Source organism: Streptomyces sp. NPDC093149 (assembly GCF_044754145.1).
In the GTDB taxonomy this organism is placed as follows: domain Bacteria; phylum Actinomycetota; class Actinomycetes; order Streptomycetales; family Streptomycetaceae; genus Streptomyces.
Genome location: NZ_JBIVON010000008.1, coordinates 350,530 through 407,963, shown reverse-complemented (window position 1 = coordinate 407,963; position 57,434 = coordinate 350,530). Strand labels below are relative to the sequence as shown.

The window sequence follows — 57,434 nt, the reverse complement described above, 5'->3', positions numbered from 1 at the left end:
AGCGATCTCCTCGCCCAGATGTACGCCGCTCTGCTCGGCCGGGCCGGCTACTCCACGAAGATCATCTCCGTCTCCAGCCGCGAGATCTACGAACCGGCGCTGGAGAGCGGCCAGATCGATGTCGTGCCGGAGTACGCCGCCACCTTCGCCGACTGGCTGAACGCCAGGAAGAACGGCGCGGACGCCGCCCCGGTCGGTTCGCCCGACCTCGCCGCCACCATGAGGGCCCTGCGCGCCCTCGCCGAACCGCGTGGCCTCACCGTGCTCGACCCCGGGCGCGCCGTCGACCAGAACGCCTTCGCGGTCGCCGCTCCGTACGCGGCGAAGCACCGTCTGAAGACCCTCAGCGATCTGGGCCGGTCAGGGCTGCCCGTGCGGCTGGCCGCCGGTGACGAATGCGTTCAGCGCCCCTACTGCGCACCGGGGCTGCGGAAGACCTACGGCATCCGCGTCACCGCCGTGGACCCCAAGGGCGTCGGCACCACCCAGGCCAAACGGGCCGTCCAGAAGGGGCAGGACCAGATGGTGCTGACCACCACCACCGACGCCACCCTGGACGACTTCGGCCTCGTCCTGCTCGCCGACGACAAGCACCTGCAGAACGCCGACTACCTCGTCCCCGTCGTCAACCGCTCCCGGGCGGGCGGCGAAGGCGTACGCAAGGCGCTGAGCAAGCTCAACACCGTACTGACCACCGCCGACCTGGCCCGGCTCGACGAGCGGGTCGACAGCTGGCGACGGCTGCCCGAGGACGTGGCGCGTGCGTATCTGGAGTCCAAGAACCTCATCCGGCCCTGAGGCGGTGCCCGAAGACCCGGCGCCCCACGCCGGTACGTGCACCGTGCTGTGACCGGAGAGGCTCACCGACGGGCGGACCTCCCCGGCCACGACGCCACGGCTTCGCGGGTCAGGCCCTCAGCCTGCCGGGCAGCCAGCCCAGCTGCACGGCCTGCTGGAACGGCCCGCCGCCCTCGTGGTCGTTGAAGTCGTACACCTCGATGGCCTTGTCCTGGTGGGCGTAGGCGTTGAAGGCGGCGAAGACGGTCGAGGGCGGGCAGGTCATGTCCTCCAGGGCGGTCGAGAACAGCGCGGGTGCCCGCCCGCGCGCGGCGAAGTGCACTCCGTCGAAGTAGGACAGGGTGGTCCGCGCCCGCTCCGCCCGGCCCCGGTGCGTCTTGAGGTAGCTGCCCACCTCGCGGTACGGGGTGCGGTCGGTGACGGTGAGCGCGCGGGGGAAGTCGCACAGGAACGGGACGTCCGGCGCGATCGCCACGAGGTCGGGTATCAGTCCGCCGACGGCGAGCGTGATGCCACCGCCCTGGCTCACGCCGATGGCCGCGGTCCGTGTCGCGTCGGCCAGGGGATGTGAGCGCGCCGCCTCCACCGCCCGTACCGCGTCGGTGAACACACGCCGGTAGTAGAACGCGTGCGGATCCTCGATGCCCCGGGTCATGAAACCGGGGAACGAGGGCGCGCTGCCCACCGGGTCGGGGGTGTCGCCGACCACCCAGCCGCTGCCCTGGCCCCGGGTGTCCATCACGAAGTGCGCGAAACCGGCCGACGCCCAGATCAGATGGGTGTGGGCCAGTCCCCGCCCGCCGCCGTAACCGATGAACTCCACGACCACCGGCAGTGGTTCGGTGGTGCCCGCGGGCAGGACGAACCAGCCCTTGACCGGGTGCCCGCCGAAGCCCGCGAACGTCACGTCGTACACGTCCACGGTCGTCAGCCCCGTATCCGTACGCCGCTCGAACCTGGCGCCGAGATCATGGGACCGGGCCTCGTCGAGTGTCTGCGACCAGAACGCGTCGAAGTCCTCCGGTTCCACCGAGCGGCTGCGGTAGTCGCGCAACTCGTCGAGCGGCAGATCGAACAGGGACATGAGGACCGCCTTCTTCGCAGGGTGAGTGATCACCGCAGGGGATGGTTGACCACACCGTACGGGGCGGTCGGTGCGCGGACGAGGGCGCCTTGGGAACAGCGGTCACGGCGCCGCGCCGAGCCCTCGGTACCCACGACGGCGTACACGGCCTGCGCGGCGGGCGAGCGGTCCGCGGGGACCGGGCGGCTCAAGGCCGGTCCGACCGAAGGACGGCAGCAGCCAAGGCGCGGGCGGCAGGCCGAGTTCTGACCGGTACATGGCGTGCGGCGTACAGCGCGCCCTACGCGTCCGCCACCGAGTCGAACCGCACCTCGTCCCGTCCCACGCCCTGTGCGTGGGCGTCCACCGAGCGGCGCAGTGCCTCGTGGAGCTTGGCCGGGGTCAGCACGCCGAGGAACCGTGAGCCGTCCAGCACCGCGACCCATCCGGCGTCGTGCTGGAGCATTTCGCTGAACGCCTGCTTCAGTGGAGCCCCGACCGGTACCCAGGCGTCCATCCTGCGGGCCAGGTCCCCGACCGTGCCGTACTCCCCGGCGATCCGCAGCGCGTCCGTCGCCACCCACCCGTGCAGGTGGCCCTCGCCGTTCAGCACGACCGCCCAACGGGCACCCGCACCGCTCAGCCGCGCCGCCGCCGACCGGACCGGCTCGTCCAGCCGGGCGACCGGCGGCTCCTCCAGATCGTCCGGCTCGATCGTGGTGACCGACAGACGTTTCAGGCCCCGGTCGGCGCCGACGAACCGGGCCACATACGGAGTCGCGGGAGACCCGAGCACAGCCCCCGGGGTGTCGAACTGCTCGATGCGCCCCGCTCCGTACACCGCGATGCGGTCACCCATCCGTACCGCTTCCTCGATGTCGTGGGTGATCATCAGGACCGTCTTCCTGACGGTGGCCTGCAGGCTCAGGAATTCGTTCTGCAGCCGCTCCCGCACCACCGGGTCGACCGCACCGAACGGCTCGTCCATCAGCAGAACCGGCGGATCGGCGGCCAATGCCCTTGCCACGCCCACTCGTTGGCGCTGGCCACCGGAGAGCTGAGCGGGGTAGCGGGAGCCGTAGGTCTTCGGGTCGAGGCCAACCAGATCCAGCAGTTCGGCCGCGCGCTCACGGGCCCTCGCCCGCTTCCAGCCGACGAGCGAGGGAACGGTCGCGGTGTTGTCGAGGATCGTGCGGTGCGGGAAGAGCCCCACCTGCTGGATGACGTAGCCGATCCGGCGGCGCAGCTTCACGGGGTCCACGCCGGAGACGTCCTCGCCACCGACCAGGATCCGGCCGGACGAAGGCTCGATCAGCCGGTTCACCATCATCATCGTGGTGGTCTTGCCGCAGCCGGACGGGCCGACGAGGGTGACCAGCTCCCCCTCGGCGACCTCGAAGGAGAGCCCGTCGACCGCGCTCGTACCGTCCGGGTAGACCTTGCTGACCTGCTCGAACCGGATCATTCCTGCACGGTATGAGGCCTCCGGGCGGGCCGCACACCGACCGCGACCGTCCGTGTCGCGGGCCGTGTGCTGAACTGTGCGTGGAACATCTGATTCAGGAGCACCTTGTGAGCAGCTACCGGCATCCCGGCATCGTCTTCACCGACCGCTATTTCACGGTCCCGCTCGACCACACCGATCCGGGCGGTGAGCAGATCGAGATCTTCGGCCGAGAAGCCGTGGCGAGCGGCAGGGCCGACGAGGAACTGCCCTGGCTGGTCTATCTGGAGGGCGGCCCCGGCTTCGGCGCCCGGCGCTTCATCGGTACGGAGGCATGGCTGGGACGGGCCGTGCGGGAGTTCCGGGTGCTGCTCCTGGACCAGCGCGGAACCGGTCTCTCCACACCGGCCAACCGGCAGACCCTGCCGTTGCGCGGCGGCCCGCGCGAGCAGGCCGACTACCTCGCCCACTTCCGCTCCGACAACATCGTGCGCGACTGCGAGCTGATCCGCCCGCAGCTGACCGGCGGCGAACCGTGGACGGTACTCGGCCAGTCGTTCGGCGGTTTCTGCGCCGTCCGTTACCTGTCGGCCGCCCCCGAAGGGCTCAAGGCCGTCCTCATCACCGGTGGACTGCCCTCGCTCGACGCACACGCCGACGACGTCTACCGGGCCGCCTACCCGCGGATCGAGCGCAAGGTCGCGGCCCACTACGCCCGCTACCCGCAGGATGTCGGGCGCGCCCGGGAGATCACCGCTCACCTCGCGGAGCACCGCCCCGACAGTGCCGGACACCGTCTGACGCCCGAGGGGTTCCAGTCCCTCGGCATCATGCTGGGCGGTGGCAGCGGCAGCCACCAGCTCCACTATCTGCTGGAGAACGCCTTCGTCCGCACGCCGCACGGCACCGAGCTGTCCGACACCTTCCAGGAAGCCATGCGCACGGCCGCTTCATTCGCCGGACATCCGCTGTACGCGCTCATGCACGAGGCGATCTACGGCCAGGACGAGCGGCCCACCGCCTGGGCCGCGGAGCGGGTCCGTGCCGAGTTCCCGCAGTTCGATGCGGCCGAGGCGCTCAAGGGCGACGGCCCGGTGCTGTTCACCGGTGAAAGCATCCACCCCTGGCACTTCGAGGTCGACCCGGCGCTGCGGCCGTTGCGCGAGACCGCCGAGCTGCTGGCCGCCCGTACCGACTGGGCACCGCTGTACGACTCCGAGCGCCTGGCCGCCAACGAAGTGCCGGTCGCCGCAGCCGTCTATCACGACGACATGTATGTCGACACCGGGCACGCGCTGCGCACGGCGGCGGCGATCCGCGGGCTCCGTACCTGGGTCACCGACGAGTTCGAGCACGACGGGCTGCGCGCGGGCGGACCGCGCGTACTGGACCGCCTGCTCGCCCTCGTCCGGGACGAGGTCTGACCCCGTCCCCTCTCGACGGGAGGAGCCGGTCACGCGGGGCGCGTGACCGGCTCCTGACGCCATGAAGGGCGATGCCCGTACGGGGGACTGTGGGGGACTGTCTCCGTGTGCGTGGCGGCTCAGCTCTGCAGGGCGTCCAGCGTCGCGTCCAGGTTCGTCGCCGAGCGAGGGGCGCGGTTGTACGGCAGCTTCGACAGGATTGCCGCCATGCCGCAGGTGTTGGTCACGGCGGAGAAGACGAGCCCGGTGCCCACACCGGCGGAGATCCAGCGCGTGGCCGGGAAGCGCACCCCGGCCAGCAGGCCGGCCACCACGAGCGAACCGGCGGCGAGCCGGACCTGACGATCCATCGGCCACGTCGCCCGTGCTCCGGCGGGGCGGTCGAGATCGCGCCCCTCGCCCTCCCAGGCGGAGGTGCCCCCGGACAGCGTGACGGCCTCGATGTCCGCCGCCGCGAGAATGTCGCAGGCCCGGGTCGAGCGGACGCCGGAGGCGCAGACCACGAGCAGCGAGCCGCGGGCCGCGGCGGACTTCAGCGCGGGCACGGCCTCGGGGAAGCGGTCCAGCGGAATGTTCAGGGCACCGGGAACGTGCCCGGAGGCGTACTCGCCGGGAGCCCGCACATCGATGACGGTGAACTCCGCGAGACGGGCCGCGGCCTGGGCGGGGGAGAGGGAGACGGGGCTGGTCACGAGCAGTGTTTCCTTTCGTTCACCGGGGCTGGGGAGGGACTCGGTCCCTTCCTTCCCCATTCAGGTTAGAATACCCCTTGGGGTATCAGGAGGAGGATGTGTGGAACTCGACATGGCGGCCGACGAACTGAAGTCGGTCCTCAACCGCCTTCGCCGCGCTCAGGGCCAGCTCGCCGGGATCATCAGGATGATCGAGGAGGGCCGGGACTGCGAGGACGTCATCACACAGATGGCGGCCGTCTCCAGGGCGCTCGACCGGGCCGGTTTCGCGATCATCGCCACGGGCCTGCAGCACTGCATGGCCGACGGCGGCGGTGAGCCCGCCGATCGCGAGCAGATGCGGACGCGACTGGAGAAGCTCTTTCTCTCACTGGCCTGAGCCGGGGGCGGCACCGGCCGGCCGGTGGATCGACGTCGTGGCTCTCACGCCACGGCGTCGACGAGCATGAACACGGCCACGGCCAGCAGCACCACACCGAAGATCCGTTGGAGCGCGGCCGTGGACACCTTCGAGGCCAGTCGCTGCCCGTCCCAGGCCCCGAGGACCGCCGCCGCCGTGAACGGGGCGATCACCGCCCAGTCCAGCGCGGTGGGCGCGGCGAGGCGGGTGACCAGGGCCGCCGTGGAGTTCACGGTGATGACCAGCAGGCTGGTCCCGACCGCCGAGGCCATCGGGACGGCCAGCACGGTGACCAGGGCGGGCACCGCGAGAAAACCGCCGCCCACGCCCAGGAACCCGGTCACGGCGCCGAGTCCGGCACCCGCCCGCGCGGCCCGCCCGGCGGGCACTGGGCCCTGCGCCGCGGCCTCGGCCCGCGGCCGGATCATCCGGACCGCGGCGACCACCGCGAGCACGGCGAACGCGGCAGTCAGTACCCCGGACGGAATCCGCACGGACAGGGCCCCGGCAACGGCGGCAGGGACGATTCCGGCCGCAGCGAAGAGCCCGCCCGTACGCCAGCGGACCCTGTCCTCCCTGGCATGGGCGACGAGGCCGGTGAGGGACGTGGCGATGACGATGAGGAGCCCGGCAGTGGTGGCGGCGGCCGGGGTGAAGCCGAGCAGATAGATCAGTGCGGGGACGGCGAGAACACTTCCGCCGCCGCCCAGTCCGCCGAGGGCCAGGCCGACCACCGCCCCGGCGAGCAGCGCCAGAACGAGCGTGGTCATGCGATGGTGCCCGCCGCCCCGCGCCGGTCGCGCACCGGCAGCCCCTCAGCGGCCCAGGAAGTCATGCCGCCCACGACGTCGACGGCCTGGGCGCCGCGGTCGGCGAGGATCCGGGCCGCCTGTCGGGACCGGTTGCCGGAGCGACAGATCACCACGACCGGACGGCCCGTCGCCGAGTCGGGCAGCGACGCGCCCTCGGCGATCCGGGACAGGGGCAGGTGGATCGCCCCCGGCGCGTGACCGGCGTTCCACTCGGGCAACTCGCGTACGTCCAGCAGAACAGCCGAACCGTCGGTGGTCGTGCGGGCGGCCTCGGCAGGGGTGACGCGGCCGGGGCCGCGCCGGAACAAGGACATCAGGGAAGACATGGAGAACACTCCTCGGGTGCGGGTGCGGGTGCGGGTGCGGGTGCGGGTGCGGGTGCGGGTGTGTGGTCGTCGGGTGGTCAGGCCGTGGCGGCGGCCGGGTCGGCGGAGAGAGGGGCGGTCGGGCTCAGGCCCGCTGCCGACGCCCCGTCGAAGCCGTCGTCGACGGCCACCACCTCCCGTCCCGCCGCATCCAGCAGTGACGCGGCGATCGCCGCCCGCATCCCGCCCGCGCAGTGCACCCACACGACGCCCGGCGGCACCTCGTCCAGCCGTCGGCGCAGTTCGTGCACGGGAATGTGCAGCGCCCCCGTGATCGCTCCGCCGCTGTGCTCGGCGTCCCTGCGCACATCGAGAACCACCGGGTCCTCGCCGCGCGCCCGTGCGGCTGCCAGACCCGCGAAGTCGGATCTGCGGAAGGACCGCAGTGCCGCCGGTGCGTGTACCCAGTCCTCGGGGAGGCCGGTGGCGGCGGCCACCGGCCTCCCCATGCCGACGCGCGACAGCTCCCGCTGCGCGTGCGCGACGTCCGCGGCCGTGCTCGCGAGCAGGGTGACAGGCTTGCCCCAGGGGATCAGCCAGGCCAGATAGGTCGCGAGCTGTCCCTCGCCCTCGAAGTTGAGCGATCCGGCGACATGGCCCTCGGCGAACGCCGACCGGCTGCGCAGATCCACCACCCATTCGCCCGCGGCGAGCCGCCGGGATATCTCCTCGGGGTCGGCCGCATCCGGCGGGGTCAGATCGAGCGGGGCGGGTCCTGCCGCATTGGCCGGACCCATGTGCGCGTAGTACGCGGGCACGTCGTCGAGGCCGGCGAGCAGCTCCGCGACGAAGGTGTCGACGTCCTTGACCAGCGCATCGTTCCGGCTGCGCTCCTCGCCGACCGTCGTGGCCGCCCCCTCGCCCCGGGCGGACGAACAGAAGCTGCCGAAGCCGTGCGTCGGCAGAACCGGCACGGTGTCTTCGAGCTCGTCGGCGAGCCGGTGCGCGGAGGCGTGCTGGGCGCGCGCCAGTTCGGCGGTGAGCCGAGGCTCCACCAGGTCGGGTCGGCCCACGCCGCCGATCAGCAGCGAGCCACCGGTGAAGGCGGCGACTGCCCGGCCTTCCTCCTCCAGCACGTAGGACGTGTGGTGCGGGGTGTGCCCGGGAGTGGCGAGCGCGCGCAGCGTGAGGCCTTCGTCGACCGGGGCGATGTCACCGTCGGCCACCGGGACCCGGGTGAAGGCGACCTCCGCCGCGGCCGGCACCAGGTATCGCGCACCGGTGACGCGCGCCAGCTCCAGGCCGCCGGTCACGTAGTCGTTGTGCAGATGGGTCTCCACCACGAGGGCGATACGCACGCCGCGCAGGGCGGCCGCGGCGATGACCCGGTCGATGTCGCGCGGCGGATCCACGACCACGGCGGCCCGCTGCCCGCCCGCCAGATAGCTGCGGTTGCCGAGGCCCGCCGTCTCCATGGTGTCGACGAAGAACACGACACGACTCCTTCCGTACGGTGTACCCCGGGGGGTATCTCTCACTCAGATTAGCATTAATACCCCGGGGGGTATGCCTTGATCGGGTGAGAGATGGGCAACGCCGGGAAGCGGGAGTGCGGGGCAGGAACGGGGCCGATCGTGGACGGTCGGATCCGGTCGGTCCCGGCGGATCGCCGCACCTCCCGGCCAGGTACCGCCGTAACCGGCGCCCGGACAGCGGAGAAGGCCGTCCCGGCGCCATGGGCGCCGAGCCGGCCTTCTCCGGTGGTGCTCCCCCCTCGGGGGTGCCGGGCATTGTGCCCGACGGGACTGGTCAGTCCGTGCCGAACTCCATCGCGGCGCGGTCCAGCATCTCGTCGTCGCCGGAGACCTCGCCGCGGGAGGCGATGGCCTCCGCGCCGCCCTCCGGCATGGTGCCGATCAGCCCGGTCGCGGCGGCCTGGGCGGCGCCGATGGCGGGATTGGCGGTGCCGATCAGACCGATCCCGGCGTACTGCTCCAGCTTGGCGCGCGAGTCGGCGATGTCGAGGTTGCGCATGGTGAGCTGGCCGATGCGGTCGACCGGGCCGAATGCCGAGTCCTCGGTGCGCTCCATGGAGAGCTTGTCCGGGTGGTAGCTGAACGCCGGGCCCGTGGTGTCGAGGATCGAGTAGTCCTCGCCGCGCCGCAGCCGCAGCGTCACCTCGCCGGTGACGGCCGCGCCGACCCAGCGCTGGAGCGACTCCCGCACCATCAGGGCCTGCGGGTCCAGCCAGCGGCCCTCGTACATCAGCCGGCCGAGGCGCCGTCCCTCGTTGTGGTACTGGGCAAGGGTGTCCTCGTTGTGGATCGCGTTGACCAGGCGCTCGTACGCCGCGTGCAGCAGGGCCATGCCGGGCGCCTCGTAGATGCCGCGGCTCTTCGCCTCGATGATCCGGTTCTCGATCTGGTCCGACATGCCCATGCCGTGCCGGCCGCCGATGGCGTTCGCCTCCATCACCAGCTCGACGGGGGAGGCGAACTCCTTGCCGTTGATCGTCACCGGCCGGCCCTGGTCGAAGCCGATCGTCACGTCCTCGGCGGCGATCTCGATCGAGGGGTCCCAGAACCGCACGCCCATGATCGGCTCCACCGTCTCCACGCCGGTGTCCAGGTGCTCCAGGGTCTTGGCCTCGTGGGTGGCGCCCCAGATGTTGGCGTCCGTGGAGTACGCCTTCTCCGTGCTGTCGCGGTAGGGCAGGTCGTGGGCGACGAGCCACTCCGACATCTCCTTGCGGCCGCCGAGTTCGGTCACGAAGTCCGCGTCGAGCCAGGGCTTGTAGATCCGCAGGTGCGGGTTGGCGAGCAGGCCGTACCGGTAGAACCGCTCGATGTCGTTGCCCTTGAAGGTCGAGCCGTCGCCCCAGATCTGTACGTCGTCCTCAAGCATCGCCCGGACCAGCAGGGTGCCCGTGACGGCGCGGCCGAGCGGCGTGGTGTTGAAGTAGGCGCGTCCGCCCGAGCGGATGTGGAACGCCCCGCACGTGAGCGCGGCCAGGCCCTCCTCGACCAGTGCCGCGCGACAGTCGACGAGGCGCGCGATCTCGGCACCGTAGGTCTTCGCGCGGCCGGGCACCGAGGCGATGTCGGGCTCGTCGTACTGGCCGATGTCGGCGGTGTAGGTGCACGGGACGGCGCCCTTGTCGCGCATCCATGCGACGGCGACCGAGGTGTCGAGACCGCCGGAGAAGGCGATGCCGACGCGCTCGCCGGCGGGGAGGGAGGTGAGGACCTTTGACATAGGAAGAGTATGCATAATCTCGCATGATCATGCAAAGTCCGCCGCGATCGACTTTCTTGGAGTCGGCGCATGAGCGCATCGCCAATGCGTCACGAATCGCAGTTCTGGACACAAAATCCCAGGTCAGAGAGTTGATGTTGTCCAGACCATTGACATGCAAGCCTCATGATGTTGAATTCGGTGTTGTTGTGTTGCGCGACTCCGGTGACTTGAGTGATCAATGGAGGACCAGTGACGCCTCGCCCATCCCGTCTCACCGCGCTCGGCGCGGCGGCGACCCTGTTCGCGGGCGGCCTGCTGACCGCAGTGCCGCCCGCCCAGGCAGCCGACAGCACCCGGACCACCCGTCAGGCGCAGGCCGACGAGGGCCGGGGCACTCCGGTCATCACGCCGACCCCGCAGTCCGTGAAGAGGCGATCCGACCGGATCACCATCAGCCCCACCGTCACCCTGGTGGCGGGCGCGACCTCCGACGAACCCTCCCTGCGTGTGGTGGAGAGCGCGCTGCGCCGGGCCGGAGCGAAGCGCGTCGTGCGCGGGGACGAGCCCGGCAGGAGCGGGCTCACCGTCCATGTCGGCGACGCCGCCGCGCTCGCCGCCCTGCGCCTGGACGGCCCGTCCGCACTGCCCGCCGACGGCTATGTCCTCGGCATCGGAGCCGGACGCATCGTCCTCGCGGGCAAGGACGCCACCGGCACGTACTACGCCGCACAGAGCCTGCGCCAGGTCCTGCCGCAGGAGGGGCATCCGGGTGCCGAGGTCGCCGGGCTCGCCGTGCGCGACTGGCCCGGCACCGCGCTGCGCGGAGTCATCGAGGGCTTCTACGGCACCCCGTGGTCGCACGAGGCCCGGCTCGACCAGCTCGACTACTACGGCGAGCACAAGATGAACATCTACGTGTACTCACCGAAGGACGATCCGTATCTCCGTGCGAAATGGCGCGACGCCTACCCCGCCGACCGGTTGGCCCAGATCGAGGAGCTCACCGACCGGGCCGTCCAGCGGCACGTCGAGTTCACCTACGCGCTCTCGCCCGGCCTCTCCGTCTGCTACAGCTCGGACGCCGACGCCAAGGCGCTGGTCGACAAGTTCCAGACGATCTGGGACATCGGCGTACGGACCTTCGCCGTGCCGCTCGACGACATCAGCTACACCGACTGGAACTGTGCCGAGGACAAGGCGAAATGGGGGACCGGCGGCGGTGCCGCGGGCGCGGCCCAGGCCTATCTGCTCAACCGGGTCAACAAGGAGTTCATCTCCACCCACCCGGGCGCCCAGCCGCTCCAGATGGTTCCCACCGAGTACTACAACGTCTCCGCTTCGCCGTACAAGAAGGCGCTGTCCGAGCAGCTCGACCCCGATGTCCTCGTCGAATGGACCGGCGTGGGAGTCGTCGCCCCGACCATGACCGTCGCCGAGGCCGAGGCCGCCCGCACGGTCTTCGGTCACCCGGTCCTGACGTGGGACAACTACCCGGTCAACGACTACGCGACCGACCGGCTGCTGCTCGGCCCGTTCAACGGACGGGAGAAGGGGCTGCCGGGCAGGCTGGCCGGGATCACCGCCAACCCGATGATCCAGCCGTACGCCTCGAAGATCGCCCTGTACACCGTCGCCGACTACGCGTGGAACGACGCCGCGTACGACCCCCGCACCTCGTGGGGCGCGGGGCTCAAGGAGTACGCGGGAGGCGACCCCCGTACCGAGAAGGCGCTCCGGGCCTTCGCGGACGTCAACTACAGCTCGGCGCTCAACAAGGGCCAGGCTCCCGAACTGGCCGCGGAGTTCGCCGAGTACTGGAAGTCCGGTGACGCCGCCCCTCTCGCCTCGGCGCTCGGCGCGCTCGGCTCCGCCCCCGACCGGTTGCGCAGCAGCCTCCCGGACCGGGGCTTCCTCGCCGACTCCGACCCCTGGCTGGACGCGACCAAGTCCTGGGCCGTCGCCGCCCGTACGGCTCTGGGCATGGTCGAGGCCGCCCGCGCCGGGAAGGGTGCGCAGGCCTGGGAACTCCGGCAGCGACTGGCCGCACAGGTCACCGCGGCGAAGTCCTTCACCTACACCGGCCTGGACGGCCGCAAGGTACCGGTCCTCGTCGGTGACGGGGTGCTGGACCGCTTCATCGACGCCGCGAACGCCGAGCACGACCGGATACTCGGGGTGAGCGGGCGGCCCTCGGTGACGACCGGCCTGGGTACGTATCAGAGCAACACGCCGGCGCGGATGCTCGACGGCGACGACTCCACCTACTTCTGGAGCGACGGGGCGCCCGCCGCCGGTGACGGGATCACCCTGGACCTGGGCCGGGTACGGGACATCGGCGACATCACTCTCGCCATGGCCAAACCCGGCAGCGCCGACGACTACATCCACGAAGGGGTTCTCGAGTACTCGGCCGACGGACAGCAGTGGCAGCAGCTCACCGCCTTCTCCGGAAGGCCGGACGTCACCGCGACCGTGCCCGCCGGAACCAAGGCGCGCTACGTGCGGGCACGGGCGACCGCCGGCCAGGAGAACTGGCTCGTCGTGCGGGAGTTCGCAGTGGCGACCGCGGACGGCGCCGTCACCGGAGGACCGCCCGCAGCGGCCGGGTCCTCGCTGCGGGCGGCCTCCGACGGAGACCCCGCAACCGTCTACCGGGCTGCCCGCGCCCCTGAGGCGGGGGAGGCGCTGGAGGTGGCGCTCGGCGCCGCTCGTTCCGTACGGTCCGTCACCGTGCTGCAGCCGGCCGGATCCGTCGGCCGCGCCGACATCCAGCTGCGGGGCGCCGACGGAACCTGGCAGACCATCGGCGCCCTCGGCGGCGCCTACAGCCAGGTGGACACGGCGGCCCGTACGGCCGACTCGGTACGCCTCCTCTGGCGTACCGGATCGGCGGCGCCGCAGATCGCCGAAGTGGTGGTGACCGGGCAGGACTGAGGCCCGACGGGCGGACAGCGGGGGCGAGATCCCGTCGGCCGCCCCCCTGCGCACTTAACCGTCCCGCGCCCGGTCCCGCCCGAAGAGTTTCGGGCGGGACCGGGCGCATCCCTGTGCGTCCGAGGCCGGAACCGGCAGGAACAGGTTGTTCCCAGAGAGGCAAGCGACCGCTTAGTATGCGCCGGAGCAGTGGTAATGCCGACAGTGTTGTGGAGGCCCCTCATGCAGGCATGGCGAGTGCACCGGAACGGCGAACCGGGCGAGGTGATGCGGCTCGAAGAGACCGACCGGCCCACGCCGGGCGACGGGCAGGTGCTCGTCCAGGTGCTCGCGGCGAACATCAACTTTCCCGACGCGCTGCTCTGCCGCGGCCAGTACCAAGTGCGCCCGCCCCTGCCGTTCACCCCCGGTGTGGAGATCTGCGGCAGGACCGCGGACGGGCGGCGGGTGCTCGCCACCCCGGCTCTGCCGAACGGTGGATTCGCCGAGTACGTCGTCGCGGACGAGTCGGCGCTCCTGCCCGCTCCGGAGACCCTGGACGACGCCGAGGCCGCCGCCCTGCACATCGGCTACCAGACCGGCTGGTTCGGCCTGCACCGCAGGGCACGCCTCCGGGCGGGCGAGACCCTCCTGGTCCACGCGGCGGCCGGTGGTGTCGGCAGCGCGGCCGTCCAGCTCGGCAAGGCCGCCGGAGCCACCGTCATCGGTGTGGTCGGCGGCTCCGACAAGGCCGAGACCGCCGCCGTGCTCGGCTGCGACCTGGTCATCGACCGCCACAGCGAGGACATCGTCGCCGCGGTCAAGGAAGCCACCGGCGGACGCGGCGCCGACGTGGTGTACGACCCGGTCGGTGGCGACGCCTACGCCAAGTCCGTGAAGTGCATCGCCTTCGAGGGCCGGGTGATCGTCGTGGGTTTCGCGAGCGGTGCCGTTCCCGCCCCGGCGCTGAACCACGCCCTCGTCAAGAACTATTCGATCGTCGGGCTCCACTGGGGCCTGTACAACACCAAGGATCCGGCCGCCGTCCGTGCCTGTCACGACGAGCTGACCCGGCTGGCGGCTGAGGGTGTCGTCAAGCCGCTGATCAGCGAACGCGTCGGGCTCGGCGGGGCCTCCGTCGCCGTCCAGCGGGTCGCCGACGGCACCACCACCGGCCGGATCGTCGTCCTCCCGCAAGGAGCCGTCCGATGACCGCACCCGACGCTGCCGAACTCCGCCGCCGCACCCGGGACCTGCTGGCCGCACACCCCCCGGCCACCACCGACCGCACCGACTTCCTCAAGGCGCGCTTCGACGCCGGACTCGCCTGGGTGCACTATCCGGCCGGCCTCGGCGGTGTCGACGCGCCGCGTTCCCTGCAGCCCGTCGTGGACGCCGAACTCGCCGCCGCGGGCGCCCCGGACAACGACCCTCGCCGGATCGGCATCGGTCTCGGCATGGCCGCCCCCACCATCCTCGGCTACGGCACCGACGAGCAGAAACGGCGCTTCCTGCGGCCGTTGTGGGTCGGCGAGGAGGTCTGGTGCCAGCTCTTCAGCGAACCGGGCGCGGGCTCCGACCTCGCCGCGCTCGGCACCCGCGCGGTCCGCGACGGCGAGGACTGGGTGGTCGACGGGCAGAAGGTCTGGACGTCCAGCGCCCATCTGGCCCGCTGGGCGATCCTCATCGCCCGCACCGATCCGGACCGGCCCAAGCACCTCGGTATCAGCTACTTCATCTGCGACATGACCGACCCCGGCGTCGAGGTCAGGCCGTTGCGCCAGATCACCGGCGAGGCCGAGTTCAACGAGGTGTTCCTCACCGGTGTGCGCATCCCGGACAGCAGACGTCTCGGCCCGGTCGGCGAAGGCTGGAAGGTCGCCCGGACCACCCTGATGAACGAGCGGGTCTCCATCGGCGGGGCGCGCATCCCGCGCGAGGGAGGCATGATCGGCCCGGTCGCCCGCACCTGGCGAGAGCGGCCCGAACTGCGCACCCACGACCTGCACCAGCGCCTGCTGACCCTCTGGGTCGAGGCCGAGGTCGCCAGGCTCACCGGCACCCGGCTGCGCCAGCAGCTCGTCGCCGGACAGCCCGGCCCCGAAGGCTCCGGAATGAAACTGGCCTTCGCCCGGCTCAACCAGGAGATCAGCGGACTGGAAGTCGAACTCCTCGGTGAGGAAGGCCTGTTGTACAGCGACTGGACCATGCGCCGCCCGGAGCTCGTCGACTTCACCGGACGTGATGCCGGCTACCGATACCTCCGCTCGAAGGGCAACTCCATCGAGGGAGGCACCAGCGAGGTACTGCTCAACATCGTCGCGGAGCGTGTACTCGGCCTGCCCGTCGAACCGCGCAACGACAAGGACGTCGCCTGGAAGGACCTGGCCCGATGAACGCACCGACCGAAGAGACCCAGGCGCCCGATCTGCTGTACTCCGAGGCCGAGGACGATCTGCGGGCAGCGGTGCGTTCGCTGCTCACCGACCGGTGCGACGCGCCGGCGGTGCTTGCCCGCGTCGAGTCCGACACGCCCTACGACCCGCGGCTCTGGAAGGCCCTCGCCACCGACATCGGCACCGCCGGGCTGCTGGTGCCGGAGAGGCTGGGCGGACAGGGCGCGGGCCATCGCGAGGCCGCGGTGGTGCTGGAGGAGCTGGGCCGCAGTGTCGCCCCAGCCCCGTATCTGACGAGCGCGGTCGTCGCCACCGAGACGCTTCTCGCGCTGCCGACGCAGGACGGGCCGGTCGAAGGACTCCTCGGTGACCTCGCCACCGGGCGCAAGGTCGCGGTGCTCGCCGTGCCGTTCTCCGCCCCGGCGCCCGGAGCCGCGCAACCGGCCGGCGTCGTCGCCGACGCGGTGGAGGGGAGGATGACCGGCGTCGCCGACGCGTCCGCGGCCGATGTCCTGCTGGTCCCCACGACCGACGGCCTGTACGCGGTGGAGACCGATGCCGAAGGCGTCACCGTCGAACCCGTCGTCCCCCTCGATCTGACCCGCCCGCTCGCCACCGTCACCCTCGCCGGGGCCGCCGGGACCCGCCTGGCCGACGGCGCTGCCGCAGTCGCCGCCGTGCGCCGAGGGCTGTTGGCCGGTGCCGGTCTGCTCGCCTCCGAACAGCTCGGAATCGCCGAGTGGTGCCTGACCGAGACGGTCCGCCACACCCGTGAACGGCACCAGTTCAACCGGCCGATCGGCTCCTTCCAGGCCCTCAAGCACCGCATGGCGCAGCTCTGGCTGGAGGTCGTCTCGGCCCGCGCCGCCGCGCGGAACGCCGCGGACGCCCTCGCGACCGGCAGCCCCGACACGCCGTTGGCGGTGGCCGTCGCACAGGCCTACTGCTCGAAGGTCGCGGTGCACGCGGCGGAGGAGTGCATCCAGCTGCACGGCGGCATCGGCATGACCTGGGAGCACCCGGCGCACCTGTACCTCAAGCGCGCCAAGGCCGACTCGATCGCGTACGGCACGGCCGGACACCATCGCGGGGCCGTCGCCGAACTCGTGGAACTGCCCGCGCCGTAACCGGACGCGGTGGAACAGGCCGCGACGCAGGAGGACTTGGGAGCGGAGGTGTGCGCACACGCACCTCCGCTCCGTCGTTCTCCCGTGCGACGGGGTACCGAGCATCCCTTTACCTGCTGTTTAATTGCGACTGGTTCGCAACAACAGTCGATCTTCAATAAGGGATGTGCAGAGTATGACGGCCCGATCGATACGGGGAGCGGTCGCCGTGACACTGGCGACCGTGCTGTCGTTGACCGCGGCGGCCTGTTCACAACCGGGTGGCTCGGACGGCAGCGGCTCCGGCTCGGGTGCGGCCTCGACGGTGGTCGGTATCGCCTACGAGCCCGACAGCCTCAGCCCGCTCCTGGGCTACGGCAAGGACGGCAACTCCAAGATCTTCGACGGGCTGCTCGCCCTCGACGGGGACATGAAACTGCGGCCCGCGCTCGCCACGGCCCTGCCCGAGGTGAGCGACGACGGATTGACGTACACGTACAGGCTCCGCAGCGGCGTGAAGTTCAGCGACGGGAAGCCGTTCGGCGCCGAGGACGTCGTCTTCACCTACCGCACCATCCTCGACGAGAAGACCAACAACGCGTCCCGGACCGAACTCGACGCGGTGAAGAGCGTCGAGGCGTCCGGCGACGACACCGTGGTCTTCACGCTCAAGTACCCCTACGCACCCTTCGCGCAGCGCACGGTCCTGCCCATCGCTCCCGAGCACATCGCGGGCAAGCAGGACGTCAACACCGGCGCCTTCACCACCCATCCCATCGGCACCGGCCCGTACCTCCTCACCAAGTGGTCCAAGGGCGAGAAGCTGAGCTTCAGGGCCAACCCCGACTACTGGGGCGGCGCGCCGAAGGTGAAGAAGTTCACCATGGCGATCATCAAGGACGACGACGTGCGCGCCACCCGGCTGCGCTCCGGCGAACTCGACGGCGCGATCCTGCCGCCCAACCTGGCCAAGGGCTTCGCCCGCGGCAGTGGTATGCGGACGTACGCCGCGACGACGTACGACTACCGCACGGTGACCCTGCCCACCCACAACAAGGTCGCCGGCGACACCGCTATCCGCCGCGCCCTCGATGTCGCCGTCGACCGCCGGGCGATGGTCGACTCCATCCTGAACGGCGAGGGCAGGCCCGCCTACGGTCCCGTGCCCACCGACAGCGAGTGGTTCACCAAGGGCACCGAACGCACCCACGACCTGGCCGCCGCGAAGAAGATCCTCGACGAGGCCGGGTGGAAGCCCGGCAAGGACGGCATCCGCACCAAGGACGGCGTCCGCGCGGCGTTCCCGCTCTGGTACCTCACCGGCGACAAGCTCCGCCAGGACCACGCACTCGCCTATGCCTCCGACGCCAAGAAGGCCGGTATCGCCATCACCACCGAGGCCGGGACCTGGGAGGTCATCGAGCCCCGGATGAAGCAGGACGCGGTCCTCGCCGGCGGCGGATCGCCCGCCGACCCCGACTTCGACCAGTACACGCTGCTGAAGTCCTCGCTCGCGGGCGACGGCTTCAACAACATGGCGTGGTACGACAACAAGGCCGTCGACCAGGCACTCGAAGCGGGCCGCAGAAGCGGTGACAAGGCCGCGCGCAAGGCCGCCTACGACACCGTCCAGCGCGAACTCGTGAAGAACCCCGGCTACACCTTTCTCACCCACATCGACCACCTCTACGTCGTGAAGGACCGTTTCGGCGCCCTCACCACCCAGGTCGAACCGCACGACCACGGTCTGGCTTCCGGCCCGTGGTGGAACGTCGAGGACTGGACGCCGAAGAAGTGAGCCACCGCCTCCCCTGGGGGCCGATGGGCAGGATGGCGGGACGGCGGCTACTGCTCGCCGTCCCCGTCCTGGCCGTCGTGACGTTCGGTGTCTTCGCCGTGGCCGCCGCCTCCCCCTTCGACCCGGTCAAGGCGTACGCGGGCACCGCGGGCCTCACGGCCTCGCAGGAGAACCTCGACCAGCTGCGGGCCAACCTCGGCGTCGACCAGCCCCTCGTGACCCGCTGGTGGAACTGGCTGACCTCCGCGCTGAGCGGCGATCTCGGCGACTCCAGCGTGATGCGTCAACCGGTGACCGAGGTCATCGGTGAACGCCTGGGCTGGTCCGTGCTGCTCGCCGCGTCCGCCTTCCTCGTCGCCGTCGTCCTGGGAACCGGCCTCGGCGTGCTGGCCGCGCGCAGGCCGGGCGGCCTCCTCGACCGGTGTGTCAGCTCGGCCGCGTACACACTCGAAGCCGCCCCGGCCTTCTGGCTCGGACTGCTCGCCATCTGGTTCTTCGCCCTGAAACTCGATGCGCTCCCGGCCGGCGGCCTCACCGACGCGGCCAGCGACTCGGTCACCTTCGGCCAGGTCGCCACCCATCTGGTGCTCCCCGCGGCCGTGCTCGGGATCTCCCAACTGCCCTGGTTCTTCCTCTACGTACGACAGGGCGTCGCCGACGCGCTCGACGAGGACCCGGTGCGCGGGGCCCGTGCCCGCGGACTGAGCGAACGCACCGTGCTGCTCGGCCACGCGCTGCGTTCCGGGATGCTCCCGATGCTCACTCTCATCGGCTCCCGCGTCCCCGAACTCATCACCGGCGCCCTGCTCGTCGAGACGGTCTTCAGCTGGCCCGGCATCGCCGCCGCCACCGTGCAGGCCGCCACCTCCGTCGACTTCCCGCTGCTCGCCGCACTCACGGTGCTCGCCACCGCGGCCGTCGTCCTCGGCAACCTCCTCTCCGATCTGCTGTACGCGCTCGCCGACCCGAGAGTGGGCTTCGATGGCTGAACTCGTCCTCCGGAACGCCCGCCGCACCACCCGCCGCATCCGCGTCGTCAGCTCCGCCGGAATCGTCGCCGCGGTGCTGCTCGCGGTCCTCCTGGTACCGCCGCTGGTCCAGCTCGACCAGCAGGCCGTCGACCTCGCGGCGAAACTCCGGCCACCGTCCCGGGAGCACCCGTTCGGCACCGACGACGTCGGCCGCGACCTGCTCCTGCGGTGTGTCTACGGGCTCCGTGTCTCGTTGCTCGTCGGTGTCGTCGCCGGGCTCACCGCCACCGTCATCGGTACCGCGGTCGGCGCTCTCGCCGCCGCGTTCGGGGGGTGGACCGACCGGATCGTCATGCGACTCGTGGACACCTTCTCGTCCGTACCGCATCTGTTGCTCGGCATCTTCGTCGTCGCGATGTTCCGGCCCGGCGTCGGACCGGTGATCGTGTCCGTCGCCCTCACGCACTGGCTCTCGACGGCCCGGATCGTCCGGTCCGAAGTACTGTCGCTGCGTTCGCGGCCGTTCATCGACGCGGCGATATCCGGCGGCGCCTCGCGCGGGCGGGTCGTCGTCCGGCATCTGCTGCCCGCGGTGCTGCCACAGGCGGGTCTCGCGGCGGTGCTCATGGTGCCGCACGCCATGTGGCACGAGTCCGCCCTCTCCTTTCTGGGGCTCGGACTTCCCACCCATCAGGCGAGCCTGGGCAACCTCGTGCAGCAGGCGCGCGGTTCGCTGCTCGCCGGGGACTGGTGGCCGACGCTCTTCCCCGGTCTGTTCCTGATCGTTCCGACCCTCGCTCTGGCAGGTCTCGCCGGCGCCTGGCGGGAACGGATCAACCCCCGACGCCGATCGGAGCTGATGCTGTGAAGGCCAACCCGGACCCCCAGGCTCCGGATCCGCGGGCGCCGGGCACGCGGGCCCCGGTGCTCTCCGTCCGCGGGCTCTCCGTCCGATTCCGGATGAGCGGCGGACGGCACGTCGCGGCCGTCAGCGACGCCCACTTCGACCTTGCCGCGGGGGAGTGCCTGGCCCTGGTCGGCGAGAGCGGCTGCGGCAAGTCCGTACTCGCCTCCGCCCTGCTGGGGCTGCTCCCCGGCAACGCGCGCACGACGGGCTCGGCGGTGCTCGGTGACGGCACCGAGCTCCTCACCGCCGATGAGCGGACGCTCGCCCGCACCGTACGGGGCCGCCGCGTCGCGCTCGTACCGCAGAGCCCCGCGGCCCACCTCACCCCGGTCCGTACGGTGCGGGCGCAGCTGGAGGAGACCCTTCGCGAGCTGACCGGCATCCGGAAGCCGGCGCTGCGTGCGGCGGCGGAACAGGCCGCAGCACGTGCCGCGTTTCCGGCCGACCACTTGGACAACCATCCGCACCAGCTCTCCGGCGGACTCGCCCAGCGCGCCGCCACCGCGCTCGCCCTGATCGGTGACGCGCCCGTGCTCCTGGCCGACGAACCGACCACCGGACTCGACCGCGACCTGGTCGAGCGGACCGTGGACGAACTGCGTCGTCACACCGACGGGGGCCGGGCGCTGCTGATCATCACCCATGACCTGGCGGCGGCCGAACGGATCGCCGACCGGGTCGCCGTGATGTACGCGGGCCGCATCATCGAGCTCGACGACGCCGATCGGTTCTTCGGTGAGCCGGGTCCGCGTCACCCGTACGCCCGCGGGCTGCTCGACGCCCTGCCCGAGCGTGCGTTCACCGCCATTCCCGGGATGCCGCCGGAGCTCGGAGCGCTTCCCGACGGCTGCGCGTTCGCGCCCCGCTGCGGCCGCGCCGACGACCGGTGCTCCGTACCGCCCCCGTTCGACGGCCGGCTCGCCTGCCACCACGGTGTGCGGGCAGGCGAGGAGGAGTCCGCCCATGCTTGAACTCACCTGTGTTACCGCCGGATACGATCCCCGCGACCCCGTCGTCCGCGATGTCTCACTGGCGGTCGCCCCCTCGGAGTCCGTCGGGCTGCTCGGCCCGAGCGGCTGCGGCAAATCCACCCTGGCCAGAGTTGCCGCCCTGCTGCACCGGCCGGACGCCGGTACGGTCACGCTCGACGGCCGACCGGTACGGGGCTGGCGGCACGGCGCCCCGCGGGCCCAGCGCACGGCGGTCGGCGTCGTCTTCCAGCAGCCCCGGCTCTCGGCCGACCCCCGGCTCAGTTTGCGTGAACTCATCGCCCAACCGCTGCGGGCGACCGGGCGGCGCACCCAGGTGCCGGACCGGGTGGCCGAGCTGGCACCGGCCGTCGGGCTCACGACCGAGCTGTTGAGCCGGCGCCCGCACGAGGTGAGCGACGGCCAGTTGCAGCGTGCCTGCCTGGCAAGGGCGTTGGTCCTGCGGCCACGCTGGCTGATCTGCGACGAGATGACCGCGATGCTCGACGCTTCGACGACGGCCGCACTGGTCGCGGTGGTCGAGGCGTACCGACGCGAGCACGGGGCCGGACTGCTGGCCGTCGGCCACGACCGGGTGCTGCTGGAACGCTGGTGCGACCGCACGGTCGGCTGGCAGGAGATCTCCGGACCGGGAGCAGCGCGGGAGTCCATGGGTCCGACCGGATAGGTCCATGCCCATCGCGAGGTGCCCACACCACCGTGTATGACTACGAGTTCATGACAATTGAGCGCGGCCCTGGTGAATCCCGCCACCGGGCAGTGCCTCGACGTCTACGGAGGCGGCAGTGCCGACGGCACCCCGCTCATCGTCCACACCTGCGGCGGCGGCGCCAACCAACGCTGGGCCCTCCCGGCCTGACCAGGCGAACAGCAGGCGACGAGGGCGGGGCGATCCGGTCAACTCCCGTGCGGTGGGGCCCCGTCGAGGGAAATCCGGCTCCATACTCGGTCGCGTCCGGCCGTCCGGCCCACCCCTCGTCCCCGGGAGAACCCATGGCGTTCCCGACCCGTCGAAGCGTCGTCAGCACCGCGCTCGCCACAGTGGCCGCAGGTGCGGTGATGACTGCGCAGACGGCCGTCGCGTCCGATGCGTCCACCGCGCCCTCGGCCGCGGGCAGGCACCGCCCGCGCCCGCTGTGCCGGGCCCACGCGCACAACGACTACCTGCACACGCACCCCCTGTACGACGCACTCGCCCACGGTTTCACCAGCGTCGAGGCCGACGTCTTCCTGGTGGACGGGGAACTGCTGGTCGCCCACGAGGTCGCCGACCTCGACCCCGCCCGAACCCTCGCCTCGCTCTACCTCGACCCGCTGCTGGGCAGGGTCCGGGCCCAGCACGGCACGGTCCACCCCGGCTACCGCGATTCCGTGCAGCTGCTGATCGACATCAAGACCGACGGGGCGGCCGCCTACCTCGAACTGCACCGGCAATTGCGTCACTACCGAGAGATGCTGACGATGTATCACCACGGCCGGGTGCGGCCCGGAGCGATCACGGCCGTCGTCTCCGGTGACCGCGCCGCCCGCGTCCCGATGGAGGCGCAGCGCACACGGTACGCCTTCTACGACGGCCGGCCCGACGACCTCGGGGCCGCCGCCGACGCCTCGTTCATCCCGCTCATCAGCGGCAGCTGGAGCGACAGCTTCGTCTGGCGCGGAGCGGGCCCCTTCCCCGCGGCCGAACGCGACAAACTGCGTTCCCTCGTCGCCACGGCCCACCAAAGCGGCCGACGCGTCCGCTTCTGGGCCACGCCCGACGTTCCGGGGCCGGAGCGCGACGCCGTGTGGACCGAACTGCTGGCGGCCGACGTCGACCACCTCAACACCGACGACCTGGCGGGTCTGGAACACTTCCTGCGTACCCATGACAAGGGCGCCCGGACCGGCGCCGCACCCCTCGGTGGCCGACCGGGCGTATCGACCGCGATGTGACAGCCAGTCAACACCCGTATGGCGGACATGCCAGTCCGCCGGATGGACTCCTCGCTGCGCCACACTGGCGGCCGAATGCCGCAATTCCGGCGCGGCTGAGGAGGTTGGCCATGGCTATTTCGATCTCACTGGTGTTGCTTCTGCTGATCCTTGCGGTGATCTTTCTCCGTAATGGAGGGCTGAAGATCTCACACGCCGTGGTCTGCGCCATGCTCGGGTTCTTCCTCGCGGGGACGAGCATGGCGCCGACCATTCAGAACGGGCTGACGGCCACGGCCGACGTCGTCAGCGGTCTCAAGCCCTGACTTCGGCGTCCCGTCCGGCGACCGGGCCCGGCGGGCGCGGTCACCGGACATCTCGTGGAGTGCGCCCGGCGGGCGGTCCCGGGCGCCGGCGGCCGGTGCGGCGCTTCCTCAGGAGCCGACCAGCCGGGACCGGATCAGGAAGCGCACGCCCTCCGGGGCCTCCAGGGAGAATCCACTGCCCCGCCCCTCCACCACATCGATGATCAGCCGTGTGTGCGCCCACACCTCGAACTGGCTCCTCGACATCCAGAACGGCACGCGCTCCGACACCCCCTCGACGTCGAGCGAGGCCAACAGCACGTCGGAGCCACCGGTGCGGAACTCACCGTCCTGGTAGCACATGGGCGCACTGCCGTCGCAACAACCGCCCGACTGATGGAACATCAACGGGCCGTGCGTCTCGCGCAACCGGCGCACCAGATCCGCGGCCGCGGGGGTGAGTTCCACCGGTGGCGCATCCGGCCGGCTCGTCGTGGACGCCCTGGTCGGGGACTCCTCGTCCGGTCGGCCCGGGAACGGATTCCGCGTCTCGTCTCGATTCATGCATCAGCCCTTGTCGCATCGGATGGCGCACCGGTCGGCCGGGACGATCGGTGCGCACGCTACCAGCCCGGTTCCGTTCGGCAAGAGGTGTGCGAACGCAGTGCTCCGACCGTCCTTCCATTCGCCGCAGGCATCGGTCCGCCGTCGGCCCGCCCCCGCCGGCACGGACGGCGGTCGAGCGGCCGCACCCGGGCGGGGCCCCGGTGCCCCTCACGGTGACGACGGTGGTGCTCGTCGGGTGTTCCCGTCAGCTCGCCTTCGACCAGGCGTAACGGTGTTCGGGCCGGCCGGTGTCACCGTACTTGAGGCTGAGGCTGATGCGGCCCGCGCCCTCCAGGTACTTGAGGTACCGCTGGGCGGTGGAGCGGCTCAGGCCCGCCCGTGCGGCGACCTCGTGTGCGGACAGCGGCTCGTCGGCGGCCGACAGGACATGGCGGATGACGTCGGCCGTGGGTGCCGAGTGCCCCTTGGGCAGACCCGCCGCGGGGCCGGACTCGGCCGTGCGCAGCGCGCTGAAGATCTGGTCGACCTGCTCCTGGCCCGCCTCGCCGCGACCACTCCCCACGCCTTCGAGGGTCCGGCGCAGTGCGGCGTAGCTCTCCAGCTTGGACCGCAGACCGGCGAAACTGAACGGTTTGACCAGGTACTGCAGGGCGCCGTACCGCATCGCGGCCCGGACGGTCGATATGTCACGGGCCGCGGTCACCATGATCACGTCGGCCGGATGGCCGAGCTGGCGCAGCCGCCGGACCAGGGTCAGCCCCGTCTCGTCCGGAAGATAGTGATCGAGAAGGACGAGGTCGACGTGTTCGCGCTCCAGGAAGGCCAGTGCCTGCGCGGCACTGTGCGCACGCGAGATGACGCGGAAACCGGGAACCTTCGCCACATAGGCGGCGTTGATCTCGGCGACACGGAAGTCGTCGTCCACCACCAGGACATCGATCATCGCAAATCTCCCACTTCGGTCAGCGACCGGACGCTGAGTGCCTCGGGCAGGACGACGGTGAAGACGGCGCCACCACCGGCCCGGGCCGTGACGCGAGCCGCGCCACCGTAGCGCTCGGCCAGCCTGCGCACCAGCGCCAGACCGAGCCCGCGTCCGCGGTGCGCGGGGGACTCCTTGGTGGACCAGCCCTCGGTGAAGATGTGCTCGCGCATGTCGGGCGGCACCCCGGGGCCGTTGTCGCTGACCCGCAGGACCACGGTGGTGCCCTCGGCGAGCAGCTCGACCTCGATGAGCGAGGCGACGTCCAGGGCGTTGTCGATGAGGTTGCCGAGGACCGTCACCAGATCGCGCGGGTCCACCACCACGTCCGGGAGCCGGGTGGCGGGCGAGACGAGCAGGGACGCGCCCCGCTCCGCCGCGATCGCCGACTTGCCCACCAGCAACGCCGAGATCAGCGGATCGTTGACGCGTTCCGCGACCTGCTCCGCAGAGGCCCGGTGACCATTGGCCACCTCCGCGACGAACTCCGCCGCGGCCTCGTGCCTTCCGAGCTCCAGCAGCCCGAGCAGGGTGTGCAGCCGGTTCGCGTGCTCGTGGTCCTGGGCGCGCAGCGCGTCCAGCAGCCCGTGCGTGGAGTCCAGTTCGCGGCCGAGCAGCTCCAGCTCGGTGCGATCACGAAGGGTGACGACGGCTCCGCCGTCACCGGTGGGCATGCGGTTGGCGATCAGCACGCGACCGTTGCAGACGGTGATCAGGTTGGCGCCGTCGACCCGTCCCGCCAGCACCTCCGACGTACGGCCCGGCGGCAGCACCTCGCCCAGCGTGCGTCCCACGGCCTCCTGGTCCAGTTCCAGCAACCGCTGCGCCTCGTCGTTGAGCAGCCGGATCCGGCCCCGGGCGTCGAGGGCGAGAACAGCCTCGCGAATGCTGTGCAGCATGGCCTCGCGCTCGTCCAGCAACGCGGAGATGTCGGTGAAGGCAAGGCCGTGGGTGCCGCGCTGCAGCCGCCGGGAGACGGCCAGCGCGGCCAGCACACCGGCGGCGAGCGCAGCCCCGGAGTAGAGCAGCAGGCCGGGGATGGCTTCGAGCAGCCGCGTGTGGACGCTGTCGTAGGCGATGCCCACCGAGACCGCGCCCACGATGGTGTGCCCGCTGTCCCGCAGCGGGACCTTCGCGCGTGCCGAGCGCCCCAGGGTTCCGTTGTCGATCTGCATGATCTCCCGGCCGGCCAGCGCCGTGCTGGGGTCCGTCGAGACGTGCTTGCCGATCTGCTCGGTCTCCGTGTGCGACCAGCGCACCCCGCGGGTGTCCATGACCACGATGTAGAGCGCTCCGGTGGCCCGCCGCATCCGTTCGGCCTCTGCCTGCACCGGCCCCGTGGGGGTGGGGTCGGTACTCGTCAGGTTGCGCACCAGACCGGGTTCGGCGGCGGCGGTCTGGGCGATGGACAGGGCCTGACGCATCGCCTGGTCGTCGAGCTGGTGACGCAGGGGCGCGAGGAAGAGCCCGGTGACGAGCATGATCACGCCCGTGGTGATGGCCACCTGGGTGAGCAGGACCTGGGCGAAGACACGGCGGGGCCAGTGAATCCGCATGCGCTCGCCCTCTGCCTTCCGTCAATCAGGAACCTGATGCTCCGTTTCGCCCTCGTGTGAACGCAAGGTAAACGTCACCGACGCCCATGGCCAGTCCTCGTGGCGTATTCGTTGTCGCACCGCGAGCAAAACGAGCAGAACCGCGGGTTATGGGCAGAAGCGGGAGTTGTGAGCGCAAGGGTGCCCACGTTCCCGGGCCGCCCCTAGCGTCCCGCTCCATGAACAGCGAAACGAGCCCCGCCATCGAGCTGCGGGGGGCGAGCAAAGCGTTCCGGACTCCGTCGGGGACGCTCCACACCGCCGTACGGGATCTGGACCTCACGATCGGGCGCGGCGAGTTCGTCGCCGTCGTGGGCCCCACCGGATGCGGCAAGTCGACCACTCTGACGCTTGTCAGCGGGCTGGAGGAGCCCACCGAGGGCGAGGTGCTGGTGGGCGGTGAACCGGTGCGCGGCATCGGCGACAAGGTCGGCTTCGTCTTTCAGCAGGACGCGGTCTTCCCCTGGCGGACCGTCCTGTCCAATGTGATGGCGGGGCCCCGCTTCCGCGGCGTACCGAAGCCCGAGGCGAGGGAGCGGGCCCGTGAGTGGCTCGCCCGGGTCGGGCTGTCCTCCTTCGAGGACCGCTACCCCCACCAGCTGTCCGGCGGCCAGCGCAAGCGCGTCGCCCTCGCGGCGACCTTCGTCAACGACCCCGAGATCCTGCTCATGGACGAGCCCTTCTCCGCCCTCGACGTGCAGACCAGGGCCCTGATGTCGGACGAACTCCTGGAACTGTGGGCCGGCACCGGCGCCTCCGTCGTCTTCGTCACCCACGACCTGGAGGAGTCCATCGCGCTGGCCGACAAGGTCGTGGTCATGACGGCGGGACCGGCCACCGTCAAGGAGGTCTTCGAGATCGACCTGCCCCGCCCGCGCAAGGTCGAGCAGGTGCGCCTGGAGCCCCGGTTCGTCGAGATCTACCGGGAGATCTGGTCCTCGCTCGGCGAAGAGGTCCGCATCACCCGCGAAAGGGGTGCACTCGATGTCGCCTGACACCATCACCGCGCAAGCCGTCGTCACCAAGACCGAGCGGACCCGGGCCCGGGCACGGGCCGCCCGGAACCGCAGGTACCTCGTGCTCGGCAGCCGGATCGCCGTGCTCCTCGCGGTCATCGGGCTGTGGGAGTGGCTGGCCCGCACCGCGGTCATCGACCCGTTCAACTTCTCCATGCCGTCGAAGATCTGGGAGCAGATCCGCACCTGGGTCGTCGACGGCACGGCCCAGGGCTCCCTCTGGGAGCAGATCTGGTACACGCTCTACGAGGCGCTGCTCGGCTGGGTCATCGGGGTGATCGCCGGTGTGCTGCTCGGAATCGCGCTGGGCCGCGTCCGCTTCGCCGCCGACGTCCTCGGCCCGTACATCAAGGTGCTCAACGCCCTGCCGCGCATCGTGCTCGCCCCGATCTTCCTCATCTGGTTCGGCCTCGGCCCGGCCTCGAAGGTCGCCTCCGCGGTCGTCCTCGTGTTCTTCCCCGTCTTCTTCAACGCGTTCCAGGGAGCCAGGGAGGTCGACCGCAATCTCGTCGCCAACTCCCGCATCCTGGGCGCCAGCAACCGCCAGGTGACCCTTCAGGTGGTCATCCCCTCGGCCACGTCGTGGATCTTCACCAGCCTGCATGTGAGCTTCGGCTTCGCGCTCATCGGCGCCATCGTCGGCGAGTACATCGGCGCCACCAAGGGGCTCGGACTGCTGGTCGCCGCTTCCCAGGGCACCTTCAACGCGGCCGGTGTCTACGCCGCGATGGTCATCCTCGCGATCGTCGCACTGCTGGCCGAAGGCCTGTTGACCTTCCTGGAGAAGCGGCTCTTCCGGTGGAAGCCGGCCGACGCCGACTCCGCCCGCTGACGCCCCCCTCGTCATCCGTACGCCCAATCGTTTCTTCACAAGGACGTGAATCAGATGCGCACATCCATCCGGATCTCGGCCGTAGCCGTCGCCGGCGCGCTCGCCCTGACCAGCCTGACCGCCTGCGGCGGCGACTCCACCTCGGCCTCCGGGGGCAAGGACGACAAGGTCAAGATCATGGTCGGGGGCCTGGACAAGGTCATCTACCTGCCCGCGATGCTGACCGAACGGCTCGGCTACTTCAAGGAGGAAGGGGTCTCGGTCCAGCTCCTGACCGAGCCCGCGGGTGTCCAGGCGGAGACGGCTCTGGTCTCCGGTGACGTCCAGGGCACGGTGGGCTTCTACGACCACACCCTCGACCTTCAGGTGAAGGGCAAGCAGGTCCAGTCGGTCGTCCAGTTCTCCCAGGCTCCCGGCGAGGTCGAGATCGTCTCGAACCAGGCGGCGGACGATCTGAAGTCGGCCAAGGACTTCAAGGGCAAGAAGCTCGGTGTGACGGGCATCGGTTCCTCGACCGACTTCCTCACGAAGTACCTCGCGGTGAGCAACGACGTGCAGACCAGCGAATTCACACCCGTGGCCGTCGGTGCCGGGCAGACGTTCATCTCCGCCCTCCAGCAGGGCTCCATCCAGGGCGGCATGACCACCGATCCCACGGTCGCCACCATCCTGGACAAGAAGCTGGGCAAGATCCTCATCGACATGCGGACCCCCGAGGGCTCCAGGCAGGCGCTCGGCGGGCTCTACCCGTCGTCCAGCCTCTACATGCAGACCGAGTGGGTCAACAGCCACAAGGAAACCGTCCAGAAGCTGGCCAACGCCTTCGTCAAGACGCTGAAGTGGATGTCCACGCACAGCGCGGACGAGATCGCCGCGAAGATGCCCGCCGACTACGCCCAGGGCGGCGGCAAGGCTCTCTACGCGGAGGCGATCAAGAGCACCCTGCCCATGTTCACCACGGACGGCGTCATGCCCGCGGACGGCCCCGCCACCGTCGAGCGGGTCCTGAAGGCCTTCAACCCGAACCTGAAGAACGCGAAGGTGGACCTCGACAAGACGTACACCACGGAGTTCGTCAAGAAGGCGGGCTGACCTCGGGCGTCGACGACGCCCGCACCCGGCGGAGCCCGGCACTGGACGACTCGTCACGTCGTGCGAGTCGTCCGGCCGGCGCTCCGCCTCCCGCGTTCGTACGCCTACTGCTTCCAGTTCGGCGGCTGGGCGGGGTCGAGCGTGCGCCACTGGGCGAGGACCTCGGGGTCCTGCGCGTCGAGCCAGTCGGTCAGTTCACGGAAGGACACGCAGCGCACCTCCTTGCGCGGGCAGACCTCCCGCATCGTCTCCTCGACGGCGTCCATGTAGATTCCGCCGTTCCAGCCCTCGAAGTGATTTCCGATGAACAGTGGTGCGCGACTGCCGTTGAACACCCGCTCGAATCCCGCGACATAGGAGTCCCGCACCTCCTTGCGCCACGTCGGGAACTTCGCGGGGTCGCCCTCGGTGCTGCCCTCCGACTGGTTGTAGAGGAAGTTGAAGTCCATGGACAGCACCTGGAAGTCCTTCCCGGGGAACGGCAGCATCTGCAGCGGAAGGTCCCAGACACCGTTCTTCTTGGACGGCCAGATCTGGAAGTCCCCCGGGGAACTGGCGTCGTAACGCCAGCCGAAGGGCTTGGTCGCGGGCAGAAGGGTCTTCTGGCCTTCGAGACAGGGAGCCCGCCCGCCGACGACCTCGCGGGTCGGGTCGAACGGCAGCGGATCGAGGTCGGTGAAGCCCGTGTTCGTCTTCCAGTTCTGTACGAACGAGTAGAACTGGTTGATCTCACTGATCCACTCGGACGTGCTCCAGTCCCCGCCGCCCTTCTTGTCGCAGAAGTGGCCGTTGAAGTGGGACCCGATCTCGTTCCCCTCCCGCCAGGCGCCACCGAGCTGTTCCAGCGTCATGCGAATGTGCTCGCGCGTCGGGTACGAGATCGCGGCCGCGCCGGGTTTGTGCTGGGGCGGCTCGTAGAGGTCCCTCTTCTCCTTCGGAAGCAGGTAGATGCCGGTGAGGAAGAACGTCATGTGCGCGTTGCTCTCCTTCGCCGCACGGCGGAAGCGCGAGAACATGCGATCATCACCCTCCAGCGCGCCGTCCCACGAGAACACCACGAACTGGGGCGGCTTCTCACCGGGCTTGAGGCGCTCGGCCTTCAACTGACTCGGCTGCGGACCGGTGTAGGACGTGGAGCCGTCCCCCAGAATCCTGACCTTCCCGTCCCACTTCTCCTCCTTCCTCCTGCCGTCACCGTCACGCTGCGCCCGTGCGGTGGGCGTGGGTGCGGCCACCGTGCTGGTGCCCTGCTGCGGTGTCCGGCCGTCCGAGTCGCCGGACGTCAGCGGGATGAGCACCGCGGTGACCGAGGCCACGAGGCATGCCGAGAGCCCGAGTACGACACGGGGCGTCAGCCGGGCGCGTATTCGGCGAACGACGGTCTCTGCTCTGGTGTCTGTCACTTCGTCATGGCTTCCGTGTAGGTGTTCCAGATCCGGGACGGGAGCTTCTTGCCGTTCGCGGAGGTGCCGCCGATCCCCTTGAGCGGCAGAGGCGCGAGACTCTTCGTGAGGTCCATGCGGTACATGACCACGGCCGTGGAAGCGACCCGGTCGTATCCGACGTACCAGCGCGCGGTGTCGTCCTCGGTGGTTCCGGCCTTGGTGGCGACCGGTGAGCCGGAGAAGACACCGTTCTCCCCGCCGGGTCGTGCGAGGGATGCGGTGACCTCGTCGGCGACGGCGGAGCGTACGGCGCGCTTCGCCCGCGGCAGATCGAGCCGGACCGGTTCGCCGTTGCGCGTGACCTTGCGGACCGAGTACGGATCGGTGTGCATGCCGTGCGCCGCGAACATGCCGTAGGCGTCGGCCATCCGGATGGCGCTCGGTGTGGAATTGCCCATCGAGAACGAAGGGACGGGCGGACCGAAGCTCGACGGGAGCAGCCCGGACGCCTCGGCCGTACGGCGGACCTGCTTCAGTCCCGCATCCATGCCGAGCTGGAGGAACGGGGAGTCCACGGACTTCGCCATGGCGTCGTGCAGACTGATGCGGCCGTAGGAGCGGTTGCCGTCGTTGTGGCCCTTGACCATCTTGCCGCTGCGGTCCCAGTACGGTCCCTCGGTGGTCATGACGGGGATGCCGTCGTCACCGTCGTACAGGGTCGAGGGTGTGACGGCGGTCCGGGGGCCGTTGCGCTCGCGCGAGACGCCGTGCTCCAGGCCCGCGGCATAGACGAAGGGCGTGAATGCCGAACCGGCCGGGACGGTGCCCGCGTTGGACTCGTTGAAGGCCTGCCGCTCGAAGTCCGGCCCGCCGTACACGGCGAGGATCCGGCCGTCCGGGGCGACGGACGCGGCCCCGAACCGGGCATGGCGATCGGCCTTGCGGTGCTTGGGATCGAGTGTCTCGCGCGCCTCCTTCACGGTCCGTGTGAGGGCGTTCATCCGCGGCTTCTCGAACGTCGTGTAGATCTGGTAGCCGCCGAGGTCGAAGCGCGCGTCGGAGATGTGTCCGGCGCGTTTGGCGTACGACTCGGCGAGCTGGAGCAGGTAACCGTTCTGCCCCGCCGTGGTGTTCGGCTTGTGAGGGGGCTTCGGCTCGGGGAAGGTGGTGTACCGGGCGCGTTCGGCCGGGCTCAGCTTGCCGACCTCCACCATCCGGTCCAGCGTCCACTTCCACCGTTTGACGGCGCGGGCGTGGTTGCGGGGGTTGACGGCGGGATCGTAGAGCGAGGCCCCTTTGAGCAGTGACGCGAGGAACGCGCCCTCGCTGGCGTCGAGTTGCGTGACCTCCTTGCCGTAGTACGCCTGGGCCGCGCGCTGGAGACCGTAGGTGCCCCGTCCGAACCAGCTGGTGTTCAGATAGTCCTCGAGGATCTTGTCCTTGCTCACACGACGGTCGAGCTTGACCGCGAGCAGCATCTCGGTGAACTTGCGGGAGAAGGACTGGTCCTGCGTGAGGTACACGTTCTTGACGTACTGCTGGGTGATGGTTGAGCCGCCCTGGGTGTCTCCCTCGCCGACCGTGCGCCACAGCGCCCGGGTGATCCCCTGGGTCGATATGCCGTGATCCGAGTAGAAGTCGGCGTTCTCCGCTGCCAGCACGGCCCACCGGACATCGTCGGGGATCTTGGACAGGGGCATCTCCTGGCGGCTCACCCAGCCCGTACGGGCCATGGGAGAACCGTCGGCCCAGTAGTAGACGGTGTCCTGCTGGGTCGCGAAGGCGTTGAGGTCCTCCGGGATGTCCGTCCGCGCGTAGGCGATGCCCACCACGGTCGTGAGCGTCGCGGCGAGCATCAGGAACGAGCCCGTGACCAACCGCCAGGAGGGCACCCACCTCCTCCAGCCGCTTCGGCCCGCGCGCGGATAGTCGGGTCTGCGCGGCAGGCGCGGGCGTGGCCGCTTTGCCTGTCTCCGGCGTCCCGCCCCAGGGAAGCGTAAGGACCGAGCGCCATGCGCCGTTCTGCTGAATATGTTGTGCTGTGTCATCCCGTCCAGCCATGACAGGCCGGGCCGGCCGCTGACTTCGACCGTGCCCGTACATGTGTAGTGGTCACTGCTCGTCCGCCGCCGCGCTCCGTGCAGGCCGGACCTCCCGGGGCCCCGCGGACGTCTGCCCGCGATCGGCGGGCGGCGGAATCATTCGTCCCGGCCGGTGTATGGCATGTGCAACCTCAGGTTCAGTTCAGGCCGTGCGGCTGCTGATCGGACCGAAACGCCCGGAGGGCGGTCACTGGCTCCGCCCCCACCCACTCCGCCACAGTCAAGGCCAAAGCGTGACCGAGAGTTGCGCCGCGAAGTCACGTAAAGATAACAGGCCGCCAGGGCGGGTCGTGCCGCCCGGACCCGACCGGCCGTCGGTGGGTGGGCAGTTGGGCCCGGAACGGGAAGGGGTCGCGCCCGGGTTCCCCTGAGTGGTCGCCGATGCGTCCGCTTTCGGGTGACTTCGCGGCCGGTCGGATGGTGGTGACATGCCGTCAGTGACCGACCATCGCATGATCGGAATCCGTCCGGACCGGGGCGGGCCGGGGCGTTGGGAGGCCGTTGTGCACATCCTGCTCGTGGCGAGCGCGTTCAACAGCCTCACTCAGCGTGTTCATGCCGAACTGAGGGACCGCGGCCACACCGTCGCGGTGGAACTCGCGGCTTCGGACGCGTCCGCGCGCGACGTGTCGCTGCGGCGGGCGGTGCGCGACAACGCGCCCGACCTCATCCTGGCCCCGCTGCTGAAGACCGCCATCCCTCGGGACGTATGGGTGGCGCACACCTGCCTGGTCGTCCATCCCGGCCCCCCGGGCGACCGCGGGCCGTCCTCCCTCGACCGGGCCGTCCAGGAGGGCGCGGACACCTGGGGCGTGACCGTCCTGCAGGCCGGCGAGGAGATGGATGCCGGGGACATCTGGGCCTCGGAGACCTTTCCCGTGCCTGCGGTGGGCAAGAGCGACCTGTACCGCAACGAGGTCTCCGACGCCGCGTCGCGGGCCGTGCACCGCGCCGTCGAGCGCTTCGCGTCCGGCACGTATGTTCCCCGTCCGCAGACCGGCGGCCACGAAGGGCTGCGCATCCGCACCCGGCCGTTCCTCCGCCAGGAGCACCGCCGCATCGACTGGCGGTCGGACTCCACGGAGACGGTCCTGCGCAAGCTGCGGGCCGCCGACTCCTGCCCCGGGGTGCTCGACGAACTGCTCGGGGACGAGTGGTTCCTGCACGGGGGACACCCCGAGCACGAACTGCGCGGCAGGCCGGGCGAACTGGTGGCCGTGCGCGAGGAGGCCGTCTGCCGCGCGACGGCCGACGGCGCCGTGTGGATCCCCGAACTTCGCCCGCGCCGCAGACCGGGCGGGGACGCCACGTTCAAACTGCCGGCTGCGACGGCCCTCGCCGGACGTCTGCCCGCCCTGCCGGAGCACCCCGCGCCGCTGTACGACGAGGAACGCGGGCGCGGCTGGAGCGACATCGGCTACCGGGAGGTGGGACAGGCCGGTTTCCTCAGGTTCTCCTTCCCCGGAGGCGCGATGAGCACGACGCAGTGCCGGCGCCTGCACGACGCCTACCGGCTGGCCTGTCGACGCCCCACCTCGGTGCTGGTGCTTGGCGGCGCCCGGGACTTCTTCTCCAACGGGATCCACCTCAACGTCATCGAGGCCGCCGCCGACCCCGGCGAGGAGTCCTGGGCGAACATCAACGCCATGGACGACCTCGTGGAGTCCGTGCTGACCACCACCGACCGGCTCGTGGTCTCCGCGATCGGCGGCAACGCGGCCGCGGGCGGGGTCATGCTGGCGCTCGCGGCGGACGAGGTCTGGTGCAGGTCGGGAGCGGTGCTGAACCCGCACTACCGCCTGATGGGGCTGTACGGCTCCGAGTACTGGACGTACACGTTGCCACGCCGGGTGGGGGAGGAGGCCGCCGAGCGCCTCACCGGACGGGCGCTGCCGGTGAGCGCCGAGTCCGCCGTGCGGCTCGGTCTGGCCGACCGGACGCTCGACTGCGACGCGCAGTCCTTCGCGGGCGAGATCGTACGGCTGGCGAGCCGGCTCGCCGAGTCGCCGGCGGTCCTGTCGCGCATCGCCGCCAAGAAGACCGAACGGGACCGGGACGAGGCCCGTCGGCCCCTGGCCGACCACCGGGCGGCGGAGCTGGCCGAGATGCGGCGGATCTTCTTCGACCCGCGGTCCTCCTACCACGCACTGCGGCACGCGTTCGTGCTCAAGAATCCCCCGGCAGGGCAGCCGGCGCACCTCGCCCCGCCCGCGGCCGGCCGGTCCCGCCGGAAGGACGGCGTCACCGCACTGGCGGCGCACCGTGCGGCACCCGCCCCGAGCGCTTGCTACGAAGAACAGTGAAGGCCGATCCGCCGGCCTTCGTGTGTCTCTTTCCAGGGAGGCATCCTCATGGATGCAGCAACGTCGAACACCGTGGACGCACAGGCCGCGGCCACCGAGGAGGACTCCCCGATCCACATCCTCTGGATCAACGCGGGGCTGAGCTGTGACGGCGACTCGGTGGCCCTCACTGCCGCGATGCAGCCGAGCATCGAGGAGATCGTCACCGGTGCGCTGCCCGGCCTGCCCAAGGTCGAGGTCCACTGGCCGCTGATCGACTTCGAATGCGGTCCGGTGGGTGGTGCGGACACGTTCATCGAGTGGTTCTTCAAGGGCGAGCGCGGCGAGATCGACCCGTTCGTGCTGGTCGTCGAGGGTTCCATCCCGAACGAGACGATCAAGCCCGAGGGGTACTGGTGCGGCTTCGGCGACGATCCGGAGACCGGCCAGCCGATCACCACCAGCGAATGGATCGACCGGCTGGCGTCCAAGGCCCTGGCCGTCGTCGCCATCGGCACCTGCGCCACGTACGGCGGCATCCACGCGATGGCCGGCAACCCGACCGGCGCCATGGGCGTGCCCGACTACCTCGGCTGGGACTGGAGGTCGAAGGCCGGTATCCCGATCGTGTGCGTGCCGGGCTGCCCGATCCAGCCGGACAACTTCTCGGAGACCCTGACGTATCTGCTGTACCAGGCGGCGGGCGCCGCTCCGATGATCCCGCTCGACGACAAACTCCGGCCGACCTGGCTGTTCGGCGCCACCGTGCACGAAGGGTGCGACCGGGCCGGCTACTACGAGCAGGGCGAGTTCGCCGAGACCTACGACTCGCCCAAGTGCCTGGTGAAGATCGGCTGTTGGGGACCCGTCGTGAAGTGCAACGTACCCAAGCGCGGCTGGATGAACGGCATCGGAGGCTGTCCGAACGTCGGCGGCATCTGTATCGCCTGCACCATGCCGGGCTTCCCCGACAAGTTCATGCCGTTCATGGACGAACCCCCGGGCGCCAAGCTCTCCAGCACCGCCAGCGGCGCGTACGGGGCGGTCGTCCGCAGACTCCGGACGATCACGGCGAAGACCGTGGACAAGGAGCCGAAGTGGCGGCACAAGCGGGGCCGGCTGAGCACCGGCTACCGGCCCCCGTGGTGACCACGCCCGACACACCGACCGCACCGCACACCTTCCGGTGACGACCCCACCGCACGCTTCTCAGAAGGGCTACGGCACATACGATGGCACCGACAACTAAGGCGGCCGGCGACGGCAGCGGCCTGGTGGAGATGGCCTGGGACCCGATCACCCGGATCGTGGGCAGTCTCGGCATCCACACGAAGATCGACTTCAAGCAGAAGCGGGTCGCGGAGTGCTACAGCACCTCGTCGGTGTTCCGCGGCTACAGCGTCTTCATGCGAGGCAAGGACCCCCGCGACGCGCACTTCATCACCAGCCGGATCTGCGGGATCTGCGGCGACAACCACGCCACGTGCTCCGTGTACACGCAGAACATGGCGTACGGGGTGAAGCCGCCCCACCTCGGTGAGTGGATCATCAACCTCGGCGAGTCCGCGGAGTACATGTTCGACCACAACATCTTCCAGGAGAACCTGGTCGGGGTCGACTACTGCGAAAAGATGGTCCGCGAGACCAACCCCGGCGTGCTGGAGCTCGCCGAGCGCACCGAGGCGCCGCACGCCGGGGAGCACGGCTACCGCACGATCGCCGACATCATGCGGTCGCTCAACCCCATCGAGGGCGAGTTCTACCGCGAGGCCCTCCAGGTGAGCCGCTACACGCGGGAGATGTTCTGCCTCATGGAGGGGCGCCATGTGCACCCCTCCACGCTCTACCCGGGCGGCGTGGGCACGGTCGCCTCCGTCCAGCTCTTCACGGACTACCTCAGCCGCCTCATGCGGTACGTGGAGTTCATGAAGCGGGTCGTGCCCCTGCACGACGACCTGTTCGACTTCTTCTACGAGGCCCTGCCCGGGTACGAGGAGGTCGGCCGCCGACGGGTGCTGCTCGGCTGCTGGGGAGCGCTCAACGACCCCGAGTACTGCGACTTCACGTACGCCAACATGAGCGACTGGGGGCGCAAGATGTTCGTCACCCCCGGTGTGATCGTGGACGGCAAGCTGGTCACCAACGACCTCACCGAGATCAACCTCGGCATCCGGATCCTGCTGGGCAGTTCGTACTACGACGACTGGCAGGGCAAGGAGCAGTTCGTCACCCACGACCCGCTCGGCAACCCGGTCGACCCCCGCCACCCGTGGAACCAGCACACGATCCCCGCACCGCAGAAGCGGAACTTCGACGACAAGTACAGCTGGGTGATGTCGCCGCGCTGGTTCGACGGCAAGGACCACCTGCCCCTGGACACCGGCGGCGGCCCCCTCGCGCGCCTGTGGTCCACCGCGCTCTCCGGGCTCGTGGACGTCGGCTACGTCAAGGCCACCGGCCACAGCGTCGTCATCAACCTGCCGCGCACGATGACCAAGCCCGAGACCACCTTCGAGTGGCAGATCCCGAAGTGGAGCAACGCGCTGGAGCGCAACCGCGCCCGCACCTACTTCCAGGCGTACGCGGCCGCGATCGCGCTGCACTGTGCCGAGAAGGGGCTTGAGGAGGTCCGCGCCGGACGTACCGGGACGTGGGAGAAGTTCGACGTCCCGGACGAGAGCATCGGTGTCGGATTCACCGAGGCCGTGCGGGGCGTGCTGTCGCACCACATGGTGATCAGGGACGGCAAGATCGCCAACTACCACCCCTACCCCCCGACGCCGTGGAACGCCAGCACGAGGGACACCTACGGAACCCCCGGGCCGTACGAGGATGCGGTGCAGAACACGCCCATCTTCGAGGAGAACCCGCCGGAGAACTTCAAGGGCATCGACATCATGCGCGCCGTCCGCAGCTTCGACCCCTGTCTCCCGTGCGGGGTCCACATGTACGTCGGCGGCGGCAGAACCGTGCAGAAGATGCACGTGCCCACCGGCCTGAGCGGACTGGGCGGATGAGCGTGACAGCGAGGGCGCTCGACGCGGAGCAGGCCGGACGGCGCATCGACGAGGTGCTCGAGCGGGTGACGGCAGCCGGTGACGGGAAAGCCGTCGCGGCGGCCGAGGAACTGGTGCGGGTCCTGATGGACTTCTACGGCGCCGGGCTGGCCCGGATCGTCGACGGACTGCGGGCCGTCCCGGGCCGCGAAAGCGCCGACACACTGGACGAACTCCTCGGCGACGACCTCGTGTCGAGCCTCCTGGTCCTGCACGACCTGCACCCCGAGGACACCGGAACACGGATCGGCCGGGCGCTCGCGGCCGTCCGCGACCCCGTCGAGGTCGTGACCTTCGACGAGAGCACGGGCACCCTGCGCCTGCGCACCACCGGCACGGGCGGCTGCGGCTGCGCCGGCGCGCCGGCGGCACAGCAGCAGATCGAGAACGTCCTCGCCTGCTTCGCACCGGAGGTGACCACGGTCGAACAGGAGCCGGGCTCCGCCACCCGGGAACCGGCACTCCTCCAGATCGGATCCCGTCCGCCGCAGGCCGCGCCGGCCACCCGGGCGACCGCGGCCGGCAGATCATGAGCGCGCCCACGACGCGGGCCCGACGGCCCGACCCCGCCTCGGGCCTGCAGACACTGCGACGGCTCGCGGCACCGAGTGGACCCCGGCAGGAACAGTGCGAACTCTGCGGAGTACGGGTCACCGAGGGGAACCACCGGCATGTGGTGGACACCGAGCAACGCTCGCTGGCGTGCGCCTGCACACCGTGCGCCCTGCTGTTCGAGCGGCCCGGTGCCGCACAGGGCCGGTTCCTGAGCGTCCCGGACCGCTATCTGGCCGACCACGACCACCGCTTCGACGACAACGCGTGGGAACTCCTGCAGATCCCGGTCGGGGTCGCCTTCTTCTTCCGCAACGCCGCACTGGACCGGCTGGTGGCGCTGTACCCGAGCCCTGCCGGAGCGACCGAGAGCGAACTCGATCCCTCCGTCTGGCAGGCGGTCCTCGGCGGAAGCCGCCTCGCCGAACTGCTGGAACCGGATGTGGAGGCGCTGTTGTTGCGCCGCTCCGAAGGCCGGGTCGAGTGCTATCTCGTACCGATCGACATCTGCTACGAACTGGTGGGACGCATGCGTCTGTCGTGGCAGGGCTTCGACGGCGGAGCCGAGGCCCGTGCCGAACTGCGGGCCTTCTTCGCACACGTCGAACACCGCTCCGGGGCAACAGCGGGGGAGCAACGGCGATGACGGAGTTCACCTTCACCTGCGCCGGCGTACGCGCCGACCCGTACGCTGCGGGCCCCACCCTCGTGTTCCGCCTCCGTGTCACCGCCTCGCCGGGCACCCGGGTGCACGCGATGGCGTTGCGCTGCCAGATCCGCATCGAGCCCGCCCGGCGCGACTACGTACCCGCCGAGGCCGAGGGACTGGCGGACCTGTTCGGCGAGCGACCGCGCTGGGGCAGCACGCTCCAGCCCGTGCAGTTCGCCCAGGTCCCGGTCATGGTCCCCGCGTTCACCGGGGAGACAGAGACGGACGTCGTCGTGCCCTGTACCTACGACCTGGACATCGCCGCGACACGGTATCTGAACGCGCTGACGGACGGTGAGGTGCCGCTCCTCATGCTCTTCTCCGGTACCGCGTTCACCGGCTCCGGCGGCTTCCGGGTCGAGCCGGTGCCGTGGGACCTGGAGGCTCCTTTCCGGATGCCGGTGACGGCGTGGCAGGAAATGATCGAGCAGCACTTTCCGGGGTGCGGATGGATCCGTCTCCCTCGCGACACCATGGACGAACTGCTCGCGTTCCGCTCCCGGCACGCACTGGCGTCCTGGGAGTCGACCGTCCGGGCCCTTCTCGACGCCGCCGGACCCACTGCCCTCCAGCAGCACCGGGACTGCGTCGGCGCCGGACTCGCCGGGCTCGCCGAAAGGACGGCGCAATGACCGCGTCCACTCTCACTCCCGCGCTGGAATCGCGATTCGCCACCGCCCGCGGGGTGGCCGACGCGGTCCTCTTCGAGGGCTACGTCCTGTATCCGTACCGTGCGTCGGCGGCCAAGAACCGGCTCCGCTGGCAGTTCGGGGTGCTCGTACCACCGGCCTGGACGGCGGCCGCCGACGAGCACGACTTCCAGCACACCGAGTGCCTGATGGAACCGAAGGCCGATGCGACCCTGGCGGCCGAGGTGCGCTTTCTGCACGCCCGACGACGCATCGTGCAGCGGCTCTGCGAGGACGGCAGCTTCGAGACCGTTCCCGAACTCCACCTCACCGACCGGGTCCTCGTTCCCTGGGACGAAGGGGTGGAGGAACGGATCGAGGTGCTCGCCACCGTGGCCGAGCTCACCGGCGACGGCGTCGTCGTCCCGTTCACGCGCCCGGCGCGCGAGGAGAGCGAGACCGTTCGCGACGAGGACGGCCGGACCGTGGGCCGGCTGGTGCGCCGCTGCGAGGAGATCAGCGGGACGCTACGGCTCCTTGCCGCCGAACTCGACGGCCCCTACCGGGCGATGCGCCTCACCACCGTCGTGGAGAACACCAGCACATGGACCCCGGACGCCGATGACGGCGACCGCGACGCCGCCCTGCCCAGATCGCTGGTGGCGGCACACGTCCTCCTCGGCCTCGACGCAGGCGCGTTCCTCTCGATGACCGACCCTCCCGAGTGGGCCGCGGGGGCGGTCGCGGACTGCCGGAACCTGCACACCTGGCCCGTACTGGCCGGGGAGCCCGGCCGCGCGGACCTGATGCTCTCCTCCCCGATCATCCTGGAGGACCATCCGGCCATCGCCCCGGAGAGCCCCGGAGCGCTGTACGACTCCACGGAGATCGACGAGATCCTGGCCCTGCGCACAGCGGCCCTGACGGACCGGGAGAAGCGCGAGGCCAGGGGGACGGACGACCGGGCGGCGGCCGTGATCGACCTCGCCGACTCGATGCCCCCCGAGGTCCTGGAGCGGCTGCACGGCGCGGTGCGGGCCCTGCGGGAGGTCACGGAACCGGGGGCGCCCGCGGTCGTCGCGCCGGACGGCCGTGCGCGGGTCCCGGAGGAAGCCGACACCTACGACCTGGTCCGCCCGGACCAGCCGTGGTGGGACCCGGCCGCCGACGACGGGGTCGACCCGGCACGCGACCGGGTCCTGGTGGACGGCCGCCCGGTGGGCACGGGCAGCCGTGTGCTGCTGCGGCCGGGCCTGCGCCGCACCGACGCCCAGGACCTCTTCCTGCGAGGCCGCAGCGCACTGGTCGAGGCGGTGCTCCACGACGTGGACGGGGGAGTCCACCTCGCGGTCACCGTCGAGGGCGACCCGGGTGCGGACATCCGGCGCGAGCAGGGGCGGTTCCTCTACTTCCAGCCCGACGAGGTCGCACCACTGGAGGACGCATGACCCCACCCCCGGCACAGCGGGCGACCACTCTGGTCGCGGGCGTCGGCAATGTCTTCCTCGGCGACGACGGCTTCGGTGTCGAGACCGTACGACGACTGAGCTCGGAGCCTCTGCCCGACCACGTCGAAGCGGTGGACATCGGTGTGCGCGGAGTCCACCTCGCGTACCAGCTCCTCGACGGATACGACACGCTCGTCCTGATCGACGCCACCCGACGCGGCGGCGACCCCGGGACGCTGTATCTGATCGAGGCCGACCGGCCCGGCCCGATCGAGCCGCAGGAGGCCCTGCTCGACGGCCACCGGATGTCCCCCGACACGGTCCTGACCCTGCTGGAGACCCTGTGCGCCGGGACGGGCTGCAGGCCCCCGCAACGCACGCTGGTCGTCGGATGCGAACCCGCATGTGTCGACGAGGGCATCGGTCTGAGCGCCCCCGTGGCCGCCGCTGTTCCGCAGGCCGTGGACATGGTGCTGCGCCTGCTGCGGGACGACGAACACACCACGACCACCCCACAGCCGGCAACAGGCACGGCCGTGAACTGAGGAGACGAACACCATCATGAAGAAGATCATCATCGGCGGCGCGGTCGCCGCCGCCCTCGCCGCGCTCCTGGCCCAGGCAATGCCCGACATCAAGCGCTACGTGCGTATGCGGTGCATGTGACGGCACCGGGCTCCGCAGCGGAGCCGGGCTGCACCGAATGACGTACCTGGCACTCGGCGTCGGCGAGCCGACCCGATGGCGACGGCCACCCCCGGTCTAATGACGCGGGCAGGACGGAGACCCATGCACGAGATGTCCATCGCCATGGCCGTCGTCGGCCAGGTGGAAGAAGCGGCCCGGCCCGATGGCGCCGTCGGCGTCACATCCGTCCGGCTCCAGGTCGGCGAACTGGCCGGAGTGGTACCGGACGCACTGTCCTTCTGCTTCGAACTGGCCTGTGCCGGGACCGTGCTGGAAGGCGCGGAGCTGATCGTCGACTCCGTACGGGCGAGAGCGCGCTGCGCGCCCTGTGCGGACGAATGGGCGGTCGGAATGCCACCGGTGCTGTGCTGCCCCGCATGCGGCGAAGCGACCGCGGAGCTGCTCTCGGGCCGCGAACTCCAGATCGCCGACGTCCACTGGGACGACGGCCCCGCGCACGGACACAACCGTGAACCGATTTCCGAGGAGCGCTGAACCATGTGCCGTGTGGTCGATCTGCAGCAGGCGGTACTCGCGAAGAACGACACGACCGCGCAGCACCTGCGCACCGAACTCGCCCGCCGCGGCACAGCGGTGGTCAATCTGCTCTCCAGCCCGGGGAGCGGGAAGACGGCGCTGCTCGAACGCGAACTGGTGCTGGCCCGTGAGACGGGCGTCCCCGTCGCGGCGCTGACCGCCGATCTGGCCACCGAGAACGACGCCACGCGCCTGGCCCGCTCCGGAGCCCCGGTCAAGCAGGTGCTCACCGACGGGCTCTGCCACCTGGAGGCCCACATGCTGAGCGGGCATCTGGACGGATGGCTGCCCGAGGACACCCGGCTCCTGTTCGTGGAGAACGTCGGCAACCTGGTCTGCCCTGCCTCGTACGACCTCGGCGAAACACTGAGGGTCGTCCTCGCCTCGGTCACCGAGGGCGAGGACAAGCCTCTGAAGTACCCCACCGCCTTCGGGCTCGCCCACCTCGTCCTCGTCACCAAGGCGGACATCGCCGAGGCGGTGGGGTTCGACGAGGACGCGTTCCGCGCCCATGTCGAGCAGGTCAACCCCGGGGTGCAGGTGCTCCTCACCTCCGCCCGGAGCGGAGCGGGCGTCGGGGCGCTCCTCGACCGGGCGCTGGACGCCGCGAACGGGGCCCCGGTCCACCGGCCCGTCATGGCCCGGCAGCACCCTTCTCCCCACACCCACGCACACGCACACACGGAGCACGACGCGGACGGCCGGGACCGGCCCCGCACGCATGCCGGTCGGGGCGAGCAGGCCGCCGCACCGGGTGCGTCCGGCGCCGCGGCGCAGACCCGCGCGTGACGGCGTCACGGTCCGGCCGGGCCCCGGGCGAGCCGACGCAACGTCGCCGGGTCACGGTGCGAGGAGTCGTCCAGGGCGTCGGATTCCGGCCCTATGTCTACACGCGCGCTCTCGCGATGGGCCTGGCCGGACATGTCACCAACACTCCCGAGGGCGTCGTCGCGGAAGTCGAGGGATCACCCGCTGTCGTGGCCCTGTTCTGCGAAGGGATCGCGACGGACGCGCCGCCCATGGCCGTCCTCGAATCCGTCGAGCACCGGGAGGTCCCCGCCGCGGGCGGCACCGGCTTCACCATCATCACCTCCCGCACCGGCGGACCCTCCCGCACACTGGTTCCGCCGGACATGGCCACCTGCGCCGACTGCCTCGCCGAACTGGCCGACCCCGCGGACCGGCGCCATCGGCACCCCTTCATCACCTGCACCAACTGCGGTCCGAGATTCACCATCGTCACGGGGCTGCCGTACGACCGGGCGCACACCACCATGGCCGACTTCCCCATGTGCGGCGACTGCGCCCGTGAGTACGCGGACCCGGCCGACCGCCGCTTCCATGCCCAGCCGGTCGCCTGCCTCCGCTGCGGACCCCGGCTCGACCTGTTGGTGCCACACCCCGACCCGGGCACGCACCCGCGACGCACCCACGCCGCGGACCCGGTCGCCGAGGTCCGCGAACTCCTGTCCCGCGGCGCGATCGTCGCCGTGAAGGGCCTCGGCGGATACCACCTCGCCTGTGACGCGACCAACCCCCTGGCCGTGGCCGAGCTGCGCCGTCGCAAGGCGCGTGGCGACAAACCGTTCGCCCTCATGGCCCGCGGCGTCGACGACATCGAACACGTCGTTCGTGCGAGCGCCGCAGAGCGGGCCCTGCTCACCGACGTCGCCCGGCCGATCGTCCTGCTGCGGCGCCGAGCCCGCGCCGCCGCCGTGCCGGGCGCTCCGGTCCCGTCGGACAACGTCGCCCCGGGCAGCCCCGACCTCGGTGTCATGCTCGCCTACACCCCCCTGCACCACCTGCTCCTCGGCCTGCCCGGCGACCCGGCGGGGCCACGCCTGCTCGTCATGACCAGCGGCAACGTGGCCGGGGAACCGATCGTCACCGACGACGCCGAAGCACTGGAGCGGCTCGGCGGCCTGGCAGACGCCTGGCTGACCCACGACCGCCCGATCAGGGTCCCGTGCGACGACTCCGTCGTCCGTGTCTGCGACGGGGAACTGCTGACCGTACGCCGCTCACGCGGCTACGCCCCGCGGCCCGTCGAACTCCCCTTCCCGGTACCGGCGGTCCTCGCCGCCGGGGGCGATCTCAAGAACGTCCTCTGTCTGGCGGAGGGACGCAGAGCCTGGCTGTCCGCCCACATCGGTGACATGGACGACCTCGCCACACAGCACGCCTTCGAGCACGCTGCGCAACAACTGGAGAGCCTCACCGGCGTGCGGCCCGGAACTCTGGCCGTCGACCGCCATCCCCGATACCGCTCGGGACAGTTGACCCGGCGCCTGGCCGGAGAACGGCCGGTCGTGAGCGTCCAGCACCACCACGCCCACATCGCCTCCACGATGGCCGAGCACGGCCTGGACGGCAGCCGACGGGTGATCGGCGTCGCGTTCGACGGAACCGGCTACGGCGACGACGGAGCCGTGTGGGGCGGAGAGATTCTGTTGGCGGACTACGACGGATATCACCGGTTCGGGCATCTCGCGTACGTTCCTCTGCCGGGCGGTGACGCCTCCGTGCGGCGTCCCTACCGCATGGCCCTGGCCCATCTGCACGCGGCGGGGATCGGTTGGGCCCGGGATCTGCCGTGCACGATGGCCTGCCCCTCCGATGAACTTGGGCCGCTGGAAGCACAGTTGGGGCGGCGTCTGCACTGCGTTCCCACCTCCAGCATGGGCCGGCTGTTCGACGCGGTCTCCTCCCTCACGGGTATCTGCCACCGGGTCGGATACGAAGCCCAGGCCGCCATCGAACTCGAAACGGCCGCGCTCCGCGCGGCCGGCGGCCACCACGAGGGATACGGCTTCGCTCTGCGGGCTCCCGACCCGGGCAGCGGGGAGGCGTTGATCGCCGACCCCGCGCCCGTACTTTCGGCCGTGGTCGACGATGTGCGCGCGGGCGCCGACCCAGGGGTCGTCGCGGCGCGCTTCCACGCCGCGGTCGCCGCACTCGTCCGCAGAATCTGTGTTCTCGCGCGTGAGCAGTACGGCCTGGACACCGTGGCCCTCACCGGCGGAGTGTTCGCCAACACCCTGCTCTCCTCGGAATGCGCCCGCACGCTTCGCGGACAAGGCTTCATCGTCCTGCGTCACCACCGGGTCCCTCCGAACGACGGAGGACTGGCGCTGGGGCAGGTGCTGATCGCCGCGCGGAGCCGGGACCCGCGAACACCCGACGGCCGCTCAACCCCGGCCAGGGAGACCGAAGCCACCCACTGACGGCGTGTCCCGGCAGGGCCGGGCAGGTGACCAACCACAGCGAGGAGGAGCCATGTGCCTGGCGGTGCCCGGCAGAGTGCTGGAGATCGAGGAGCGGGACGGTACCCGCATGGCCACCGTCGATTTCGGCGGAGTGGTCAAGGAGGCGTGTCTGGAGTATCTGCCGGACCTCCGGGTCGGCGACTACGCCATCGTCCACGTGGGGTTCGCCCTGCAGAAGCTGGACGAGCAATCGGCCCGGCAGACCCTGGAGCTCTTCGCCGAACTCGGCTTGCTGCAAGAGGAGTTCGGTGACCCGTGGGAAATGGCGGCCGAGGCGGGCGGAGCCCCGCTGCCCGGTTCCGGCGAGACACCGCAGGAGGCGCGGCAGTGAAGTACATCGACGAGTTCCAGAACCCCGAACTGGCCCGGCGGCTGCTCGACGAGATCCACTCCACCGTGACCAGGCCGTGGGCCCTGATGGAGGTATGCGGCGGTCAGACCCACACCATCATCCGGCACGGAATCGATCAACTCCTGCCGGATCAGGTGGAATTGATTCATGGACCGGGTTGCCCGGTGTGCGTGACCCCGCTGGAGGTCATCGACAAGGCACTGGAGATCGCCTCCCGTCCGGAGGTGATTTTCTGTTCCTTCGGCGACATGCTCCGCGTCCCCGGAACCGGCCGTGACCTCTTCCGGGTCCGCGGTGAGGGCGGCGACGTGCGCGTCGTCTACTCACCGCTCGACGCGTTGAAGATCGCCCAGCAGAACCCGGACCGGGAGGTCGTGTTCTTCGGAATCGGCTTCGAGACCACCGCCCCTCCCAACGCGATGACGGTCCATCAGGCGCGCAGGCTCGGCATCCGCAACTTCAGCCTGCTGGTGTCCCATGTCAGGGTGCCTCCGGCGATCGAGGCGATCATGAGGTCGCCGGACTGCCGGGTGCAGGCCTTTCTGGCCGCGGGGCATGTGTGCAGTGTGATGGGAGTGGGCGAGTATCCCGCACTGGCCGAACGATTCCGTGTCCCGATCGTGGTGACCGGGTTCGAACCGCTGGACATCCTGGAAGGGGTACGCCGGACCGTGGTCCAGCTGGAACGCGGCGAACACACCGTGGAGAACGCCTACCCGCGCGCCGTGCGCCCCGAGGGCAACCCGGCCGCGCTGAGCATGCTGGAGGACGTCTTCGAGGTGACCGACCGGGCCTGGCGCGGCATCGGCGTCATCCCCGACAGCGGCTGGCGGCTCTCCCCGCGCTATCGGGACCACGACGCGGAGTACCGCTTCTCGGTGACCGGGATCAACACCCGCGAACCCGCGCAGTGCCGCAGTGGAGAGGTGCTGCAGGGCTTGCTGAAGCCGCATGAATGCGAGGCGTTCGGCACCACCTGTACCCCTCGCACCCCACTCGGAGCCACCATGGTCTCCAGCGAGGGCGCATGCGCCGCGTACTACCTCTACCGGCGGCTGGACCTTGACAAGACGGTGCCTGTGGAGGCGATCCCCGTTGTCTGACACCATCGAGACATCCACGCGCGGCGCCGCGACGGCAGCCGCCTCCGGCGTCCCGCTGCCCGATCCCACGGCATGGACGTGTCCGGCCCCGCTCCGTGACCACCCGCGCATCGTGATGGGGCACGGAGGTGGCGGCGCCCTCTCCGCGGAACTCGTCCAGCACATCTTCGCCCCCGCCTTCGGCGGCGAGACGCTCGCGCAGATGGGCGATGCGGCGTCCGTGCGGCTGGGTGGCGCCCGCCTCGCGTTCTCCACCGACACCTTCGTGGTGCGGCCGCTGTTCTTCCCCGGCGGCAGCATCGGCGATCTCGCGGTCAACGGCACCGTCAACGACCTGGCCATGAGCGGTGCGCGGGCCGCCTATCTGTCCTGCGGATACATCCTGGAGGAGGGCGTCGAGCTCTCCGTCGTGGCGCGCGTCGCCGACGCCTTCGGTGCGGCCGCGCGCCACGCGGGCGTCGAGGTGGTGACGGGGGACACCAAGGTGGTCGAGGCCGGTCACGGAGACGGCATCTTCATCAACACCGCCGGCATCGGCCTCATCCCGGCCGGCGTCGACCTGCGTCCGCAGCGGGTCGAACCGGGCGACGTCGTGATCGTCAGCGGGGCGGTCGGCGTCCACGGCGTGGCCATCATGAGCGTACGCGAGGGCCTGGAGTTCGGGGTCGAGATCGAGAGCGACTGCGCCGCCCTGGGCGGGCTCGTGGAGGCCATGCTCGCGGTCACCCCCGAGCTGCACGTACTGCGCGACCCCACGCGTGGAGGGCTCGCCGCCTCCCTCAACGAGATCGCGACGGCCTCGGGCACCGGAGTCGTGATCCAGGAGCGGGCCGTTCCCGTCCCTCCGCCGGTGGCCAATGCCTGCGCCGTCCTGGGGCTCGACCCGATGTACGTCGCCAACGAGGGAAAGCTGGTGGCGTTCGTCCCGCGCGAAAGCGCCGACGCGGTCCTGGAGGCGATGCGCGCGCATCCGCTGGGACGGGACGCGGCCGTGATCGGCGAGGCGGTGGGGGACCACCCCGGCATGGTGGTGGCCCGCACCGGGCTGGGCGGCACCCGAGTGGTCGACCTGCCGGTCGGGGAACAGCTGCCGCGGATCTGCTGACGGCCGTGTCACGCCGTGCGGGGCCGACGTCCCGCACGGCGTGCCGTCCGCAGCGGAGCCGAACCGGCCAAATCGAATGGCCGACCGCGCCCCGCGCGCGGTCGGCCACCGAGGCGTATGTCCGTCATCGCTGGTTTCGGCAGTGCGAGGGCGAGACGGCTCGGAGGCGTCAAGCGCTCTTCTCGCCAAGCGCCACAAGGGGCCGGGGGCGAGGGCGTGGTGGCACCGGGGGGTGCATGCCTAAGGTCTGAGTGCGCGTAGCGAAGCAGTCCGGTCGAACCACGGAAAAGGTCCACGACGCATCGCCCAGGGGGAAGCAGTGCCGCGTGTCGAACCCGTTCTCGAACGGGCCCTGCGTAGGACTCCCTTACTTCACCTGGACGTCGCCCACCGGGGCCGGACGCGGCGTCTGGGACTGAAACTGGAGGAGAGCGGCCCCACCGGATCGGTGAAGGACCGCAGCGCTGTGGGGTTGTTACAGGCACTCCACGACGAACGGCCCTTCACCCCGGGCACCGTGGTGGTGGAATCCACCTCCGGCAACCTCGGCCTGGCTCTGGCCCGGCTGCTGCCCTCGATCGACTGTGTCTTCCTCGCGGTGGTCGACCTGAAGACCCCGCATGCCACCCGCAGAACACTCATCGACCGGGGTGCCCGGGTGATCGTCGTCGACGAACCCGACGGCCAGGGCGGCTACTTGCTGAGCCGACTGCGCAGGGTGGGCGAACTGTGCGCCCAGAACCCCGCATACCGCTGGCCCAACCAGTACGAGAACTGGGCCTCGCCCGACATCCATCGCCGCACCACCGGCCCCGAGATCACCGAGCAGACCGGCCCGGAGCTCGGCGCGGTGTACGTACCGGTCTCCACGGGCGGCACCCTGGCCGGCATCAGCGCGCATCTGCGCGAGCGCCGGCCCGATGTCGCCGCGGTCGCGGTGGACGTACGCGGCTCGCTCGCCGTCGCGGGCAGCGCCGGGCGCCGCCTGATACCCGGCATAGGGGCCAGCCGGCCGTCGGCCTTCCTCCAGGGGCCGCACAGCTACGACCGTACCGTGCACGTCGACGACATCGAGGCGATCGCCGTCTGCCGCATCCTCGCCGAGGACGTGGGACTCGTCCTCGGGGGTTCCAGCGGCTGTGTCGTACGCGCGCTGCTGACCGACCTGGAGAACGACCGCACGGACGGCCGGCTCCCGGTGTGCCTGGCCGCCGACGGCGGCCGCAAGTACCGCGACACCCTCTACTCCGACGACTGGGCGACCGAGCAGGGCATCGTCAGGGAGATCAACGCCGCCGTGAACCAACTGCGCAGCGAAGGACTCTTCTTCGACCGAAAGCACCAGGAGCACTGACCATGGGCACGAGCACCACCCTCGACCGGAGCCGGACGGGGACCGGCTACCGGCAGTTCCTGCCACTGGTCCAGGGCGCCACGCTGATCGAGTGGACCGGTACGGGACTGTTCCTCGCCGTCTCGACGATCTACTTCGTCAAGGTCGCCCATCTCAGCACCTCGTCCGTCGGCACCGGCCTGACCATCGGCGGAGCCGTCGCCGTAGCCGCCGCCGTGCCCATCGCCCGGGTCGCCGGACGCTTCGGGCCGAAGCCCGTACTGATCGCCGTGATGCTGCTCCGCGCGCTGGCCACCGTCGGCTATCTGTGGGTGGACGGCTGGTGGAGCTTTCTCCTCGTGGTCGCCGTCATCGCCGTCACCGAGCAGTCCTCGCCACCACTCGTGCAGTCGTACGTCGGGGCGCGGGCCCCCGAGAGCCTGCGCGCGAAGGTGATGGCCGTACAGCGCACCGTCGTCAACCTCGGCATCAGCCTCGGCGGACTGATCGCCGGAGTCGCCCTCGGTTCCGGAGCGCCCGGAGCGTTCCGGCCGCTGCTGATCGGCGGCGCAGTCGCCTATGTCGTGGTGGCCGCGGTGTACGCCACCGCGCGGGGCGAGGAGGCCGCGACCGCCGTCGGGAGCGCCCATGTCTCGGAGCTGCTCAAGGACCGCCGGCTGCTGGGCTTCACCGCGTACAACGCGCTGGTGTCGCTGTGGATGCCGGTACTCAACGTGGCCTTCCCGCTCTGGCTCGTCACCGAGACCGACGTACCGGAGCGCTACGTCGGCATCCTCTACGCCGTCAACACCGTGCTGTGCATCGCCCTCCAGTATCCGCTCAACCGCTGCTACAGCACGACGCGCCGGGCGTGGTACTCGTACGCGAGTGCCACGCTGCTGCTCGCCCTCGGTGCCCTGGCCTTCGCCGCCGCGCCGGGCTTCGGGGCGCGGGAGGCACTGCTGGTGCTCGGCGCCGCCGTCGTCCTTCTGACGTTCGCCGAACTGCTCCAGGTCGGCGCCTCCTGGACACTCTCCTTCGACCTGGCACCGGAGCGGGCACGCAGCGCCTATCTGGTGCTGTTCAACACCAGCCGGACGGTCGCCAACCGGGTGGCCGGCCCGGTGCTGATGACCGGCGTCGTGCTCGCCCTCGGCACGGCCGGCTGGATCGCGCTCGCCTGCGTACTGCTCCTCGGCGCGCTCGTCCCCCTCGTGATGCTGCGCGGGCCGCGAGGCACCAGCGGCTGAAGCGCCCCGTCCGGACCGCCCGACCACCCACGATTCCCTCGTCAAGGAGCCCCGACCGCCATGGACTTCGAGCACTACCCCGACAGCCACTTCCGCTATCTGACCCGTGCGGACGTCATCGAGGCGGCCCGCGACGTGGACATCGTGACGGCGGTGGCCGAGGCGCTCACGCTGCACTCCGCCGGCCAGTCCGTCCTTCCCGAGGAGGCGTATCTCGGCTGGACCACCCCGCAGGGCGACTCGGCCCGGCTGCTGGCCATGCCCGGGGCCCTGACACAGGTCGGCAGGCCACCGGTCATCGGCATGAAGACCATCAACGCCTCGCTGGGCAACCCGGGCCGCGGCATACCGCGTTCCCAGGGATTCACCCTGCTCCTGGACCCGGAGACCGCCCGCCCCCTCGCGTTGATGGAGGCCGCGTACATCAGCGCGATGCGGACCGTGGCGGTGACCGCGCTCGCCGCACGCCACCTGGCCGTTCCGCAACCGCGGCAGCTGGCTCTCCTCGGCTGCGGCGCGCTCGCACAGGCGCATGTCTCACTGCTGCTGCGCACCGTGCCGTCGCTCCGCCGAATAGCCCTGTACGACGTGGCACCCGACCGTGCGAAGTCCGTCGCCGAGTACATCGCGTCGCTCCCCGGAGCCGACGCGATCGAGACGGTGCTCGCCGACGGTCCACGGGCAGCCGTGCGCGACGCCGAACTCGTGGTGCCCGTCACGACGGTGACGCAGGGATACATCGAGCCCGACTGGCTGCGGCCGGGAGCACTCGTCTGCCACGTCTCGCTGGACGACCTCACCGAGGCGGCCGTGCTCTCGGCCGGCACGGTGATCGTCGACGACTGGAGCCTGGTCCGTGACGACCCGCGCCGACTGCTGGGCCGGATGCACCGGGCGGGCACCCTGCTCGGACCCGACGGCACCCCGCGAGAAGGCGTCACCGCGCGACCCGGCGCCCGTCGCGTCGACGGCACGCTCGGCGATGTGCTGACCGGCCGGCACCCGGGCCGACGGGACCCGGACGAGATCGTGATCAGCAACCCGTTCGGTATGTCGATCCTCGATGTCGCCGTCGCCGACCACATCCGTGCCCGCGCCGAAACCGCCGGTCTGGGCTCCAGGCTCACTCTCTGAGGGGGATCCGCATGACGATCGATCGATACGTCCAGGAGATCAACCGCACCATGTGGTCGTACGGCGAGTACCGGCATGTCGCCGATCTGCTGCGGCCCGGGGCCGAGGAGCTGGTCGACCGGCTCGCCCCCGCACCGGACACCCGTCATCTCGACGTCGCCACCGGAAACGGCAACGTCGCACTGCTGTCCGCTCTGCGCGGCTGTGTCGTCACCGGGCTGGACCTGACCGACGAGTTCTTCCCCGACGCGCGTGAGCGGTTCTCGAAGGCCGGTGTCGAGGTGGAGCTGCACTGCGGTGATGCACAGGAACTCCCCTTCCCCGACGCCGCGTTCGACCTGGTGACGTCCACCTACGGGATCCAGTTCGCACCGGACCACGCCGCGGCCGCCGGTGAGATGGCCCGAGTGCTTCGGCCCGGCGGCCGGATCGGCATGTGCAACTGGACGGCACGCAGCTGGACGGCGCACTTCCAGGAGATCCTCTCGGCCTACTTCCCCTCGCCCAACGGCCACCAGGGCCAGCCCATGCTGTGGGGCTCGCCGGACCATCTCGCCGAACTGCTCGGCCCCGGATTCACGATCACGTCCGAACGCCGTGAACTGTTCTACCCGTTCGGTACGGCCGAGGACCTCGTCGCCTTCTTCGAGAACTGCTTCGGGCCCTGCATCGCGGCGAAGAACACCATCTCGCCGCCCTCGCGCTGGAAGGAACTGAGGGCGGAGATGGTCGAGATGACCGAGGGCTTCCACACCACCGAAGGCCGGGGCACGGGCGTGCCCGTCGAGTACCTGCTCGTCGTGGCGGAGAAGAAGGGGGCCCGGTGACCGGCCTGCCCGAGCACTACCCGAAGCTCCCGCTGGCCGAAGGAGCGCGGGAGCGGGCCCTCGCCGCGGCGCTGACCCGCAGCGAGCCGTACGAGCTGCGCGAAGGAGTCCACGCGTACGTCGACCGGCATGCGGCCACGCACCCGGACCGCACAGCGATCGACGACGGCGAAGTCTCCCTGAGCTACGCCGAGCTGGCGGACCGCATGCACGGCACCGCCGCGCAGCTGGCCGCCGCCGGGGTCGCGGCCGGACAGATCGTCGCGGTCGGCGGCCGACGCGGCGGTGACGTCGTCACCGCCTTTCTCGCGCTGGAGCTGCTGGGCGCCGTCTATCTGCCGGTGGACGCCGGGTGGCCCGCCGCCCGCGTCGAGTCCCTGCTCACCGACAGCGGAGCCGTCCTGCTGCTGACCACCGGCGGACCGGCGGCCGGCGGCGAAATGGTCAAGGGAGCGCGCGCGGCCGAAGTCCCCACCGCGGCGCCGCGACCGATTGACCCTCCGTACACCCGGACCGCCCCGCTCGCACGTGACGAGGTGCGCTACGTCCTCTACACCTCGGGATCGACCGGCCGTCCCAAGGCCGCGATCGTCGAACACCAGGGGATGCTCAACCATCTGTGGGCCAAGATCGACGACCTCGGGCTGACCGCGGACGACCGGCTGGCACAGACCGCGCCCCTGGGCTTCGACATCTCCGTCTGGCAGATGCTCGCCCCCCTGCTCGTCGGCGGCCGCGTCCAGGTCTTCGGCGACGAACAGGCACAGGACGGCGCGCTGCTGCTGGAAGGGTTGCGCAGCCGCCGAACAACGGTGCTGGAAACCGTACCCACCCTGATCCGCTTCCTGCTCGACGCCCACGAGGGCTCGGGCACGAGGCCCGGTGCGCTGCGCTGGATGATCGCCACCGGTGAGGAGCTGCCGCCGGCTCTCGCCGGACGGTGGCACGACGCCATGCCCGGCATCGGGCTGCTCAACGCCTACGGCCCCACCGAGTGTTCGGACGATGTCACCCATGCCGTGCTCGGCCCACCGGCCGCCGGGGTCCGCCACCTGCCGATCGGCTCGCCCATCGGGAACGCCGAACTGTACGTGCTGCGCGCCGAGGAGGGGGAGTGGCACGCCTGCGCGCACGGGGAGACCGGCGAACTGTTCGTCGGAGGAATCGTCGTGGGCCGCGGCTACCTCGGTGATCCGGAGCGTACCGCCCTCGCCTTCTTCACCGACCCCTTCGACGACCGCGGGGGACGCCTCTATCGCACCGGGGACGCCGTACGCGTACTGCCGGACGGCGGGCTGGAGTACCTGGGCCGGGTCGACCGGCAGGTGAAGCTCGGCGGCGTGCGCATGGAGCTCGCCGAGATCGAAGCGGTGCTCGGCGGCCACCCCGGCATCGCCGCCTGCGCCGTCACCCTCCACACCCCCGAGGACGCGGGCGCCCTCGTCGCCCGCGAGAGCGCCCACGCCCCCGCCGCCGCACAGCCGCCGCGGCTCGTCGCGTACGTCACCGCCAGCGGGGACGAGGTGGCCGAGGAGGCCCTCCGCGCCCATCTCGCCGAACGGCTCCCCGCGCCGATGGTCCCGCACACCTTCGTCGTACTGCCCCGGCTCCCGCTCACCCGCAACGGCAAGACGGACTACAAGGCGCTCCCCGCACCACCGCGCCGTACCCGCCCCGACAGCCGTCCGTACACGGCACCGCGCGGCGAGGCGGAGACCGCCGTCGCGGCCCTGATCGCCGAGCTCCTCGGCACCGGGCGCGTCGGCCGGGACGATGCGTTCCTGGAGCTGGGCGGTGACTCGCTGCTCGCCATGCGGCTCGTCGCGGCACTGCGCGCGAAGGGGTCGGTGGCCGGTCTGCGCGACGTGCTGCGCGACGGCAGCCCCGCCGCACTCGCCGCGCTCGGTGGCCATTGCCCTGAGCGGGCCGCCGACGTCCGACCTGAGCGGGCCCCGGGCGCCCCCCGGACCAGGCCGCTCACCCCGCAGCAGGCCGGGGTGTACTTCCACTGGCGCCTCGACCCGCTCAGCCCCTACTACAGCTACCAGGGCTCCCTGGAACTGGACGGTCCGCTGGACGTGACACGGCTGGCACGGGCCTGGCACCTGCTGCTGGCCGAGAACCCGCTGCTCCTCGCCCGGTTCGCCGAGACCGACGGGGCGGGCGGGCAGGAAGTGGTGCACCACTACCCGCACTGGGACGTACCGCTGCCCGTACAGGCCCGGGACATCACCCCCGAAGGGTTTCGCGCGGTGGCGGCCGAGGAAGCGGCAAGACCCTTCGACCTCCTCGCCGAACCCGCCCTGCGCACCGAGCTGTTCCGACTGCCGGGCGGGCAGCACCGGCTGCTCGTCACCATGCATGAACTGCTCCTCGACGGCTGGGGCGCGACCGTGCTCTTCCAACGGCTCGCCGGACTGTACGAACGGCAGCCGCCACAACCCGACCCGGAGCGCGCCACCCGGTACGACCGCTATCTCGACCACCTGGAGGGGCACCTGGCCACCGAGGAGGTCGCCGAGGCGGGGGAGTACTGGCTGCGCCGGCTCGCGGGCGATCTGCCGGCACTGCAGATCGCGCAGAAGCAGCGGCCCGCCACCCCCACCTACCGGGGCGCGATCACCGAGACGGTCCTCGACGAGCAGCTGTCCCGGCGGCTGCGGGACACCGCGCTGTCCGCCTCCGCGACGGCGTTCGTGCCGTTGCTGGCCGCCTACGCACTGGCCCTGAGCTACTACGGCGACGCCGACGAAGTGATCGTCGGCGCGCCGATGGCGGGCCGGGAGCGGCCGGAAGCCGCCGAGGTCCCGGCGTTCGTGCTCGCCATGCTGCCGCTGCGCCTGCGCGTCGAACCGGCGGCGACGCTCACGGAGTTCACCGCGCAGGTGCGGGAGACGGTGTACGACGCCTACGCCGCGGCGGAACACCCCTTCGGCTGGACACTGCGACGGCTTCCGGCCGCCGCGCGCAGCTCCTCGGCGACACCGGTCTTCCAGACCATGCTCAACATGCTGCCGTACCCGGCCCGCGCCACCGCGGCGGCGGGCGTCGCCTTCCGCTTCGTCGAGCTGGACACCGGCTACACCAAGTACGACTGCGCGCTGTACGTCCAGCCGCACGGCCCCGGCCGGCTGCTGCTGCAGTACGCGTACCAGCAGGAACTGCTCGACGCCCCGGCCGCCCGCAACGTACTGGAATCCACGCTGATCGCGCTGCGGGCCCTGACCGACCCGGAGCGCGCGGGGCACACCACCATCCGTTCCCTCGATCTGCTGCCCGGAGACGATCAACGATGACGACGCCGACCCTGCTGGAACGCTTCGCCGAGCAGGTGGCGGCCCACCCCCGGGCCGTAGCCCTGCGCCACACCGGCACCAGCCTCACCTACCGCGAACTCGACGAGTGGAGCGGCCGACTGGCCGCCCGGCTCGCCGCCAGGGGCACCGGCCCCGGCACACTGGTGGCACTCGCCGCCCAGCGCGGCCCGGCAGCCGTCGCCGGGGTCCTCGCCGTACTGAAGACGGGCGCCGCCTATCTCGGACTCGACCCCGCGATACCCGTACGACGACAGCGCCGGATGGTCGAGGAGACCGGACCGCACTGCGTGCTGGCCGAGCCCGGCCTCGACCAGTTCCCGACACTGGACGCCCCCCGCGTCACGCTCGCGCCCCTCACGGAGGGACCGCTGCACCAGAGCCCCGAGCAGGAGCCCGACGAGGACGCGCTGTTCCATGTCGTCTACACCTCCGGGACGACCGGAAACCCCAAGGGCGTACGCATCAGCAGGCGTTCGGTCCGCGGGCGGCTGGAGTGGATGTGGCAGGACCATCCGTTCCCCGAGGGCTCGGTGCTGGCCGTCCAGAAGTCCCTGGCTCTGGTCGCCTCGCCGTGGGAACTGCTCGGCGGGCTGCTCAAAGGCATCCCGTCCGTCGTGCTCGGCACCGATGAGCTCCTCGACCCGGTGCTGTTCGCGTCCGCCGTCGAGCAGGAGCGGATCACCCATCTCTTCCTGACCCCGCAGCTGATCGCCGGGCTGCTGGAGGAGAGTGCGAAACGCCCCGGCGGACACCGGCCCGTACTGGTCACCAGCGGCGCCGACACCCTGCCGGTGGACACGGT

51 protein-coding genes (2 of these 51 only partly in view) are annotated in these 57,434 nt (G+C 70.8%); 39 read left to right on the top strand and 12 right to left on the bottom strand.

What is annotated here, in order from left to right:
- Positions 1–798, top strand: partial view of an ABC transporter substrate-binding protein gene (locus ACIQCZ_RS25305; RefSeq protein WP_402285001.1) — the 3' portion only. 150 nt of this gene lie to the left of the window's left edge; 798 of the gene's 948 nt are visible here — the last part of the coding sequence; its start codon lies beyond the left edge, outside the window; the stop codon is at positions 796–798.
- A 109-nt stretch (positions 799–907) separates the two neighbouring features.
- Here ACIQCZ_RS25305 and ACIQCZ_RS25300 read toward each other — a convergent pair whose 3' ends face one another.
- On the bottom strand, positions 908–1,882 hold the full coding sequence (locus ACIQCZ_RS25300; protein ID WP_402285092.1) for an acetylxylan esterase: 975 nt from the start codon (positions 1,880–1,882) through the stop codon (positions 908–910).
- Positions 1,883–2,162: 280 nt separating this feature from the next.
- On the bottom strand, positions 2,163–3,326 hold the full coding sequence (locus tag ACIQCZ_RS25295; protein WP_402285000.1) for an ABC transporter ATP-binding protein: 1,164 nt from the start codon (positions 3,324–3,326) through the stop codon (positions 2,163–2,165).
- A gap of 107 nt (positions 3,327–3,433) precedes the next feature.
- Here ACIQCZ_RS25295 and ACIQCZ_RS25290 point away from each other — a divergent pair, with 107 nt between their 5' ends.
- On the top strand, positions 3,434–4,729 hold the full coding sequence (locus ACIQCZ_RS25290) for an alpha/beta fold hydrolase (protein WP_402284998.1): 1,296 nt from the start codon (positions 3,434–3,436) through the stop codon (positions 4,727–4,729).
- A gap of 119 nt (positions 4,730–4,848) precedes the next feature.
- Here the strand turns inward: ACIQCZ_RS25290 and ACIQCZ_RS25285 are convergent, their stop codons facing one another.
- Positions 4,849–5,421 (bottom strand): rhodanese-like domain-containing protein, encoded by a 573-nt coding sequence (locus ACIQCZ_RS25285; RefSeq protein WP_402284996.1) that lies wholly within the window; start codon positions 5,419–5,421, stop codon positions 4,849–4,851.
- 100 nt (positions 5,422–5,521) lie between these two features.
- Here ACIQCZ_RS25285 and ACIQCZ_RS25280 point away from each other — a divergent pair, with 100 nt between their 5' ends.
- Complete coding sequence (locus ACIQCZ_RS25280; protein WP_351083362.1) at positions 5,522–5,800, top strand: metal-sensitive transcriptional regulator; 279 nt, start codon at positions 5,522–5,524, stop codon at positions 5,798–5,800.
- Between the two features lie 44 nt (positions 5,801–5,844).
- On the opposite strand, the gene ACIQCZ_RS25275 is transcribed toward ACIQCZ_RS25280, so the two are convergent.
- From ACIQCZ_RS25275 to argG, 4 genes are all read right to left on the bottom strand, one after another.
- Positions 5,845–6,591, bottom strand: coding sequence for a sulfite exporter TauE/SafE family protein (locus ACIQCZ_RS25275; RefSeq protein WP_402284994.1), 747 nt, complete (start codon positions 6,589–6,591; stop codon positions 5,845–5,847).
- Positions 6,588–6,947 carry a rhodanese-like domain-containing protein gene (locus tag ACIQCZ_RS25270; protein ID WP_402285090.1) on the bottom strand — a complete coding sequence of 120 codons (360 nt, stop codon included), beginning with the start codon at positions 6,945–6,947 and terminating at the stop codon, positions 6,588–6,590. The genes ACIQCZ_RS25275 and ACIQCZ_RS25270 overlap by 4 nt, the downstream gene beginning before the upstream one ends.
- A gap of 89 nt (positions 6,948–7,036) precedes the next feature.
- Positions 7,037–8,431: a rhodanese-like domain-containing protein gene (locus tag ACIQCZ_RS25265; protein ID WP_402284992.1), complete on the bottom strand. Its 1,395-nt coding sequence runs from the start codon at positions 8,429–8,431 to the stop codon at positions 7,037–7,039.
- A gap of 316 nt (positions 8,432–8,747) precedes the next feature.
- Positions 8,748–10,193: an argininosuccinate synthase gene (gene argG, locus ACIQCZ_RS25260; protein WP_351083367.1), complete on the bottom strand. Its 1,446-nt coding sequence runs from the start codon at positions 10,191–10,193 to the stop codon at positions 8,748–8,750.
- 231 nt (positions 10,194–10,424) lie between these two features.
- On the opposite strand from argG, the gene ACIQCZ_RS25255 reads away from it, so the two are divergent.
- The 12 genes from ACIQCZ_RS25255 to ACIQCZ_RS25200 all read left to right on the top strand — a co-directional run bounded on the left by ACIQCZ_RS25255 (position 10,425) and on the right by ACIQCZ_RS25200 (position 23,495).
- Positions 10,425–13,109 (top strand): beta-N-acetylglucosaminidase domain-containing protein, encoded by a 2,685-nt coding sequence (locus ACIQCZ_RS25255; RefSeq protein WP_402284989.1) that lies wholly within the window; start codon positions 10,425–10,427, stop codon positions 13,107–13,109.
- A 222-nt stretch (positions 13,110–13,331) separates the two neighbouring features.
- On the top strand, positions 13,332–14,300 hold the full coding sequence (locus ACIQCZ_RS25250; protein ID WP_402284988.1) for an NADPH:quinone oxidoreductase family protein: 969 nt from the start codon (positions 13,332–13,334) through the stop codon (positions 14,298–14,300).
- Entirely contained in the window at positions 14,297–15,484 is a 1,188-nt protein-coding gene (locus tag ACIQCZ_RS25245) for an acyl-CoA dehydrogenase family protein (RefSeq protein WP_402284986.1), read from the top strand. Before ACIQCZ_RS25250 ends, ACIQCZ_RS25245 begins: the two co-directional genes overlap by 4 nt.
- Positions 15,481–16,611, top strand: coding sequence for an acyl-CoA dehydrogenase family protein (locus ACIQCZ_RS25240; protein ID WP_402284984.1), 1,131 nt, complete (start codon positions 15,481–15,483; stop codon positions 16,609–16,611). Before ACIQCZ_RS25245 ends, ACIQCZ_RS25240 begins: the two co-directional genes overlap by 4 nt.
- Before the next feature lie 175 nt (positions 16,612–16,786).
- Entirely contained in the window at positions 16,787–18,388 is a 1,602-nt protein-coding gene (locus tag ACIQCZ_RS25235) for an ABC transporter substrate-binding protein (RefSeq protein WP_402284983.1), read from the top strand.
- A 23-nt stretch (positions 18,389–18,411) separates the two neighbouring features.
- The gene (locus ACIQCZ_RS25230; protein ID WP_402285088.1) at positions 18,412–19,377 is read left to right on the top strand and encodes an ABC transporter permease; all 966 of its coding nucleotides are present in this window, start codon (positions 18,412–18,414) and stop codon (positions 19,375–19,377) included.
- Complete coding sequence (locus tag ACIQCZ_RS25225; RefSeq protein ID WP_402284981.1) at positions 19,370–20,227, top strand: ABC transporter permease; 858 nt, start codon at positions 19,370–19,372, stop codon at positions 20,225–20,227. The genes ACIQCZ_RS25230 and ACIQCZ_RS25225 overlap by 8 nt, the downstream gene beginning before the upstream one ends.
- 92 nt (positions 20,228–20,319) lie before the next feature.
- Positions 20,320–21,237: an ABC transporter ATP-binding protein gene (locus ACIQCZ_RS25220; protein ID WP_402285086.1), complete on the top strand. Its 918-nt coding sequence runs from the start codon at positions 20,320–20,322 to the stop codon at positions 21,235–21,237.
- Positions 21,230–21,922 carry an ABC transporter ATP-binding protein gene (locus ACIQCZ_RS25215; RefSeq protein WP_402284979.1) on the top strand — a complete coding sequence of 231 codons (693 nt, stop codon included), beginning with the start codon at positions 21,230–21,232 and terminating at the stop codon, positions 21,920–21,922. The genes ACIQCZ_RS25220 and ACIQCZ_RS25215 overlap by 8 nt, the downstream gene beginning before the upstream one ends.
- Positions 21,923–21,994: 72 nt before the next feature.
- A complete protein-coding gene (locus ACIQCZ_RS25210; protein WP_402284977.1) occupies positions 21,995–22,114 on the top strand; it encodes an RICIN domain-containing protein in 120 nt (39 codons plus the stop codon).
- A gap of 134 nt (positions 22,115–22,248) precedes the next feature.
- Positions 22,249–23,190, top strand: coding sequence for a phosphatidylinositol-specific phospholipase C/glycerophosphodiester phosphodiesterase family protein (locus ACIQCZ_RS25205; protein WP_402284975.1), 942 nt, complete (start codon positions 22,249–22,251; stop codon positions 23,188–23,190).
- Between the two features lie 110 nt (positions 23,191–23,300).
- Positions 23,301–23,495: a hypothetical protein gene (locus ACIQCZ_RS25200; protein ID WP_376271224.1), complete on the top strand. Its 195-nt coding sequence runs from the start codon at positions 23,301–23,303 to the stop codon at positions 23,493–23,495.
- Positions 23,496–23,603: 108 nt separating this feature from the next.
- On the opposite strand, the gene ACIQCZ_RS25195 is transcribed toward ACIQCZ_RS25200, so the two are convergent.
- From ACIQCZ_RS25195 to ACIQCZ_RS25185, 3 genes are all read right to left on the bottom strand, one after another.
- Positions 23,604–23,942: a DUF779 domain-containing protein gene (locus ACIQCZ_RS25195; protein ID WP_402284973.1), complete on the bottom strand. Its 339-nt coding sequence runs from the start codon at positions 23,940–23,942 to the stop codon at positions 23,604–23,606.
- Between the two features lie 343 nt (positions 23,943–24,285).
- Positions 24,286–24,984 (bottom strand): response regulator, encoded by a 699-nt coding sequence (locus ACIQCZ_RS25190; protein WP_402284972.1) that lies wholly within the window; start codon positions 24,982–24,984, stop codon positions 24,286–24,288.
- Entirely contained in the window at positions 24,981–26,579 is a 1,599-nt protein-coding gene (locus ACIQCZ_RS25185; RefSeq protein WP_402284970.1) for an ATP-binding protein, read from the bottom strand. The genes ACIQCZ_RS25190 and ACIQCZ_RS25185 overlap by 4 nt, the downstream gene beginning before the upstream one ends.
- Before the next feature lie 218 nt (positions 26,580–26,797).
- Here ACIQCZ_RS25185 and ACIQCZ_RS25180 point away from each other — a divergent pair, with 218 nt between their 5' ends.
- Genes ACIQCZ_RS25180 through ACIQCZ_RS25170 form a run of 3 tightly spaced genes read left to right on the top strand, consistent with a single transcriptional unit; the run spans position 26,798 to position 29,558 of the window.
- Positions 26,798–27,613: an ABC transporter ATP-binding protein gene (locus ACIQCZ_RS25180; RefSeq protein WP_391745205.1), complete on the top strand. Its 816-nt coding sequence runs from the start codon at positions 26,798–26,800 to the stop codon at positions 27,611–27,613.
- On the top strand, positions 27,603–28,466 hold the full coding sequence (locus ACIQCZ_RS25175; RefSeq protein ID WP_402284968.1) for an ABC transporter permease: 864 nt from the start codon (positions 27,603–27,605) through the stop codon (positions 28,464–28,466). Before ACIQCZ_RS25180 ends, ACIQCZ_RS25175 begins: the two co-directional genes overlap by 11 nt.
- A 54-nt stretch (positions 28,467–28,520) precedes the next feature.
- Entirely contained in the window at positions 28,521–29,558 is a 1,038-nt protein-coding gene (locus ACIQCZ_RS25170) for an ABC transporter substrate-binding protein (protein WP_402284967.1), read from the top strand.
- 104 nt (positions 29,559–29,662) lie between these two features.
- On the opposite strand, the gene ACIQCZ_RS25165 is transcribed toward ACIQCZ_RS25170, so the two are convergent.
- Together ACIQCZ_RS25165 and ACIQCZ_RS25160 are read right to left on the bottom strand one after the other, a co-directional pair.
- On the bottom strand, positions 29,663–30,961 hold the full coding sequence (locus tag ACIQCZ_RS25165) for a hypothetical protein (RefSeq protein ID WP_402284965.1): 1,299 nt from the start codon (positions 30,959–30,961) through the stop codon (positions 29,663–29,665).
- Positions 30,958–32,991: a transglycosylase domain-containing protein gene (locus tag ACIQCZ_RS25160; protein ID WP_402284963.1), complete on the bottom strand. Its 2,034-nt coding sequence runs from the start codon at positions 32,989–32,991 to the stop codon at positions 30,958–30,960. Before ACIQCZ_RS25160 ends, ACIQCZ_RS25165 begins: the two co-directional genes overlap by 4 nt.
- 557 nt (positions 32,992–33,548) lie before the next feature.
- Between ACIQCZ_RS25160 and ACIQCZ_RS25155 the strand changes: the two genes are divergently transcribed.
- The 21 genes from ACIQCZ_RS25155 to ACIQCZ_RS25055 all read left to right on the top strand — a co-directional run.
- A complete protein-coding gene (locus tag ACIQCZ_RS25155; RefSeq protein ID WP_402285084.1) occupies positions 33,549–35,348 on the top strand; it encodes a hydrogenase maturation protein in 1,800 nt (599 codons plus the stop codon).
- 48 nt (positions 35,349–35,396) lie between these two features.
- Positions 35,397–36,476 carry a hydrogenase expression protein HypE gene (locus ACIQCZ_RS25150; RefSeq protein WP_402284961.1) on the top strand — a complete coding sequence of 360 codons (1,080 nt, stop codon included), beginning with the start codon at positions 35,397–35,399 and terminating at the stop codon, positions 36,474–36,476.
- An 83-nt stretch (positions 36,477–36,559) separates the two neighbouring features.
- The gene (locus tag ACIQCZ_RS25145; RefSeq protein ID WP_402284959.1) at positions 36,560–38,344 is read left to right on the top strand and encodes a nickel-dependent hydrogenase large subunit; all 1,785 of its coding nucleotides are present in this window, start codon (positions 36,560–36,562) and stop codon (positions 38,342–38,344) included.
- Entirely contained in the window at positions 38,341–38,916 is a 576-nt protein-coding gene (locus ACIQCZ_RS25140) for a hypothetical protein (RefSeq protein ID WP_402284957.1), read from the top strand. The genes ACIQCZ_RS25145 and ACIQCZ_RS25140 overlap by 4 nt, the downstream gene beginning before the upstream one ends.
- Positions 38,913–39,581, top strand: coding sequence for a DUF5947 family protein (locus ACIQCZ_RS25135; protein WP_402284955.1), 669 nt, complete (start codon positions 38,913–38,915; stop codon positions 39,579–39,581). Before ACIQCZ_RS25140 ends, ACIQCZ_RS25135 begins: the two co-directional genes overlap by 4 nt.
- Complete coding sequence (locus ACIQCZ_RS25130) at positions 39,578–40,276, top strand: DUF6084 family protein (RefSeq protein WP_402284953.1); 699 nt, start codon at positions 39,578–39,580, stop codon at positions 40,274–40,276. The genes ACIQCZ_RS25135 and ACIQCZ_RS25130 overlap by 4 nt, the downstream gene beginning before the upstream one ends.
- Entirely contained in the window at positions 40,273–41,721 is a 1,449-nt protein-coding gene (locus ACIQCZ_RS25125) for a hypothetical protein (protein WP_402284952.1), read from the top strand. The genes ACIQCZ_RS25130 and ACIQCZ_RS25125 overlap by 4 nt, the downstream gene beginning before the upstream one ends.
- Positions 41,718–42,266 carry a hydrogenase maturation protease gene (locus ACIQCZ_RS25120; protein ID WP_402284951.1) on the top strand — a complete coding sequence of 183 codons (549 nt, stop codon included), beginning with the start codon at positions 41,718–41,720 and terminating at the stop codon, positions 42,264–42,266. The genes ACIQCZ_RS25125 and ACIQCZ_RS25120 overlap by 4 nt, the downstream gene beginning before the upstream one ends.
- A gap of 16 nt (positions 42,267–42,282) precedes the next feature.
- Positions 42,283–42,387, top strand: a complete 105-nt coding sequence (locus tag ACIQCZ_RS25115) for a DUF6893 family small protein (RefSeq protein ID WP_402284949.1) — start codon at positions 42,283–42,285, stop codon at positions 42,385–42,387.
- 123 nt (positions 42,388–42,510) lie between these two features.
- Complete coding sequence (gene hypA / locus ACIQCZ_RS25110; protein WP_402284947.1) at positions 42,511–42,903, top strand: hydrogenase maturation nickel metallochaperone HypA; 393 nt, start codon at positions 42,511–42,513, stop codon at positions 42,901–42,903.
- A gap of 3 nt (positions 42,904–42,906) precedes the next feature.
- On the top strand, positions 42,907–43,734 hold the full coding sequence (hypB, locus tag ACIQCZ_RS25105) for a hydrogenase nickel incorporation protein HypB (protein WP_402284945.1): 828 nt from the start codon (positions 42,907–42,909) through the stop codon (positions 43,732–43,734).
- Positions 43,731–46,169 (top strand): carbamoyltransferase HypF, encoded by a 2,439-nt coding sequence (gene hypF, locus ACIQCZ_RS25100; protein WP_402284943.1) that lies wholly within the window; start codon positions 43,731–43,733, stop codon positions 46,167–46,169. The genes hypB and hypF overlap by 4 nt, the downstream gene beginning before the upstream one ends.
- 52 nt (positions 46,170–46,221) lie before the next feature.
- Positions 46,222–46,542 (top strand): HypC/HybG/HupF family hydrogenase formation chaperone, encoded by a 321-nt coding sequence (locus ACIQCZ_RS25095; protein WP_402284942.1) that lies wholly within the window; start codon positions 46,222–46,224, stop codon positions 46,540–46,542.
- Entirely contained in the window at positions 46,539–47,666 is a 1,128-nt protein-coding gene (gene hypD / locus ACIQCZ_RS25090; RefSeq protein ID WP_402284941.1) for a hydrogenase formation protein HypD, read from the top strand. Before ACIQCZ_RS25095 ends, hypD begins: the two co-directional genes overlap by 4 nt.
- 4 nt (positions 47,667–47,670) lie before the next feature.
- Entirely contained in the window at positions 47,671–48,771 is a 1,101-nt protein-coding gene (gene hypE, locus ACIQCZ_RS25085; RefSeq protein ID WP_402285082.1) for a hydrogenase expression/formation protein HypE, read from the top strand.
- Positions 48,772–49,090: 319 nt separating this feature from the next.
- Positions 49,091–50,125 (top strand): pyridoxal-phosphate dependent enzyme, encoded by a 1,035-nt coding sequence (locus ACIQCZ_RS25080; protein ID WP_402284939.1) that lies wholly within the window; start codon positions 49,091–49,093, stop codon positions 50,123–50,125.
- A 2-nt stretch (positions 50,126–50,127) separates the two neighbouring features.
- Positions 50,128–51,354: an MFS transporter gene (locus tag ACIQCZ_RS25075; protein ID WP_402284937.1), complete on the top strand. Its 1,227-nt coding sequence runs from the start codon at positions 50,128–50,130 to the stop codon at positions 51,352–51,354.
- A 60-nt stretch (positions 51,355–51,414) separates the two neighbouring features.
- A complete protein-coding gene (locus tag ACIQCZ_RS25070) occupies positions 51,415–52,488 on the top strand; it encodes an ornithine cyclodeaminase family protein (RefSeq protein WP_402284935.1) in 1,074 nt (357 codons plus the stop codon).
- Positions 52,489–52,499: 11 nt separating this feature from the next.
- The gene (locus ACIQCZ_RS25065; protein WP_402284933.1) at positions 52,500–53,315 is read left to right on the top strand and encodes a class I SAM-dependent methyltransferase; all 816 of its coding nucleotides are present in this window, start codon (positions 52,500–52,502) and stop codon (positions 53,313–53,315) included.
- Positions 53,312–56,611 carry an amino acid adenylation domain-containing protein gene (locus ACIQCZ_RS25060; RefSeq protein ID WP_402284932.1) on the top strand — a complete coding sequence of 1,100 codons (3,300 nt, stop codon included), beginning with the start codon at positions 53,312–53,314 and terminating at the stop codon, positions 56,609–56,611. The genes ACIQCZ_RS25065 and ACIQCZ_RS25060 overlap by 4 nt, the downstream gene beginning before the upstream one ends.
- Positions 56,608–57,434, top strand: the 5' end (the start) of a protein-coding gene (locus ACIQCZ_RS25055; RefSeq protein ID WP_402284930.1) for an AMP-binding protein. 928 nt of this gene lie beyond the right edge of the window; only the first 827 of its 1,755 coding nucleotides appear in the window; the start codon lies at positions 56,608–56,610; its stop codon lies off the right edge, out of view. The genes ACIQCZ_RS25060 and ACIQCZ_RS25055 overlap by 4 nt, the downstream gene beginning before the upstream one ends.

Coding starts and splice junctions, on each gene's coding strand:
- ACIQCZ_RS25300 (WP_402285092.1), bottom strand. CDS start 1,882: ATGTCCCTGTTCGATCTGCCGCTCGACGAGTTGCGCGACTACCGCAGC.
- ACIQCZ_RS25250 (WP_402284988.1), top strand. CDS start 13,332: ATGCAGGCATGGCGAGTGCACCGGAACGGCGAACCGGGCGAGGTGATG.
- ACIQCZ_RS25185 (WP_402284970.1), bottom strand. CDS start 26,579: ATGCGGATTCACTGGCCCCGCCGTGTCTTCGCCCAGGTCCTGCTCACC.
- ACIQCZ_RS25150 (WP_402284961.1), top strand. CDS start 35,397: ATGGATGCAGCAACGTCGAACACCGTGGACGCACAGGCCGCGGCCACC.
- ACIQCZ_RS25065 (WP_402284933.1), top strand. CDS start 52,500: ATGACGATCGATCGATACGTCCAGGAGATCAACCGCACCATGTGGTCG.
- ACIQCZ_RS25070 (WP_402284935.1), top strand. CDS start 51,415: ATGGACTTCGAGCACTACCCCGACAGCCACTTCCGCTATCTGACCCGT.
- ACIQCZ_RS25270 (WP_402285090.1), bottom strand. CDS start 6,947: ATGTCCTTGTTCCGGCGCGGCCCCGGCCGCGTCACCCCTGCCGAGGCC.
- ACIQCZ_RS25235 (WP_402284983.1), top strand. CDS start 16,787: ATGACGGCCCGATCGATACGGGGAGCGGTCGCCGTGACACTGGCGACC.
- ACIQCZ_RS25225 (WP_402284981.1), top strand. CDS start 19,370: ATGGCTGAACTCGTCCTCCGGAACGCCCGCCGCACCACCCGCCGCATC.
- ACIQCZ_RS25240 (WP_402284984.1), top strand. CDS start 15,481: ATGAACGCACCGACCGAAGAGACCCAGGCGCCCGATCTGCTGTACTCC.
- ACIQCZ_RS25220 (WP_402285086.1), top strand. CDS start 20,320: ATGAGCGGCGGACGGCACGTCGCGGCCGTCAGCGACGCCCACTTCGAC.
- ACIQCZ_RS25275 (WP_402284994.1), bottom strand. CDS start 6,591: ATGACCACGCTCGTTCTGGCGCTGCTCGCCGGGGCGGTGGTCGGCCTG.
- ACIQCZ_RS25120 (WP_402284951.1), top strand. CDS start 41,718: ATGACCCCACCCCCGGCACAGCGGGCGACCACTCTGGTCGCGGGCGTC.
- ACIQCZ_RS25140 (WP_402284957.1), top strand. CDS start 38,341: ATGAGCGTGACAGCGAGGGCGCTCGACGCGGAGCAGGCCGGACGGCGC.
- ACIQCZ_RS25200 (WP_376271224.1), top strand. CDS start 23,301: ATGGCTATTTCGATCTCACTGGTGTTGCTTCTGCTGATCCTTGCGGTG.
- hypB (WP_402284945.1), top strand. CDS start 42,907: ATGTGCCGTGTGGTCGATCTGCAGCAGGCGGTACTCGCGAAGAACGAC.
- ACIQCZ_RS25205 (WP_402284975.1), top strand. CDS start 22,249: ATGGCGTTCCCGACCCGTCGAAGCGTCGTCAGCACCGCGCTCGCCACA.
- ACIQCZ_RS25135 (WP_402284955.1), top strand. CDS start 38,913: ATGAGCGCGCCCACGACGCGGGCCCGACGGCCCGACCCCGCCTCGGGC.
- ACIQCZ_RS25115 (WP_402284949.1), top strand. CDS start 42,283: ATGAAGAAGATCATCATCGGCGGCGCGGTCGCCGCCGCCCTCGCCGCG.
- ACIQCZ_RS25180 (WP_391745205.1), top strand. CDS start 26,798: ATGAACAGCGAAACGAGCCCCGCCATCGAGCTGCGGGGGGCGAGCAAA.
- ACIQCZ_RS25295 (WP_402285000.1), bottom strand. CDS start 3,326: ATGATCCGGTTCGAGCAGGTCAGCAAGGTCTACCCGGACGGTACGAGC.
- ACIQCZ_RS25160 (WP_402284963.1), bottom strand. CDS start 32,991: ATGACACAGCACAACATATTCAGCAGAACGGCGCATGGCGCTCGGTCC.
- ACIQCZ_RS25130 (WP_402284953.1), top strand. CDS start 39,578: ATGACGGAGTTCACCTTCACCTGCGCCGGCGTACGCGCCGACCCGTAC.
- ACIQCZ_RS25175 (WP_402284968.1), top strand. CDS start 27,603: ATGTCGCCTGACACCATCACCGCGCAAGCCGTCGTCACCAAGACCGAG.
- hypA (WP_402284947.1), top strand. CDS start 42,511: ATGCACGAGATGTCCATCGCCATGGCCGTCGTCGGCCAGGTGGAAGAA.
- ACIQCZ_RS25145 (WP_402284959.1), top strand. CDS start 36,560: ATGGCACCGACAACTAAGGCGGCCGGCGACGGCAGCGGCCTGGTGGAG.
- ACIQCZ_RS25215 (WP_402284979.1), top strand. CDS start 21,230: ATGCTTGAACTCACCTGTGTTACCGCCGGATACGATCCCCGCGACCCC.
- ACIQCZ_RS25125 (WP_402284952.1), top strand. CDS start 40,273: ATGACCGCGTCCACTCTCACTCCCGCGCTGGAATCGCGATTCGCCACC.
- ACIQCZ_RS25095 (WP_402284942.1), top strand. CDS start 46,222: ATGTGCCTGGCGGTGCCCGGCAGAGTGCTGGAGATCGAGGAGCGGGAC.
- ACIQCZ_RS25075 (WP_402284937.1), top strand. CDS start 50,128: ATGGGCACGAGCACCACCCTCGACCGGAGCCGGACGGGGACCGGCTAC.
- ACIQCZ_RS25190 (WP_402284972.1), bottom strand. CDS start 24,984: ATGATCGATGTCCTGGTGGTGGACGACGACTTCCGTGTCGCCGAGATC.
- ACIQCZ_RS25170 (WP_402284967.1), top strand. CDS start 28,521: ATGCGCACATCCATCCGGATCTCGGCCGTAGCCGTCGCCGGCGCGCTC.
- argG (WP_351083367.1), bottom strand. CDS start 10,193: ATGTCAAAGGTCCTCACCTCCCTCCCCGCCGGCGAGCGCGTCGGCATC.
- ACIQCZ_RS25230 (WP_402285088.1), top strand. CDS start 18,412: ATGGGCAGGATGGCGGGACGGCGGCTACTGCTCGCCGTCCCCGTCCTG.
- ACIQCZ_RS25245 (WP_402284986.1), top strand. CDS start 14,297: ATGACCGCACCCGACGCTGCCGAACTCCGCCGCCGCACCCGGGACCTG.